We start from the raw sequence: 57671 nt of genomic DNA, 5'->3' as shown, positions 1-57671 counted from the left end.
TATCCAGAAGACTATCTTTCATAAAAGAAGAAATAAGTTTTTAGTATCTTAATGCTTCATTGAAGTGAACTCATCACATTGAAAAAATATCTAGACAAAAAATTGGAGATAAAACGTCAGGCGCGTTTTATTGTTCTAGGGAGGGCTTGAACACTTTTGTTTTTTCTAGTGAACAAAACAGATATTTATTATGGGAACATTCAAAAGGGGGATAAATTGAAATTAGGAGTGACTGATGGGATCATTATTGATTGACGTTAATAACGTCTCAAAAATATATCGCAACATTGACAGAGGAATTGGTTTTAAAAACAAGGTGTTTTCTCTCTTCAAGCCGGTTTATACAAATCATCATGTGTTAAAAGATATGAGTTTCACCCTCTTTTCAGGGCAATCGTTAGCAATTCTTGGCCCTAACGGAGCGGGTAAATCGACACTGATTAAAATACTTTCTGGTATACAATACGCTGATGAGGGATGTGTTAAAGTCCTTGGTGTTGATCCTTATAAAGCGAAGAAAAATCTGTTCAAGTCTTTGGGTGTGGTCTTTGGTCACAAGAATTGTTTATGGTGGGATTTGCCCTTACGCTACAGTCTGGATATGGTTCAACCATTATATGGTCTTGAACGCTCCTCTTTTACCCGTGATCTTAAAGAGATCGCTGAGTTGCTGGGTCTTGAGCATATTATGGATAAGCTAGTGCGGATGCTTAGTCTGGGTGAGAGAGTGAAAAGTGAATTGGCATTTAATCTCTCCTTTAGACCTAAACTGTTGTTTCTCGATGAGCCAAGTATTGGTCTTGATATTACATCTAAGCATGAAATCAGGGAGCTTCTTAAAAAACTGAAAAAGGAGTGTGGCACTGGGTATATCATTACAAGTCATGATATGGGAGATATTGATGGATACGTCGATGATATTATTCTTTTGCATAAAGGAAAGAAACAGTTTCATGGTAATCTTCATGCGCTTAAAAATGTCATTCCTTCTTTGGTGAGAATGACACTTTTTTGTGAACACATGGCTGCACCTTCAGCTGTTGTAGAAAAAATTGATGAGATTGCGTTGAAATTATCTACTCCTTTAAAAGATAAGCACTTTAACGCTGAAGAATGCTCGCTGGAGGTTTCGCTGCCCCGTGAGGATTTTGCGCGTTTTGTACGCGAAATTACAACCGAATTGAACTGTACGTTCTCTGTATCCACTCCCTCGCTTGAAGAGATGCTCCGTGTTAAATTTAAAGAATTTATCTAACCACTGCTTTGGTATGTTTCTTTTTGCCAAGAATGGATTACTCACTGTTCTAAGTGATAGAGCAATGTTTTTTACCGATATTATCATTGGGACACTTTCGCCATTTGTTATTCAACTTCTATTATGGAATGCACTTTTCTCTGATACGGGCAACACCATCAATGGCTTTAGCTTTTATGATATGATGTATTATTATGCTTTTGCTTTAGTCCTAGGTCGCTTAAATAATGGTTATAATGTGATTAAGTTTTTCTCTCATCATGTTAAAGAAGGTCAATTAGAAGTATATCTTACAAAGCCCTTTAGTTATATGACACAAATGCTTTTTACTTTTTTAGGGGAGAGTGTATTATATAGCATCCCGTTATTGGCTCTTTTTGTTGTTAAGCTTGTTTTATCCTATGAAAATATTCTGGGATTGGTTATCGCTTTTCTGTTCTTTTTCTGGTTGTTATTCTATCACAATTGCTTTGTTTTTTACTCTCTTTTGGAATTGCCCTATTAAGCTTTTGGGTGATTGAGTACAATATATTACTCTCTTTCAGTATTCTCAGTTCAACGCTTCTTGGTGGTGTTCTTTTACCACCATCTTTTTGGCCGGTGTGGCTTATTCCGCTTATGCAATTTAATCCTTATCGTTTCATGATATCAGCTCCTGCCGAGTTTTTCGCGACGCAAAATTTAGCGTTGTTTCAGCAGTTTATTTTCGGAAGTTTTACTTATATTTTGTGTTTTTTATTCTTAATTTATATTGCTTGGAATAAAGGGATGAAAGCATATAATGGAGCGGGTGGTTGAGATGAAAATAATCCTTCATTTTATCAGTTTGAATATCCGCCGACAGATTGTTTATGGTAAGAATTTGGCTGGGGAGTTTATTCTTTCTCTATGCTATTATTTTATTCAATTCATATTTATTGATAGAATATCTTCTTTTTCAGGAAAGATCGGTAACTATAGCAGAGATGAAATCCATTTTATCTTTGTTGTCTTTGTTTTACTTGGAATATTTTTGAATATTTTTACTAATTCTATTGAAACGTTTTTTGAAAAAGTAGCGGATGGTAAAATTGAACCATACTTGATAAAGCCCGTTTCAATCTGGTTGTTGATGTTGTTTGGTTGGTGTAAACCTCTTAATCTGATCAAGCTCTTTGTTCTTTATGTTAGTGCCTATTTATTTGTATCATTACCGAATATATCCGATCTTAAGCTAAGATGGATCTCTTTTATTGTTGCAATATTTTGTGTTTTTATTGTCAATATTTGTTTTTTCATGATGTTTAATTTTGTAACATTTATTATTAGCCGTAAGATGCCTGTCGAATATTTTCATGAAATGATTTACGAGCTTTCATTTGTGCCAATAGGAATTTATCCTTTAAGCATCGTAAAATGGCTTTTGTTTATGCTTCCCATGGCTTTTTCTGCTTCCTTGCCTGTGTCATTGTTGCTTGGTAAAGGCGAATGGAATATTGGATATCTTCTGTTGAGCGCTTTTCTTTCCATGGTCATGACTTTCATAAGTTATAAGAAAACAATGCGTAAATTTAATGGATTAGGGGGATGAGATGAAAGTCAGCATGATTATAAAAATAAAAAAAATTGAGTGAATAATTCTATTGTACCATAAATTATCGTTATTTATTCTGGCGATATAAGGCATGTAGAATTTTCACATGAGGATTTTTTTATTGTTAGATAAGATTGAACAATAATATAGGCCGCATTCCCACAGTTACTGGCAAGGAGCGTGAAATAGAAATCAGAGGTTTAAACTGTTCGATTTTAGATGGCAGCTTGATGACAAAAGCCAATGGTAAGATGGCATACAATTTAGTATCATTCATAATACGAGCCAGATGTGTTCTTTTTCGGTTATAGTGCTAAAAAATTGTCAAAGTGGGTAATTTTTATATGCGTAGAATGTGGTTATTCGTGCGGATTTTGTTGGTGCATTCAATATATTATTACGTGGATGAGTTTTTTGCTTAAACAATAAGAAAATTGATAGAATAAAGCTTTTAAGTTGCCCGATAGAAAGCTAAGAGTTGTGCTAAACAACATGATAGCAATTATCAAGATAACGATCACATAGAGATTTTCAGCATGCTGAGTAGGAAAAATTCCATCAATAATTGCTTGAAAAATAAAAGGATTCACCAAGTCAAGTAGCTGTAAAACGATAGCAATAAGATTAATTTCAATAACGTAATAAATATATTTCTTTGTTGTGCGAGTAAATCAAGAGAAGGTTCTTAATTTTTCTTATGCAAACTCATTTTGAGTTATGATTTTGTTAAGAGAAAGAAAAATATAATGTGTTATATTTTAATAGTATTTGCGAATATTATTGTTTGTACGGTGTTTTTATTTTATTTTAATTTAAAATTAGGTTTGACAATTGTCTAAAACGCGTAATAATCTAATCTAATTGTATCGATATGATGCGTTTTTCTATAAAAGAAAAAGGAGAGTTCAAGCTCATCAAGTGCTTCAGGTAATTCATGCCGTCCTTCGGGTTATTATTGGGATACAATAAAATCTACAGGACAAACAGGAGTAATGATAGTGGCGCCTGTTGGGACAGTTGGAGGTGCTGTGCTTGGAGGAATCGTAAGTATAGCGGGTGCAGTTGCAATAGAAAATAGATGGTATAGTTCCTGTTAATCGTAGCTGCTGCTGTGCGGAGGGGGCTACACTAAGAGAAGGCAGTAGGCAGCACTATAAATGGTGCTCTAGTAGGGAGTTTTTAGAGTTGTGCATCATTTTTATAATTGTGTACGGTAATTTATAGAATATCTGCAATATATCTCTAAAATCATAATAATTTTGTAGATATGTTAATGAAAAATATGTCTAAGAAATATTGTTAGAATATCTTTTAATGGTATATTATTTATAATTCTATATATTTTAGTTCATAAATTTTAAGTGTTATAGATACTTTAAGTACTATTAATATTATTAATAAATTTATTTAAATTATATTATGCTTCTAAAGCGCATATTAAAACTGATATTATAAAAAATCATCAATAATATTCATTTTATTTTTTATAGTATTCTTTATTTAAGTATCTTTCTATAGAGATTATGAGATATGTTATTAATAAAGTTATGTTTTTAAATTTGTCCAAAAAAATAAAGAGAAATCCAGACAGCTTCTTTTTCAATAAACAAAAATAATGCTTTAATTTGATGTTGTAAAATAACTGATAACGATCATATGTTTTTGATTATCAGTGATGAAAATAATGTGATTTTTGATATAGAGATTGAAAAGATTGAGAACTTTTTCGCGTATCACTCATATTTTCTTACCAAATTTTTTGAAAAATTATATAAAGCAAAAAAATAAATTCTGTTAAGTTATTAGCATTTATAATGAGTTTTTTATTTTCCAGTTTTGTGATTGTTTTTGCATTTAACAATGCATTAACAACATGTGTGGTCCATTTTAAAGTTTTGTTTAAAATTACATAAGTAAGTTCTATTTTGATTTGTTATTGCATCGCTCGTATTGATGTATAACAAAAGCGTTTGAGACAATATAAGATCACAAGAATAAATTTTTAATTGGGTATATAAACTACCGATTGCTTACAGATAAAAAAATCTATGCATATCAAAGTTACGTAAGTTTTTTCTCTTCAAAATGTGTATTTGAATTAATTTTTGTGATTGATAGCTTTACTACGATGAAAATACTTGTGAGTTTATTGGTATTCATTAGATACCTATGAATTTTACATATCAATTCAAAAATATAGAATAATATAATTTTACGATTATTGTGGAGTTCATTTTGATAAACTGAAAAACATAATGCTGAGCATTACAAATATTTGCAAAAATGCTTTTATTAGGTGTTGTTTTGTTTCTTTATAGTTTACATTTTTTATCTTTTTAACCTTGGTTAGAGAGAGAATTTGTATTCATTATCTATTTCTCTATTTTATTTTGAATGGGTGGAGCACTATTAATATCAAAAAGTAATGATCGTGGAAGATAATGAGCTTAAACTGAAGTTATTCTGCGATTCTGTAGAAACGAATTGTCGTAAAATCGTTGAAATGTTTAATGGCTTTATGGATTAAAGTTGGCGATTTCATCAATATTATCTCTTATCTTATCTCGTTTAGCTTTTCTAATCAAAGAGCGAAATTTTTGTTTACGCTAAATTTTTACTCGGTTAGCTATTGCCTCTCAACATACAATAAGAAAAAAATTAGCTTACTGTATGCTACCAATATAAAAAATCCATTATGTGTAATAAAAAAGACAATTTAGTAATATTTTTTTTATGTTGTGATTTAAAAATGTTGTGATTAAAAAAATCAATCGTTTTGAAGAAAAAATACAATTTAAACAATAATATAATCATATTATTGTAATAAAATTTTATCATCTAATCAGTCAGCTTAAAAACAAAAATAGAATAATTGACAAAACAAATTAAATATGGAAAGAATAAAAATATAATACAAAATGATAACTATTTTTGTATTATATTATCATTCTCTTCTCAGTAGGAAAATATGAATCATCGGTAGATGATGTGATGTTTTCTGTTTAGAGAGTAAGGTTTTATTAAATATTGTAATAGGTTATTATAATGAGAATATTTAAGCATTGTATATCATGTGTTGTTGCAGTCGCTATTTTCTTTTCACAAGTTTTAGGAGCCAATGCCGATTCTTTAAATGGTAGATCTCAAAACGCTGATTTTATTTCTGTAATGAAACAAGAGAATAGAGTTATTAAATCTGTTAAGGAGATTATTAGTCAATTTTCAGAACAAAGCAGAGAAAAAGATGTCCAAAAGGTGGCTGGTTTGATAGGAATGGAGCCAGCGATTTTTGGTTTAATCGCATTTCTTGTATATTTCTTTACTAGAAAGCCACCGGATCCTAGAAAAAGCGCAGGTGAAAAAGCATTCACTGCTTTTACTCGAAGTGCATGGGCTCTTAATTAAAAATGTTGATTTGATGAATTTTAAATTATTCTGTTTTTGAATCTTTTATAATTAATAAACCGTGATTTCTAATCACGGTTTAGCTATTTTTATATTTATTAATATGCCCATTAAGCTTTAAGTTTTTAGGCTGTACTCTTTTTTTAATATTATTACAGAAATACTTTATTGTACATAATATAGTCTTTTTGAGGTTTAAAATTTTTAATCATTTTATCTTGGTTAGAAAGAATGTGTATTTATTTCTATTTCTCTAAGTCGTAGAATTATATTAATGTTAGAAAGTTAGAATCTTGAAAGACAATGAACTTTATTAAAATTATTCCACGTTCTTGTAGAAACGAATGGCTGTGAAATCTTTGAAATGTGTAATGGCCTTATGGCATTAGATTTGGCGCGTTCACCAAAGTTATCCCTTATCTTACTTAATTTAGCTTTTTCAATCAAAGAGCTAAGTTGATACTTACGCTAATTTTTGCTGGGAAAACTATTTCTTCTCAATCTATACTAAGAAAAAATTATTTTAACAGAATATTTCAATAAAATATTTTTTTGTTTTTTGTAAATTTTAAAAATATTTATCTTACTATATTATACAAAAAATAAAAAACATTACGTGTAACTAAAAAAACAATATATTGATATTTTTATGTTATAATATCTAATAATATTTATGATAATAAATATAAAATTATAATAAAAACAATAAAATAATTTTATTTTAATACATTTTTGCCATTAAATTATACATTATTAAAACACGAATAAAATAATTGACAATATTAAAATAAACATGTAACGGATATATTGTAAATGTAATATAATATAAAATTAACAATTAAAATAAAACTGTTAATTAAATTTTGTATTATATTTTTTGTTATTAGAAGATAAATATACTTTATCGATAGATGATGTAATGTTTTCTATTTAGAGGGGGCGGTAAAGAAAATTTATTTTATTAAATATTGTAATAGGTGTTTATGATGAAAATATTCAAGCATTGTATAGTATGTTTTGTTGCAGTAGCTATTTTCTTTTCACAGGTTTTAGGAGCCAATGCTGATTCTTTAAATGATAGATTTCAAAATGCTGGTTTCATTTCTGTAATGACACAGGAAAATAGAGTTATTAAAGCTGTTGATATGATTATTAGCCAGTTTGGAGGACAAGGGGCTGAGAAAAATGTCCAAAAAGTCGCGGGTTTAATGGGGATGGAGGCAGCGATTTTTGGTTTAATCGCATATCTTGTATATTTCTTTACTAGAAAACCGCCGAGTCCTAACAGAGAGACAGGTGGAAGAGCATTCGATGCTTTTGCTTATAGTGCATGGGCTTTGAATTAAAAGATAATTCCTTGATGAACTTTGAATTATTCTGTTGTTGAATATTTTATATTAAATAAACCGTGATGTTTAATCACGGTTTATTTATTTTTTACTTTTAATAATATGGTAAATTTATCCTTTAATATCATTAAGATATTGTTGGGGGATGGCAGTATAGGGGACATTAAATTTAAATAATCAGCTGCTTTTTAAAGTTAATTAAATTTTTTCTCTTCAAAATACGCATTTGAGCTAAGTTTGTATTTGATATTTTTTCTATGATGAAAATGCATATGCTGGAATTGAGATATTCATAAACGGTGCGTATTCACTCAAAAATATAGGGTAATACAATACTTATGGTTATTGTGGATTTTATACTGATGAACTGAATAAGTATAGCGATGCGTCTTACAAATATTTGTAAAAAATGCTTTTATTGGAATCTTTTAATCTCTTTGTGGTTTACAATTCATTTTATCATTTTATCTTAAGCAAAGAGAATGTGGATTCATTTCTATTTCTCTATTTTATTTGAGAAGGGTGGAGTTATACGAATGTCAAAAAAAGTCATGATCGTGGAAGATAATGAGCTTAATATGAAGTTATTCCGTGATCTTGTAGAAGCGAGTGGTTATGAAACTGTTGAAACGCGTAATGGTCTTATGGCATTAGATTTGGCGCGTTCATCAATGCCATCTCTTATCCTTGTGGATATCCAGTTGCCAGAGGTCTCTGGAATAGATGTTATTAAACAATTAAAAGAAGATGAAGAACTTCGATCAATCCCTGTTGTTGCTGTAACAGCTTTTGCTATGAAAGGCGATGAGGAGCGAATTCGTGCCAGTGGATGTGAAGAATATATGTCAAAGCCTATTTCTGTTCCTCATTTTATCACAATGGTAAAACATTTTGTGGACTAAAGCTTGTTAAGTGATGATAGAAAAAAATATTGAAAAGCTTATAAAATTGCTAAAGTTTTCGTGCAAATATTTTTCTGCTTTAGCACGTGGATATATTCAAGTTAGTAAAACAGATTTTAAAAATTGAAACTGAAGTTTCGAGATTTTTCGGTTTATTTTCTTGCCTTTTATCTTAAGAGAGGAGGTTGTTTTGCATTTTTGTTTTTTCTAATCGGTATAGATTTGTTCCTACATTCATCTAAAAGTCTGTTTTAGTAGGGGAAAAAGCCTCGGTTTTGTCCGAGGCTTTATGCATTGTACAAAAATTGAAATTAACGCTTTGAGAATTGGAAAGAACGACGTGCTTTTGCTTTACCGTATTTTTTACGTTCAACAACGCGGCTATCACGGGTAAGAAAACCACCTTTTTTCAAGATTGAGCGAAGTTCTGGTTCATAATAGGTTAAAGCTTTGGAAATGCCATGGCGCACTGCACCGGCTTGTCCGGAAAGACCACCGCCTGCAACGGTTGCAATAATATCAAACTGGGTATCCCTATTTGTTGCAACAATTGGTTGACGAAGAATCATTCTAAGAACAGGACGAGCGAAATATTTGTCAAATTCCTTATTGTTGATTGTGATTTTTCCAGAACCTGGTTTAATCCATACGCGTGCAACAGCGTCTTTACGCTTTCCTGTTGCATAAGCACGTCCTTGTGAATCAAGCTTTTGCACGTGGACAGGAACAACATTTTCATGTGTTTCTGTAATACTTGTTACTATGCTAAGCTCAGAAAGAGAATTAATTTCAGCCATAATCAAGCAATCCTTTTGTTTTTGCGGTTTAAAGCACCAACGTCAAGAGATTCAGGCTGTTGTGCTTCATGTGGATGTTGGCTTCCAGCGTAAACACGTAGATTCTTCAATTGACGGCGACCAAGAGGCCCTCGAGGAATCATGCGCTCTACTGCTTTTTCAATAACGCGTTCGGGAAAACGTCCCTCAAGAAGTTGACGTGCTGTACGTTGTTTGATTCCACCAATATAGCCGGTATGCCAATAATATTTTTTATCCGTATATTTTTTGCCAGTGAGAGCTATTTTATCTGCATTAATGACAATAACATTGTCACCATCATCAACATGTGGAGTAAATGTAGCTTTATGTTTGCCACGTAAGCGGTTAGCAACAAATGTGGCAAGACGACCCAAAACAAGGTTTTCTGCGTCAATAATAACCCATTTTTTCACCACTTCAGTTGGCTTTTGTGAAAAAGTTGCCATAGAAGTATCCTTTATTAGAACCCTTTTAATATAAGGGAATTTTTACTGTTTTGCGTTGAAAATTGTTACCATAGCGAAATATTTAACGCATACTACCTGCTCTGATATAATGTCTTTTGATTGACGTCAAGAGAAAATAAAAACTTTATAAAACAACATGTTATTAGAAAGGTATTATAATACCCCATTAAAAGAAGTTTGTAGACCATTTAAACTTAAAATGAATGTTGCAAAAAACTATTTTATCTTTAACGCATGATTGTATTTTATTGTTCTTCATTATAAAATAAGAAATAATGCAGTGGTCTCGTTATTTTCTCAATGTTGAATCTTCTGCTTGTGGTCAAGCTTGGTTAGATGCCCTTGATGTTCAAGGGATAAATAATGCGCGCGCTATTTCTCAAAAATTTGGCTTTCCAGATCAGTTAGCTCGAGTACTTTCAGCAAGAGATGTGGATGAAGCTGAGGCTGTTGCTTTTATTAATCCAACATTACGTACGCTTATGCCTGATCCAGAAAGTTTTAGGGATATGCAATGCGCTGCAGAGCGTATTGTTAAGGCTCTTCTCAATCAAGAACAGGTTGCTGTTTTTGGTGATTATGATGTTGATGGTGCTTGTTCATCGGCACTCATAGCGCGTTTTTTTCGTTATTTTGGTATTGAAGTCAAAATTTATATTCCTGATCGTATTGTTGAAGGCTATGGTCCTAATGAACAAGCAATGAGGATGCTTGTGCAAGAAGGCGCTCGGTTAATTATCACTGTTGATTGTGGCGCAAACAGTCCTGATGCCGTAAAAGCAGCGAGGCTTGCTGGTGCTGATGTTGTGATTTTAGATCATCATCAAATGTCAGAGATTCATCAAGAAGCCGTTGCTCTTGTCAATCCTAATCGCCCTGATGATTTTTCTAAACAGGGGCATTTATGTGCAGCTGGCGTTGTTTTTGTTACGTTAGCTTGGGTTCATCATTTGCTGCGGAAAAAACAATTCCAAGGGCAGCTGCCTGATCTTTTAAGTATGCTTGATCTTGTTGCATTGGCAACCATATGTGATGTCGTTCCATTACAGGGGGTTAACCGTGCTTTTGTGATAAAAGGGCTTCAAGTTGCTCGTTCTATGCATAATCTAGGAATAACAGCTTTAACAAAGGTTGCACGAATAGGGGAGCCGCTTAATAGTTTTCACTTAGGTTTTTTGTTAGGTCCTAGAATTAATGCAGGAGGGCGCATTGGTGATCAAGCTTTGGGAGCACGTTTACTTAGCTGTGAGAATAAAGATGAAGCGGACAGAATAGCAGAACAATTAGATCGGCTTAATCAAGAACGCCAAGAAATGGAGAACATTCAATTAGCACAAGCGGAATCTTACATTACTTCTCTTTATCAAGATCAAGAAATACCATTATCGCTTGTAATTTCACATAAAGAATGGCATCCGGGAATTATTGGTATTCTTGCTTCCCGTCTCAAAGAGCGTTTTTTTTGTCCTGTTTTTGCTATTGCTTTGAAAGAAGATGGAAATGGCGTAGGGTCGGGACGCTCAATTAATGGTATAGATTTAGGAGCACTCGTTCGTGAAGCTGTTACATTAAATTTATTAGAAAAAGGAGGGGGACATAGTATGGCAGCAGGAATTACAATTCAATCAACAAAAATTGAAATTTTTCGAAAATGGCTAGAAGAAAAAGTTTCTTTAATGGTTTCACAGTTGCGTGCAAAAAAATCTCTTAGTATAGATGGTTCTCTTTCTGCTTCTGGTGTTAATGAAGCGCTGTTTGAATTGCTTGAAAAAGCAGGGCCATTTGGGGCAGGGAATGCAACACCTGTTTTTGTTCTTCCCTCTCATCGACTGGTGAATCTATCTGAAGTTGGTAAAGGACATCTTCGCCTCATTGTATCTAATGTTGAAGGAAAAAAACTGCAAGGAATAGCTTTTCGTGCTGTAGGGACATCGCTTGGTGATTTTCTTTTTGAAAATATTGGTGAAATGATTCATTTAGCTGGTCATCTTAGTTTGAATTATTGGAATGGAACGATCAATCCGCAGCTGCGCGTGATTGACGCAGCCGCAGTGGTTTGAAAGGGATATTTTTTACATTAGATGTCTAGATTAGAAGCAAACGTAGAATTTTCTTGTATGAAACGAAATCGTGCTTCTGGTTTTGTTCCCATGAGACTTTCTACAGTCTTTTTCGTTTCTTGCATTTCCACGGCATCAATAGAAACACGAAGCAATGTACGTTTTTGAGGATGCATAGTCGTTTCTTTAAGTTGTTCTGCGCGCATTTCACCCAGCCCTTTAAAACGCCCGATTTCTATTTTAGCTTTTCCAGTAAATTCAGTTTTGAGCAATTCATCCTTATGAATGTCGTCACGAGCATAAGCAACTTTTCCTCCTTGCGATATTCTATAAAGGGGAGGGACGGCGAGATATAAATGTCCCTGATGAATAAGGTCAGGCATTTCTTGAAAGAAGAAGGTAATGAGCAGTGACGCAATATGAGCACCATCAACATCAGCATCTGTCATGATGATAATACGTTCATATCTGAGATCTTTTTCACGATACTTGGAGCGTGTTCCACATCCAAGAGCAAGGATAAGATCGCTAATTGTTTGGCTTGAGTTCATTTTTTCATGTGCAGCACTGGCGACATTTAAGATTTTACCACGAAGAGGTAAAATTGCTTGGTTTGCTCTATTTCTTGCTTGTTTAGCAGATCCTCCTGCAGAATCCCCTTCAACAATGAATAGTTCAGCACCCACAGCATGGTTCTGGCTACAATCTGCAAGTTTACCGGGCAGACGTAATTTGCGGACAGCAGTTTTTCGACTTATTTCTCTATCTTGGCGTCGTCTAACACGTTCTTCAGCACGTTCAATAACCCAATCGAGAAGTTTTGTTGCTTCTTGCGGGGAATTTGCTAACCAATGATCAAAAGGATCGCGGATTGCATTCTCAACGATACGCTGTGCTTCAATGGTTGCTAATCGATCTTTTGTTTGTCCAACAAATTCAGGGTTACTGATAAAGACTGAAAGTATTGCGGCTGTTGAAATCATAATATCGTCAGACGTAATAATCGCTGCGCGCTTGTTTCCTATTAACTCAGCGTAGGATTTTAATCCACGCAAAAGAGCTTGACGTAATCCTATTTCGTGCGTTCCGCCTTCTCCTGTAGGAATCGTATTGCAGTAAGATTGCACACAAGAATCACCACCATGCCAAGCGATAGCCCATTCAACGGAGCCATGGCCATTATTGTGTTGTGTTTTGCCAGAAAAAATTTCTGACGTTACTCGATATTCATCTTTTAGTGACGCAAGTAAATAGTCTTTAAGCCCATTGGGAAAATGAAAAACAGCTTTTTCAGGAATATTTTTTACGCCTTCAAGTATGACGGGATCACAAGTCCAGCGAATTTTTACGCCACCAAAAAGATAGGCTTTGGAGCATGTCATCTTATAGATTTTTTCTGGATCAAAAGCTGCTTTTTCACCAAAAATTTCATGATCAGGATGAAAACGAACGCGCGTACCACGACGATTATAAACATCTCCCAGATCTTCCAATCCAGATTGAGGAATACCGCGTGAGAAACGTTGGCGGTACAGTTTTCGTTCTCGTGCAACTTCAACTTCCATATCATCAGAAAGAGCATTGACGACAGAAATTCCTACTCCATGAAGTCCACCTGCAGTTTGATAAGCCTTTCCATCAAATTTTCCCCCAGAGTGGAGTTGTGTCATAATAACTTCAAGAGTAGATTTCTCAGGCATTTGAGGATGATTTTCGACAGGAATACCGCGTCCATTATCTGTAACGGTTATATAACCGTTCCTATCTAATGAGACCTCAATAGAATCTGCATAACCCGCAACAGCTTCATCCATCGCGTTATCAATAATTTCGGCAAATAAATGATGAAGCGCTTTACTGTCTGTTCCACCAATATACATTCCAGGGCGTAAACGCACGGGCTCTAAACCCTCAAGAACTCGAATAGAGAGGGCATTATAGTCATCTTCTTGCGTATCTTTTGCACTTTTTCTTGAAATCATCGCTTTTGATTTCATTGGAGGCTGCAGAGTGTTTTCTTTTGTATTTACCCGAGATTGGGCTTTATTTAAAACACTAAAAAGATCCTTTTTGTTATCGCTCATAGCGTTTAACTATCTACCTCATAAAATAAAATATTTATTAAAATAATTTTATGCCTGTTTTTTATTTAAAAATCAATGCACTTAGAAAACATCAATTGTTGGACCAAAAATTTGTTCAAAAGCGTGTTTGAGAGCAATATCAATATCATGCATTGCTACAGGGCAACCTAGATCAAGAAAGCTCGTTACACCGTGGTTTGTAATTCCACAAGGAACAATTCCTGAATAATGGGCTAAATTAGGATTAACATTGATAGAAACTCCATGAAAACTTATCCATTTTCGCACTCGAATGCCAATAGCTGCAATTTTATCTTCGGAAGAAAGATCATTTTGTTTTGATGGGCAATGAGATTGTTTAACCCAGACACCAACGCGATCTTCTCTGCGTTCGCCTTTAATATTAAAGTTTGCAAGCATCTGTATGATCCATTCTTCTAATGCACTAATGAAAGCACGAATGTCTTGTTTTCGGCGTTTAAGATCAAGCATGATATAAGCAATACGCTGTCCTGGACCGTGATATGTAAATTCACCTCCACGTCCTGCTTCATAAACAGGGAATAAATTAGGCGCCAAAAGATCTTTTTTATTTGCACTCGTCCCCGCTGTATAAAGGGAAGGGTGTTCAAGAAGCCAAACTTGTTCATGCGCGGTTTTTGCAAGAATTTTTTCTACACGTTCTTGCATATAACGCAGAGCTTCAGGATACTCAACTAGATGATCACTTATCTTCCATTCAACGGGTGGATTTCCTAGAATTGCATTAAAATGATGTGATAAGTGATTACGATCCGTATGTTTCAATTCAAATGTCATTGGTAATACTTATCTTGATGTTTGAGTTTATATTGTAATCAATAAAAGTGATTACAGAGTAAGGTATAGAATTGTTGAATAAAAGAGAATACGTTCATAAATTTTATCTTAAGAAGATTTACTACGCTTAAAAATCCACGCTCCTTTTACCATCTTCCTGTTGCACCGCCTCCACCTGATGATCCACCACCACCCCTAAAGCCCCCTCCACCTCGAGGACCACCGAACCTTCCACCAGGATATCTGCCACCGGCACTTAAGTTAAGAAACCAAGGTGTGAAGATGATCCCCAGCCAGAGATACTTTTGTGGACCCACTTTTTTACCAAAAATCATTGCAAGAATAGGGAGACCAAACATTATAAAAAAGGCTAAAAACATAATTGCATTGATTACCATTTCTTCTTTTTCAGCTTGTTTACGTTGTTCTTCAACGATTTTAGCTTTTTCTTTGATACGAAAAGTAAAATCAGAATTACTTTCTGTAATAACTTTGATAATTGCATCAACTGCTTCAGCAATTCCTTTTTGATAATTTCCTTCGCGAAAATTAGGAATCATGAAGCTATTAATAATGACAGAGGAAAGAGCGTCTGTTAGCTCTCCTTCCAAACCATATCCTACTTCGATACGTGCTGTGCGTTCATTCGGTGCAATGACCAGTAATACACCATTATTGATCTTCTTTTGGCCTAATCCCCATGTACGAAAAAGAGAATTGCTGTATGTTTCTATATCATTGCCCGAAAGAGTAGGGAGTGTCACAAGAACAATTTGATCTCCCGTTTTCTCTTCGAGTGCTGCCAGTTTTTTTGTCAAGTCTTCCTTGGTTGCATTATCGAGCAAATGAGCCACATCATTAACATAGCCTGTTAAATGAGGAAATTTTATTTGCGAACAAGCGATACTTCCCAATGCAGCAACTAAATACAGAGAGCAGATAAAAGCCCATAATTGTGGAAATACAATACGTTGCAAAGAGTATCGAAATGATTTCATTAATTAAAATTAACCTTTGGTGTTTGTTGGCTATCAGTATCGATGGTAAAAGTTGGCATAGGTTTAGCATCACGAAACCATAATTTTGCCCAAATCATCGTCGGCATTGTTTTGAGTGCAGTATTGTAGGCACGTACTGTTTCAATATAATCGCGGCGCGCAACGGAAATACGGTTTTCTGTTCCTTCTAGTTGTGATTGAAGAGCAAGAAAGTTCTGGTTTGCTTTAAGATCCGGATAGTTTTCAACAACAGCCATAAGCCGCGAAAGTGCACTTGATAAATTTGCTTGATTTTTGAGATATTGCTGCATAACTTCTGGATTATTCAACATATCTGCATTAATGTTGACTTGCGTTGCTTTAGCACGTGCTTCAATTACATTTGTGAAAACGCTTTGTTCATGAGCTGCGTAAGCTTTAACTGTTTCTACAAGATTGGGGATGAGATCTGTACGACGTTGATATTGATTGAGCACTTCACTCCATGCTGCATGTGCTTTTTCTTCATTTGTTGGTATCGTATTAAATCCGCACCCACTTAAAAATGGCACTAACCATGCCAAAAAAATCACGATTGAAAATTGTTTTAATATTTTAAACATTGAAATTGAAGAAGTTTGTACATTTAACATAAAGATGTCTCCACAGATATTTTATGTATTATATAGGGTTTATCTTCTTGGTGGAAAGTATTTTGAATTTTATAAACAGGCATATTTATCAATAAATCGACATCTCTATGCGTTTTAGGCACGCTTAAGTGACTCGTTGATATTAAAATAATACGGGTAATATAGATGTCATCTTATAAAAGTTCAATAATATTTATATCAATTATTATTACAGAAAATTATATTATTTTCGTAGTATTTTTGTGTTTCACAACGTGCAGATCACAATTGGAAAAGGGAAAAATGTAAGTATCAATCTTATGGAAAGATAGAAGGTAAGGGCAGTTCTTATTTTCACTCCTTTAGAAGTTATGTTTAATAGATTGGACAAAAAAGGCTTTTTAACTATGTATGGTAGTAATTGTGAAGGAGGCGGAAAATCCTGTGATAGAAGGTGTTCAACGGCAAAGTGAAAAGTTTGATGGATTGGCTAATGATTATGATCGTTATCGTCCTCGCTACCCCCTCACTTTATTTAAAACCATGCTCCATTCTTTTAAGAACAAAAAGCATTTATCCATTGTGGATGTGGGTGCTGGGACAGGCATCGCATTAGAGGGAATTGTTAAATTTTTAGGAAATGAGCACCAATATCATGCTATCGATGTATCGGCAGATATGATTAAGCAGGGGCGAAAAAAATTTCCTACGGTGCAGTGGTATCAGGGCCGTGCCGAAGACCTATTGCCTCAAATTGGCGAGGTTGATCTTGTCATTGCAGCGCAAGCGTTTCAGTGGATGGATCGTCCCAAGTTGCTTTGTTCTGTTTCAGATCAACTTCGAGTCAATGGTGTCATGGCGGTTATTCAAAATAATCGCGATTTCAAGCATAGCGAATTTCTAGAGGCTTATGAGACATTGTTAGAAAAAATGAGTCCGAACTATTCCCGTTATTATCGTAATTTTGATTTTTTACAGGAAATGAGTGATGGCTTTGGGGTAGATCCAGAAAAGATTTTTTTTCATACGCATAATTGGATGATGATGATCCCATCTGAAGCTTTTATTGGAATGAGCCGCTCTTCAACGCAAGCGCAACGCGCTATTGCTTGCTATGGGGAAGAATATTTGCGGCAATTGGTCTCATTGATAAAGAAATATGAAGTGCAAGGCAATTTGGAGCTTTTGTATCGAAGTGAGCTCTATATGTATGCGGGATAATCTGATATCGATGATTACTTTTGCTCTTTTAGCACATCAGAGTAGGCGGTATTCAGGAAATTAACGCCTTATTAAGGCAGATTTTGAGGGGGACGGTTTTTTTCTTCAGCATTCACGTTGACATCTTATTACGTCTGATTTTCATTGTTCACTTGATATGAGAGAGTTTAAATAGAAAATTTATGCACTGCATTATAGTATTGAAGCGCTTTCTTTACTGCAGTTTAACAACAGATTATTTTATAAAATAAGAAGAGGTAGATTGAATAGAAATATTTGATAATTCTTTGTTTTTATGATTGTTTTTTATTATTAAATGAGAGTGTTTTTAATAAATTTTGACAAAAAAAACTGAAAAAGTATAAAAATTATCATAATCAGAAATTTGTAGTAAAAAAGGTGATGGCTTGGAAGCACCTTTAAAAAACAACTCATTTTGAAATTATCTCTAAATTCAGATTCAATATAACAAAAAAGTAAAATATAAATATGTTATATGGAGCATTTCTCTTTTTTAAAGATATAATATAAAAACAATATGTTAATTAAATTTTTTGATATAAGAAAACTTCTTTTATTTTTATTTTAAATAACGGGTTAGGGCGAGTCTTGTGTGGTTTTATTGAAGATGTGCTTTTTAGGTTTAAATCTGGCGCTTTAAATACAATTTTAGAAGTAGCAAAAAAGCTCAATTTCTTCTCTGTTGTGATGTGTTGAATAAGTTTTTTAATTTTCTATAGAGTTTAATTTTTGCAATCATGATAGATTGTGACAGCTGTCTGTCTAAGATTTTTATAAGTTTAGTAGGAATAGCTTAATGATAAATCCATTGAGTTCTTCATCTTTACGCGTCATAAAAAAATAAGCCTGCACTATCACACACTTTGTCATCTCCCAATGTTGCGACAGCTCTTGACACGGCTCATAAGAGGAGTAGTCCTTTTTTTTACAGTTTTATCTATACGCCAATTTCGCTTATGACGTGCAAGCGAATGGTGTTGATTGATTCAACATACACAGATTTGGAATGAGAGAGTCTTAAGATATTCCGCTCTCTCATTTAATATGAATCATGCTAGATTATAATTATAAATTAATGCGTTATCTATTTTTGAAATCCATGACCTTAGTTGTGTTTGTCAATATTTCATTTTCATTTATCGTCAACTATTCTACTTTTGAATAATAACTCCATTATAAGGAATACCTTTAAAAAAGTATTCTCGCTTTAAAGAGTCGTTATAGTTTTTTTGTTTTATAGAAGCATCAATAATGCTAAACATTATACTTTGATAAAAAAGAAAGTAAATTATGACTATTATACTGAAACCGAGCGAGGTGACGCTTAGTGAACTTGCGGCTATTTATTTTAATGGTGAAGTGAGTAAACTTCATAATGACACGCATTTAGCTATCGAGAAAGGGGCACTGCGCATTGCTGAAATTGCTGCTGGAAGTGAGCCTGTGTACGGTATTAATACTGGTTTTGGGAAGTTGGCTTCCATTAAAATTGATGCGGACGATGTTACTGTTTTACAGAGAAATCTTATTTTGTCCCATTGTTGTGGGGTAGGAGAACCTTTAGCTGAAAATATTGTGCGTTTGATAATGAGCTTAAAGCTTATCTCTTTAGGAAGAGGAGCTTCAGGAGTTCGTCTAGAATTGGTAAATTTGCTGGAAAATATGCTTGCAAAGGGCGTCATTCCTGTCATCCCTGAAAAAGGGTCTGTTGGTGCTTCAGGTGATCTAGCTCCACTTGCTCACATGGCGGCTGTTATGATGGGAGAAGGGGAAGCATTTTTTCAAAATATTCGTATGAGTGGAGCTGTTGCATTAGAGAAAGCGGGATTGTCCCCTATTATTTTAGAGGCAAAGGAAGGTCTAGCTCTTATTAATGGGACTCAAACATCAACAGCCCTTGCACTTGCCGGTCTTTTTCGAGGTTATCGGGCATTGTGTGGTGGATTGTTGGCAGGGGCCTTGACGACAGATGCCATCATGGGATCAACGGCGCCATTTCATCCTGATATTCATATTTTACGAGGACATTATGGGCAGATTGCCGTATCGAAAACATTAGAAAAGCTTGTAGAGGATTCAGAAATTCGTGCAGCACATTTACGGGGTGATGAGCGTGTACAAGATCCTTATTGTATACGTTGCCAGCCACAGGTCATGGGGGCATGTTTTGATATTTTGCTGGCAGCAGCAAAAACACTGATTATTGAAGCAAATGCTGTTACAGATAATCCATTGATTTTAAGGAATGGTGAAGTTGTATCAGGTGGGAATTTTCATGCTGAACCTGTAGCGTTTGCTGCTGATCAGATTGCTCTTGCTTTATGTGAAATAGGATCTATTTCTCAACGGCGTATTGCTCTTATGGTTGATCCAGCAGTTTCTTATGGACTTCCAGCTTTTTTAGCGCATAATGCGGGTCTTAATTCAGGTTTTATGATTGCTGAAGTAACAGCGGCAGCTTTAATGTCTGAAAATAAGCAAATGGCCCATCCTGCTTCCGTTGATTCAACCCCAACTTCAGCCAATCAAGAAGATCATGTTTCAATGGCTTGTCATGGAGCTCGTCGGTTATTGGTAATGAGCGAAAATCTTTTTACACTTATTGGCATTGAAACGCTTGTTGCAGCACAAGGAATTGAATATCGTGCACCTTTAAAAACAAGTACTTTTTTGCAATCTGTTATGGAATGTTTACGCAAAAATGTTGCTTCTCTTAAGGAAGATCGCTATCTGGCTCCAGATCTTCATCAAGCACATATACTTGTGCGTGAAGGGCACTTATTATCTGTTTTACCAGAAACAATTTTTCCTTCATTAAGTTTTCAATAATATTTGTTTTAAGGACAATGATGAAGGGCGGATATTGAATTTTGAAACTTCCTCATATGAAAATATAGAAGATCAATACTATATTTGAATTATTTAATGAATTATGTATATATATGTTATTTATAGTCAACTAGATATTTTATTATTTTATATGGATCTGATTTAGCATCATAATTTTATAGAAACTATAAATTTAAAGTACCTATACTTTCTGATTTCTATCAGAAATTTTAATCTAAGTTAAATAATATTCACAAATTATATGTTGTAATATTATATTTTTATAAGTACAAATTATAATATATGTATTATATTAAGTAAAAATAAAAAATTTATTGTAGATTCTTCTTATTTGTTAATACTTTATGAATTTTATATTTCATTTTTGATATTTTAAATAAAAAAGGAGAAAGAAATGTTTAAAAGTGCTAGATTATGTGTATCAATAACAGTTATTTTTTTCTCTCAAATTCTTGAGATTCATGCAAATTGTAGGAGAGGTGGCTTTCCAGAGGAAGTTTTCATTACAATAGTGGACCAAGAGAAGGAGCCTCTGATTTTAGCGAAAAACAAAGATTTTATTGCTATCTCAGGGCAAAATCCCGAAGATAAGGAGAATGCTATCATTAGGCCAACAGTCAAAGATTCTATTTTTAGCGCATATTTTTTTTCCATTGGAAAGTTTATCTTTAAGACAGTTGGAGTCCTTAAAAGATGGGTTGTAAATACAATTTCTCATACTTTTGAAGGCTTGCGAGATTCGTATTATCATTGATTGAGCTATTCAATTGGCGTAAAAAGTTTGCTTTGTGGGCTCAAAGAGAGTTTTCTTAAAGTAACAAAAAATTAATTGTACGCATAGTTAATGCGTTTGTTATGAAGTTTTAGGCTTCTATTTTCGTGCACGGAAATAGAAGCCTAAAAGTTTAGATTACATTAAGATTAATTTTCTCTGTAAAAAACTAGAGAATACGAAATGAATTAAATGACAATTATAAAAAAATTCATTATCACTTTATTTGAATAAAATAATACGAAATTGCAGGCTATAAAAGCTGAGTAATTCGCAATAAAAGTATTTTTTATTGTTTAGAACAAAGTGTTTGACGGGCTGGTCTTCGATGTTTTTTGAAATATATTTGTGAAAGAAACATGAGGCTTTATTTATCATAAAGCTGTTATCGTTGTGTGGATTGTCAGCATTTCAAAAAGTAAGGAAAGAAATGGCAATAAATAAACTGAAAAGAGGGATGAGTAAGCGCCAAGTTATTTTTTTAGCTCTTGGCTCTGCTATTGGAACAGGTCTTTTTTATGGGTCTGCACAGGCAATTAAGCTTGCCGGTCCCAGTGTTTTGATTGCCTATTGTATTGCTGGTTTAGCTATTTTTATGGTTATGCGGGCTCTAGGAGAGATGATACTTCATAATCCATTACCTGGTTCTTTTGCTCGTTATGCGGCAAATTACATATCACCATTAGCAGGTTTTTTAACGGGATGGACATACGTATTTGAGATGATTCTTGTTGGTTTGGCTGATATTACAGCTTTTGCGACTTATATGGGGTTTTGGTATCCTGATGTTGCTCCTTGGGTATGGGCACTGAGTATTACATTAATCATCACAGGTATTAATTTAGCTGCTGTAGAAGTCTATGGTGAACTAGAGTTTTGGCTATCTTCTATTAAAGTTATCGCTATCATTGCGATGATTATTTTAGGAATAGCAATTATTTTTTGGGGGTGGGGTGAAGGTGCAAATTTTTCTACCGTTACTGTTCATAATTTATGGAAAAATGGTGGACTTTTTCCCAATGGTTGGTTTGGTTTTTTAGCTTGCTTTAGTGTTGTTGTTTTTGCTTTTGGTGGCATAGAAATTATTGGCATGGCAGTCATGGAAGTTCAAAACCCTCATCAAACGATTTCAAAGGCAATTAATTCTACTCCAGTTCGTATTTTGCTTTTTTACGTCATGACGTTAGCTATTTTAATGTCTCTTTATCCTTGGAATGAGATTGGTCTTATGGATAGCCCTTTTGTATCTATTTTTGAAAATCTTGGGATTTCGTATGCAGCAAATATTTTAAATATTGTTGTTGTTACAGCGGCTATTTCAGCAATGAATAGTGGAATGTATGGTGCTTGTCGTATGATCCATGGTTTATCGCAGGAAGGTTATGCTTTAAAAAAGTTTCAATATTTATCAAAAAATGGTATACCAGTTTTTGTTATTTTGATGATCTTCGGTATCTTTCTTCTTGGTGCTGTCCTTAATTATTTTTACCATGAAAAGCTTTTTTTTCTTATTGCCGCAATGGCAACATTTGCGACAGTTTTTGTTTGGATGATGATTCTACTTTCACAATTTTTTATGCGAATTAAGATGCCTAAAGAAGCACAGAATGGTTTAAAATTTCCCATTCCATTTTGGCCAATAGGATCGATTTTTTCTATTTTATTTATGGTTTTTATTTTTATTCTGTTATGGTATTTTGATGAGACACGACCGGTTTTAATTATAGGTTTTAGTTGGATTGCTTGGCTTATTATTTGTTTCTATGCACTTAAACTTTATAATTTTAAGCAAAAGAAACAGCAATAAAATGTGAATAGAGATAAAGCTCAAAACAAATAGCTGATGTCATCAGGAAAACAGGTGTTTGATTGTTATTCTCTAAAGGTTAGAACAATCTAGATTGAAAAAATCTGCTCGTTATTATTTTGCTTTGGAAGTTTTGTGAGCCATTGCTTACGGTAACGACCAAATCATATAAATATTAGGCATTTTTTGATGGTGAGCCCTGCAATCAATATAAGTCTTTCAGGTAAAAATGCCTAATAGTGCAAATAGATTTTACCAGATACAAGATTATAGGCAGATATCTTTTTCTAAACGTATTAATGAAGTTCTGTTCCACAAGAGAAGTTATTGTAAGAATTGTTCTTTAAGCTCTTTAAAAAATTGGTTGTTTAAATTTTATTGTTTAGAAAACTACTATTGCTTTTAGAATCGAAGATAAAGTTCTTTATGTATTTTTTCTCAAAGAGGATTGGCGTTGGTAGAAAATAGTGGATAACAAAGTCATTAGAGGCATTGTATGATTGTATTTGCAAAAACTTTAATAAAGAGCAGCAAGGTATCACAATAAAATCTCATAGAAGAGTAAATTAAAGAGAACAATGAACGTGTGACAGTGTTACGACTCTTATTGTTATTGCGCTCACAATAGCAAGGATCAAACTTATTTTTTATAATATTGATACGAGAGTAATTTTTATCACAAGTGGAGGCGGACAAAATGCACTCCGCAACTGTATTGCGGTGCAAAATTATTCAATACTACCATAAAAGGTGCTCAAGAACACTACGATCAGCAAAAACAGTCGTCATCAAGTGGCTTTTTGCATGAGAAATCGTCCGATAGTTCTTAATCGCATACCACAACGGTCTCCTCTATCCTTGGGGCGACGGGCAACATCGTGTTAGACGCACAAGGAGAAGCCAAGATTTCTGCTTCTCATCTGATTTCCGGTCAAGATATCAATGTAATGGGAGAAAGTATGACGATTGTTGGCATGACAGACCATCATAGCAGCCATTCACAGACGCATGAAACAGGTTTTTTGATGGGCATAGATATGACTTTGTAAGCCGATGGATTGGCGGTAATGGCTATACCTACGGGACACTCCCTGCTGGCAGTAACGTTTTGATAGAATGGTTGAGAGTGGCTACAAATCCCATAAGCTCCCATACCTGTCTTGGAGATGTGGGTTATAAATGCCAAAAGTTTTTATGGCACATCTCATCTAGAACAAAAGCCTTGAATTAAATCATGGAGTAAAAAATGAAACAAACTCTAAAATTATTAAGTGCGATAACTCTATTGAGTATAGCCGGATGTCAGTTTAATAAAACTCCTGGAGGGTATTTGAGTGCGTGGGAAAAGCCAAGAGCAGATTTTACTGAGATAGGAAAAGCCCTGTTAGAATGTGGCATGCCAACACCTTATGATGTCGATCCAGAAAATAGAAAGCAGAGCATCAATGCAAAAGCAACAATTTATGCTTGCATGCTTCAATTAGGTTTTCGCTATAAAGATGAAGAAGTAGCAAGAGCGGGTGGGCCATGTTATACTTTTAGAGCCGAAAACCTTCCCATTTGTCGTCCAGGCGCTGTGATCCCTAGGCCCAGTGTCAAGAAGCGCTTGAACAGCCCTTATTGTAAACAGTATAAAAATGCACCTGAATGCAAACCTTAAGTTTTGCTGTTTGTGATGATCAACAATCCCTACCTTCATGCTTCTCATGCCCGTACGGGGATGGCTTAATTCAGCATGTCAATGCTAATTATTTATGAGGACAACAACTGTTGGCGCAATGATATAAAATATCTATTTTGGTTGTAATCAAAATATTGATAATAATTATAAGCATATCGTTGATAGAATATGGTTTTAGTAATAATTTTACCGTATTTTTGCTATAATAATTATGGCATAATCTTCGGAAAGATAAAAATAATATAGGCTGATAATGTTCATCATTGTTTTGGAAATAAAAAACAGCATGTATAATAATTTATAGATTGTTTCGTAATATCAAAATTACTCAAGGATAGGAAAATGAAGCAGATTTTAAAATTATTAAGCGGGATAACCTTATTTGTTATGGCAGGATGTTACCCAGAGCAGCCTTCTCGAACAGCTGTAGATGCATGGGAAAAATCCGGTGCAGATCAGCTTGAGATAAAAAAAGCCCTGTTAGAATGTGGAATACAGCATCTTGATGGTCGTCTTGATACAGAAATAAGTATGGATGAAAAATTCAATGCAGAGGAGTCTGTGAATGCATGTATGATCCAAGCAGGTTTTCAAGATAAATTGGGAAGAATGAAGTGGTGTGAGAAATATGAAAATCTTCCAATTTGTCAGCCTGATGCAGTTATTCCTCAGCGAAGTGTAGAGAGGCGTTTGAATAGTCCTCATTGTAAAGAGCATAAAGAACAACCTGAATGTCAACCTTAAGTATTGAGGCTGCTGTAATCAAAAATCCTTACATTCTTGTTTTTGCATGGGGTGGGTGGGATTGTTTCTTCAATATCTATATGCTAACAAGAGTCATCTTGCGTGTGAGCAAATATTAGAAGACTTATCAGTCTTTCTATCGTAAATATTGAAGGAGGGGGAATGAAAAAAACATTGAAATTATTGAGTGCTATAATTTTATTAAGCACTGCTGGGTGTATTAGCAAACCTCCCCCATCGACATTAGAATTATGGGAAAAGCCCGGTGTCAATAAGTCTATGGTCCAACAAGCACTGTCAAAATGTGGTTGGAAACCAATCTACGCTTCTTCTGAAAATATGGATTCGCGTGCAAGTGATTTTGCAGCAGTTTATGAGTGCATGACTAAAGCAGGTTATCGGTACAAATTACAAGATTCAAAGGGAATCTATTTTTCATCAGCGCCGCGAAGTGATTCATTTTTAGTCAATTTAATGGTAGCAGGGTATCAGCAGGTTATGGACAATGATACTTTTGGTGTAACCAATTCGACAAAACAAGAGCGAGATTTGATGTTACGTTTTGAAAATGATAAAAAGCGCCAGAAAATAAAAAAAGCTTTGCACAAGTGATCGCCAACAGTAGAACGTTGATTTTTAAAGCAATAATTGAATAAAAATATTAAACGGGAGAAGAGAGAAATATCGGTCTTTTGTCTCCAATGTAGTTATATTCATCAGCTACGAGATTGGCAATAGTATTGTTGTCAGATGATGCTAGCGGGGGATAGTGAGTTGTTGTTTAGAGAAATTTATTCAATATAAAGAATGGAAAATAATAGCTTTGCTAAAATATTTGCTTTAACGATAATAAACAGATAGCTTTCATAGAGCTGATTTTGATGAAATTTTATTTTGGTGTTTTTAAATTTCAAAATGGTGAGTATTTTACTGTATTTTAGATTTTATCAAAAGATCTAAAATATTACATTTATTAATTCAATTTTTTTTGTTAGATGTCTAGCATTTCTAATATAGAAATTATGTAGATTAGCTTATACATTAGTGTGCAATTTCTTGTTTTTTTGTTGTGGTTGAAGGAATAATGCGGTTATAGATTGCGTGTACTGTATCTTATTTGTGCTGTGTTTTATTAAAACGTTTTAATCGTTTAATCTTAAAAGTTATTCTCATTTTGTTGTATTTTAATTTTTCGGTGGTGAGATAAATTGAATATTGTATCTCTTCAAAGTTCGCATTTTTTCACGTTTTTTTAAAGATTGGTGTTTCGGCACTTTGTAATTGCAGTTTTCAGCGGTTTTTGAGATGCCTTCTTTAAAGGGATTGTCATCTTAAATGGTATTTTTAAACTTTTTGTTCTTTCTTTACATAAGACACAAAACATATTATTTAATGCTGTAATTTATCATAAAAAATAAAATAATTTTGTTTGTTTCATTCTTGTTGTGTTTAATTTGTGGTTTATTTTTTTGCCAGCATTTTTTCTTGTTGAAAAAAGAAAGTTTTGAAAAACAATGATAGTCAAGGTATCTAACAATCACTTGTATTCGTGCGTTTTTACAGCAGCTATTTTTTCTTTTTTGTTAAATATAAATATTGAGGCACATTCTCATTCATATACATCACTGTCATGTGACAAAAACAAATTACCTTATGAATGCAGTGATGGTTCAAAGCATACAATTAGTGATAAAGTATATAAATTCACGGCACCTGTTAAAGAAAAGAATGGGGAGGGGCGGTCTCTCATGTTACCTGCTGCTATAGTAGTGCAGGAGCCAAATACAGTTATTCAGGCAATGCGTGTAGAGGTTGAAGCTACTGCAGGTATAGAAGATATTTATGGTGTTTTGGTATCACAAGGGGGCAAAATTGTTTTGAGCGATTCAGCTTTTAAAAATGTATCAATAGGTCTTAAAGCTGATAGTGGAATGATTGAGGTTAATCGTGGAACAATTGAGGCTTCTCAGATTGCTGCTTATGCAGAGAATCTAGGAGCATCTGTTACGTTAACGGATACAGAAATTAAAGTGGAAGGTTTGGGTATCGGTCAAGAGAGTGCTCTTTTCGTTAGGGCTGATGCGAGTATTCAGATGAAAAGTGGATTTATTGATGTGAATGATGCTGCTGCGCTTTATGTGGGGAGAGGGGGTAGTGCGACTTTAGATGGTGTTACCATTGCTTCAAAATATCAAAAAACAGAAGACAAAGAAAATACAAATGAAAAAATTACACATACAGTTTTCAATGTAAAACATCATGGTTCTGTTTATGTAAAAAATACGAATATTATTTCTACGGATGTTCATGTTTTAACAGTTGGACAAGATTCTAACACACCATCCAATAATGGCAGGGAAGGAAATATTTTAATTTCACGGGTTAATATTGAAGATTCAACAATTAAAGCAATCGGTAACAAACAGGGTATGTATTTTGAGAGGGATGGGGAAAATGATGCGTATGAACAGGGACTTGTCTTTTTGAAAAGGACAATTTTTGAGGTTCCAGACGGAACAGCTATTCATAGTAATAAAAGTCGTAGTTATATTGGAGTAACAGAAGGTACAAAAATTTTTGGTGATTTATTATTAACAGCTGAAAAGGGGGGGACTGTAGCGATTTTGGCTGATTCCTCTTCATTGATAGGAGGGACTCGTGTTGCCGATGATTCTATTGCTGAACTTTATTTAACAGGGGGATCAAAATGGTTTTTGACAAAAAGAAAAGGGATAGATTTGCAAGTTGCAAACCGTACAAGTTCGTCTATTTCATTTGTGAAAGTTTCTGATAGTTTTATTGCTTTTGAGATTCCAATGTTTCAGGAGTATCAGACACTTTATATTGGGAAGGGAGAAAAAGAAGTTTATAGTGCGCAAGATAGGGCAGATATTTATCTCAATACACATCTCAGTAGTGATGGTTTGCTCGATAATAAAAAAACTGATCGGCTTTTGATACATGGTGATGTTTCTGGAAAAACGACAGTTTATGTGCAATTTGTTTCAGGAAATCAGGGTGAGATAGCAACCGGTGAAAATGCTCATAGTATTTCACTTATTCAGGTTTCTGGAAAAGCGGCAGAGGATTCTTTTCAGTTAAATCGTGCTTATATCGCATTAGAGGGTTTGCCTTACCAATATTATCTTCATGCTTATGGTCCAGCTTCTGCTCTTGGAAATGCACAAACTTCTCAAAGATTGGTTGAAGGAGATGGAGATTTTTGGGATTTCCGCCTTGAAAGTAAATATATTCAGCCTGCTTTAGAGGTGTCTGCTATTCCCCCTTCTGAGTTAAAGATCAGGGAGGTTGTTCCACAGGTTCCCACTTACCTTCTGGTACCAAATGCTTTGTTTCATGTTGGGCTCATGGATATTAGTCATCAACAAAAGCAGTTGCACGTTAGGCGGTCTATTCCTCGTAAATTATTAAAAGTTGAAGGGAATTTTGCTTTATCTGTTCAGAGTTATGGTGGACGTTATCGTTATGTCTCAGATCTTTCTACACTTAAATATGGGTACGATGGACATGTTGATTATAACGCTATAGAAACAGATCTTTTGCTTAAAACGGTAGAGAGTGCACATAATACGACATCTTTTGGGATTATGGGAACCTATGGAAAACTTTCCTTACAACCTCATAATGTGGAACAAAGTCAAAAGAGTACATTTAATAAATGGTCATTTACGGCATATGCTAGTGTGAAACATTACACTGATTTTTACGTAGACGGTCTTTTATCTTATGGCTTGTTTAAAGGGGATGTGCATAGCCGTGTTTGGGGTAAGACGGCGACATTAAAAGCAAAACCTCTCAACGTTTCTTTTTCTGCTGGTAAAGTGTCTATGATAGGACGTGAAGGTCTTATTTTTGATCCGCAATTTCAGCTTATTTATCAACATCTTCAATTTGATAAGTTTCGTGATATTGACGGATTTGATGTTGAGATGAAAAAAATAGATCAATGGTTTATGCGTGTTGGTGGGCGTTTAAGTAAAACATTTACAGCCTCCGAAAAGGATCGTATCATTTCTTTTTATGGCACTATTCATCTTGCTCATTGTTTTGATAAAGAACAATTTGTTCATTTTAAAGATGTTTTCCAGTTGGGTTCTTTCGGGTCTTCTTTAGAAACAGGTTTGGGTATCAATGCGCAGTTTTCTTCTAAAGTTACACTTCACAGTGATCTTAGCTATCAGCATAGGTTAACCAAGGCTGGTTTTTCTGGAGTTCATTTTTCTGGTGGTTTGCGCTATCATTTTTAATAAATCTTTTTAAAAATAATAAATGTAATTTTTAAAGTTTTATTTTATTGCCGGGATTTAAACCATTGATGGTGCAGAATTTTAATTGCTTCTTTTAATAATGCTATCATGTGTTTTAATAAGTATGGAAGGATCACGTTGATTTATTTTTTTATCTGGTTGATAGGGGAGCTTAAATGCTTCAAAAAAAATGATAATGAGACTGTGAATCTATTTGTGTTATTTTGGCTATAAATATTGGGGATGTGTTTGTCATCAGCTTTTTAAAATAGTAGCCTTATTATCCTGTTATGCTGTAAAGACTGGCGTTTGAGGTCGCTGATATCAATCATGAAAGGCAGGGAGATATTGACTGTTGATTAAAAGCTTTTGCTGTTAAGCAAAGGAGGAGATATGTACAATATACAGCTCGATCGTTTCGTGGATGATGCGTATTTTTATGCTTTAAAATTTTGCAAAAAGCGTTTTTGAAGCTGTTCGTATCGATCGCATTATTGTAGGTGGATAATGAGAAAAGTGGTAAAGCTTGAACACTTTTAACATCAAATTCAATATCTTCAGTTCTTAATAAAGATAAATCCTTTAAAAAAATTGTTCTAATGGCTGTATTGAATATATGAACAAGATCATGTCTTCTTTGTTAAATAGATATGAAATATAAGTTTTAAATCAAAGTGGGGGAGGTAAGATCTTTTGTTCTTCTTTTAAGATGTGGGGAGAAGAGGTTGATCGTATCAAAAAAGTCGTTTAGAAGTTTTTATTATTGTTTCAAATATAGAAACATTGAAGAGCTTTTATTAAAATGGGGTGTAAAAGTAGATTATATCTTCCTCAATTCCTGTTTTTTGAAATATGCACCTTTAATGGAAGATGTTGGCAAAGTTTTAGGCAATCGCATTTGCATTGTGAGTTCGTTTGTATCGATAAGATTTATATTAAAGTTCAGGGGCAGTAAAAATATCTTTATCGGACTATTGATAAACATGGTGTTTCCATATGATGCTTAAGGTGTCATCGAGCCATTTATGGTAATTGCGTGCTTCTTCGTTTGAGTTATGAACAGAGAAAATAAAACCAGGATATCCACCAAATGCTGGTGGAGGTGGTGAAAGATGATTGGTTTCAAAGAAAATGATAGTTCTGGCGGTTTGAGGATGCTGTGCAACCTTATCTAGACCTAAAAATCCAGAAAACCGTCCATGACCACGAAGAGGAATAATATAATTTGCCGCCACTTTTTCAGCTGGGAGTATATCGGGAAGGTCTGGGGTTTGTTCAGCTAAAGCGGCATTCATACATAGTTTTGCAAATGAAATCCCTGTACCTTGCTCAACAATAAAATGGGAGACACCCGATCCACCTATACGAGCGCCAATCTCAATGATATAAGGTAAATTATGAGCATCTAGGCGTAGCTCTACATGGGCAGCACCTATATTTATACCAAGAGCTTTAACTCCAGAGCATGCAGCCTCACATAAAGCAATAATTAAAGGATCATCTATATCACAGCGTTGACGATAAATTGTTTCTTCAAACCATGGTCCCTCAGGCTGTCCCTTGTCTCCAACGGCCAGAACGTGTACACCTGCTGTATCAACAAAGCATTCTACGACAAACTCTTTTCCTGGCAAATACTGTTCTACGACTAAACCTACAGGTTTACTTTTATCATTAAAACGTGCCATGTCTTTATGCTGAACATTCCATACGGCTTTAATGAGATCAGGAAGTTCGGCGGAATTTTTAGCTAACATTACGCCTGTACTTGCCCATCCAGAGACGGGTTTAATAACGAGTGGATAATCCAAGGCTTGTGTTTGTGATAGGTTTTCTGGATGATCTATATAAAAGAATCCTGGTGTTCTTAAGCCTGCTTTAGCGAAAGCTTGACGCATGAGATATTTATTTCTGGTTAATGCTGCTATTTCTGGTTCAATACTTGGAGTATTGATTTTTTTTGCAGCCAAAGCTGTCCATAGGATGGCTTCTTCGCGAAGGGTCATAACCCCAGAAATATTGCGTTCTTTTGCTCCCGTTGCAAAAGTGTCTAGAGCTGCCTCTGGGTTATCAAAAACAGGAAGTTGCCAAGTTGAAGTTATTGCTGCAGGGTGTTGAGTGGGAGCGCTTTCAGCGGTATCATAGATCATTACTAATTCGATATTAGCTGCTTGTGCTGCTTCAAATATAAATGGTAATTTTGCATTGCGCTGGCAAATTAACGCGAGTTTTTTCATTTTGTTTCCTCATTAAATTTGGAGTTTTGAGAATGGCGTTTATGTTGCCATGTAGATACCTTTGATGCATCTATAAATAAGAGTGTCATCCCTATAACAACTACAATCATAGCAATTATTTTGATCATATTGAGAGAAGGGCTCGAGCCGATTATCCATTCACATGCAATCACTGCAAAAGGGGATAATACGCCGATAGTGTTGGCGTATTATACGCCTCCTTCGGCTAAAACTTTTTGATATAATACGTAAACTGGTGCCGAGCAAACAGTTCCTAAAATCAATATTTTAAATATATCTTCTAACTTAAGATAGAAGAGTGGGGCAGGATCAAAAATAAATAATGGCATAAATGATGCTGCAGAAATTGTCGTGATCCAAGCCAGTGAGGTGAGCAAAGGTAGATTTTTAAGATAACGTTTAGACAATAAGCCATAAGCAGAATAAGAAAGTGCTGCTGTTAAGGCAAGCACTACTCCTATCAGGTTATAATATCCACCTTCTCCACTATTTATATTGAATACTACAGCTGCTACACTGACAATTATCACTCCACTAAGCTTCAGCCATGAGAATTTAAGGACATTTGTCAATGCACCTAATATATAAGTAATTCCTGGAATAGTAGCGAGCACCATGGTTAAATCACTGGCTTTGAGTGATTTTAATGCGCCAAAACTGCATACAAAATACAGCGAAAATCCTAACACTGAGAGAATTAAAAAAGAAGGTATCATGGAAAGCAATGGTAGGGATCTGAAAACAGCTTTCTCACGAAATATTGCAATCAGCCATAAGGTGGCAGCGGTGGCAAACAACCTAAGTCCAACCGCATGCATGACGGGTATATTGCTAACCAAATTCTTAGATAATAACCAACTTATGGAAAACAATGCTAGAATGGCAAAAGTAAATAATAATAATCGTCCTTTTATAAAACTCAATGATTTAATCCTCTAATCACTCGCTGTGCATAAGATGATGTTGAAAAATTAAATCGTGACTTTGAGGTCTGTGGTTTTCCAAGATTATTTTGGATATAATCTTTAGCTCCTGCCAAATAAGCGTCATCATCTAATGCTTCAAGTGCTTCTATATCTGCTATCATCAATATTTCAAAAAGCAAGATCCCTGTAGCAGCATCGAATGTCATATGCTGATCAGAATCTTTTGGATAACGAAATATGCGTTCTAATAGGATAAATTCAGTTATTTCTTTCCAAAATTTTGGATGATTTTGTAGCATAATACGCACTGTAATTAAATCAACTTTAGTTTCTTCTAGAAGACCTGTAAACCAATTTAATTTTATATACAGATTTTTATCCAATGGCCGCGGTCCGGTATGATGTGCATAGTCATGATAATAGCCCCACAAACAGCAAGCATCGAAAATGTCTTCTTTAGATAAGTTACGACTATGCAATTGACCGAACAGGAATTTACTATCTCGACCGAGTAAACGTTCAGCTTCCACAATTGTTTGCTTTGTTTTTTTTGAGCAGCCGCTACAGATTCTGGGAATAGAACAATGCAATTGCCTTCTAAAAAACCTCTTGATGCTATTCCCATTTTTATACATTGAAAAGGTGATACATAATTATTTGTATATTTTGAGGCGTCAGCAAGATAGGCCGTTTCATGACGATATCCTGTAACTAATTCCAGCCGGAATCCTTCTGGATCAGGTCCATTTGTTGCACGCATTGGAGCCAAGAAAAACAAGGGAGCATCTGGTAATGGGGCTTTGAAAGCAGCCAAAGTGTTATCAAATTTAGGAGGGGTCGTTAAACCGCTGATTATCCACTGATGAAGATCATCAGAAATGGTCGCTAAAAGTTTTGGAGATAATCCGTCAAGAATATTGGCATGGTGGTTCAGCAGAGTGATCAATTCATTGATCTTATTATTATCTGCTGAAGTTGGTTCTTTAATGCTCCCATCTCGTTCTTGGCGCATACGGAATTTGTCAACCAAGTTAACAATGGAAAGAAGCGCTTCAGATTTTTTCATGATTAGTTGACTTTAGCGAGTGGAGCAAAAAGGCCATTGGCACTTGTCCAAAATTTTCAACAATATTCAGCCTATAGCGATTTGCCGCAACCGATGTTGTGATACAAGAATCTTGCTTTTTCAGCCTTACAAAGAACGGCTGCATCAGCATTGCTGTTGGCAAATACTTTGTCATATTGATGAGCTACCAGAGATTGTGGGGCAGGATGAGTCGCTACGGTTTTAATTTCATCAATGTTATTGCGTTTAGCTAAAACCATAGAGTGAGTAGGCATGATAAAGCTGTCAAATAATTGCATATCACCTAAACGGGTAAATATGAGTGTATGTAAATCAGGGTAAGCAGCACGGCTTAGAAGATACCTATCTTTTTTTTTGAGCAAGTTCATTAAATGCTTCTTCAAGAGTTGCGTATAAGATAATACGGGATCTCGAGTCAGTGGACAAAATATTTTTATTGTGATTGTTAAGCCACCATTATTCTGTAGTTGCACAGTTAGTATCTGCAGGGACAAGTGTATAGATAAATGTATTATTTTCAGATTGCATGATCTCTATTCTTTATAATTATATGCCTAAATTTAAACTAGTGTAATATGTAGAGTATATCAAGCACAATGCGTTAAGTAATTTAGTGCTTTATAAAATCATGTATATGTGAAAGAAAATTTACGATATAATTTTGTTTGTTCATTATTCTATCATGCCGTAAAACATCGTCGTTTAGGGGAGTGATTGAGCAGGAAAAATTCTATGCAGGGTATTTATTGGATATGTTAGAGAATTATTGGAATGGTTAAGCGAAGATGAATGATACGTAAACCGTACTGCTCTATCATTTTTTGGATGATCAGCGTTTTTGAATCTATTCATATTGATAATACTATTGTAGGTGAATAATAAGCAAATTGGTAAGGCGTGAACATCTTTGCTATAAAACTCAATATATTTAATTTCTTAATTAAGATCATACTTTTAAAAATTGTTTTACTATTATGATTGTATTGAATATATAAAAGGCAATCATCATTGTCTTGTTTGTAAAAGAAACATGAAATATAACTCTTAAATTAGAGTGGGATTGGCTAGATTTTTTCTTCTTTGGAATCGTTAAGAAGGTCAGATTAAACCTTATTGAAGCTACAGAACCTAAAAAAACAGTCGTTTTTTTTGTGAAAAGATCAGAGGTAAACAATATGCGTGAGATTTTGGATCGTTTTGATATACCATTGAATAAGAAGAGTTCTGTTCAAAAGATTCAAAATCTTTCATGCCAATCACACCCAAAACGGTTTTATAAGCAAGTGAAGATCGCTTGTGAGGAGGTCGGCTTTACGATTTTGTTGGATGAACGTCCCGTAAAAACGCCCGCAAGGCGTCATTTTCATGTGCCAACAGAAGTGTTTGCTGAATATGTTGCTCAGGAATTTGAGAACCAAAAGCACGTTGTTGATCCTGCAAAAATGCCGATGACGCGTTTGGTTAATACTGTTATTGATGGTATCGCTGATGATATGCAGGTGGTTTTTGAAGATTTATTGCGTTTTGTTGCATGTGATATGATCTTTTATCGTGCACAGACACCTAAAGAGTTGGTGCAAAAACAATCTGAGCAATGGGATCCTTTATTAGATTGGGCAGAAAAAAAACTGGGTGCAAGGTTTTATTTGACAGAAGGGCTGATGCATGTGGAACAATCACCAGAAGCACTTCAAGCTGTGAGTCATTATTTACGTAGCGTTGAGTCTGCTTATATGCTTGCTGCACTTCATATGATGACAACCTTAACGGGATCTGCTCTCATTGCTCTTGCTGTTGCTGCGGGAAACATTGATGCTGATCATGCTTGGTCTATTGCCCATTTAGATGAAGATTGGATGATGGAGCAATGGGGAATAGATAAAGAAACAATGGTACGTCGTGCTCATAAAAAAGTTGAATTTAAGGCTGCTGCTACAATTGTTACAACTTGTTTATAGGGGAAAATCTTTTATTTACGTGCATTCTTTTCGCTCAGAGTATTTTTGTGACTTTTTGAGGATTGGTTTTTACTTTATCAAGTCCAGGAAATATTTCATTGGTTATGGTTAAGAGCGCTTCGTCATTGCCACGGATAAAATACCATTGGTTATCGTGAAGTAGGGCAATAATTTCAGTTTGAATAGAGCATTTTTTTCCAGCATTTGTTGTGGTTACAAGCTCCACGGGTATAACAAAATAAGGGGTACCATTATCAAGGGTACCTTCACGTTTTTGTTTTTGATCAATGTTGATCGTTTCAATCTTGTAACTTTCTGCCAACCGTTCTATTTGGCTTTTCATGATTTGTAGAAATTGTGATTGATTAAGATTTTTTTTGGCGGTTAAGCGGTTGATGACTTGGGGAGGAATAGCATTTAAGATGGCATTTGCATCGGCATTTTTAAGTGCTTTACTATAAGCAGATGTTGCTTTCTCAAGAGTTGTAAGTTTTTGGTTGGTTATTGTATGTGCTTTAGTTGTTGATGTGATAAAGACAATGCATAAAAGAACGGGAACGAGAAAACAAATTCGCGGCATTAGAAACCTTTGTTAATTCATTTGAAGAGATTCAACACATTATAAAGGAAAAGCGGATGAGCAAAAAGCCTCTTGCGCTTTTGCATGAGAAGAATATCCACAAAAATGGAGGCTTTTGCCTCCATTTTCAAAATCAAAAGAATGCGTATTGATTGTTTAAACAGAATAGTACATATCAAATTCAACAGGATGGGGTGTTGTTTCGTAACGCAAGACTTCTTGCATCTTTACTTGAATGAAGGAATTAATCTGATCATCATCAAAAACGTCGCCAGCTTTAAGAAAGCCACGATCTTTGTCAAGTGCTTCAAGCGCTTCACGCAGGCTTCCTGAAACAGTAGGGATTTCTTTAAGTTCCTTTAAGGGAAGATCATAAAGATCTTTATCCATAGCATGTCCGGGATGAATTTTGTTTTTGATGCCATCAAGACCAGCCATTAAAAGGGCTGCAAATGCCAAATAGGGATTTGCTGTTGGGTCTGGAAAACGCACTTCTACGCGTTTTGAATTTGGTGAGGAGCTCATAGGAATACGGCAAGATGCAGAACGATTACGTGCTGAATAGGCAAGAAGAACAGGAGCTTCATAACCAGGAACCAAACGTTTATAGGAGTTTGTGGATGGGTTTGTAAAAGCATTGATTGCTTTTGCGTGCTTAATAACACCACCGATAAAAAACAGACAGGTTTCTGATAGTCCGGCATATTCATTTCCTGCAAAAATGGGTTTGCCATCTTTCCAAATGGAAATGTGGACATGCATTCCAGAGCCGTTATCACCAAAAACTGGTTTTGGCATGAAGGTTGCTGTTTTCCCATAACTATTTGCTATTTGATGTACAACATATTTAAAAATTTGCATCTTGTCAGCCTCGCGAACAAGTGTATCAAAACGAATACCCAATTCATGTTGGCCTGCTGCTACTTCGTGATGGTGTTTTTCGACCTGTACGCCCATATCCTTGAGTGCTGTGAGCATTTCAGAACGCATATCTTGGCAGGAATCAATTGGCGGAACAGGAAGGTAGCCTCCCTTTATTCGTGGGCGATGCCCTAGATTTCCTGTTTCATATTCCGTATCATCATTGGAGGGAAGTTCACTTGAATCGAGTTTAAACCCTGTGTTGTAAGGGTCCGTTTTATAGCGCACATCATCAAAGATAAAAAACTCTGCTTCTGGACCTACATTGATTGTATCTCCAATGCCTAAAGATTTCATATAAACCTCAGCCCTTTTGGCGATAGAACGAGGATCTCTACGATAAAATTCACCAGAGACAGGATCAAGTACATCACAAAATATGACCAAAGTAGATTGAGCAAAAAAAGGATCAATGTGTGCTGTTTCTGGATCTGGCATTAAAACCATGTCAGATTCATTAATTGTTTTCCAACCAGCAATTGAAGAACCATCAAACATGACACCATCACTAAAAGTATCTTCGCTGATCTCTGCGATATCCATTGTAATGTGATGCAATTTTCCTCGTGGATCAGTAAAACGTAAATCAACAAAACGGATTTCGTTGTCTGTAATCTGTTTGATAATATCTGATGCGGTTGTCATATTCAATTTCCTTAATGTGGCGTTGAGGTGGATAAAAAAGTGAATTTTCTCGTTATTTATTAAAGGGCATCGATACCGGTTTCGTCCGTGCCTATACGAATTGCATCATCAATGGAAAAGACAAATATTTTTCCATCTCCTATATGTTTGGTTTGAGCTGCTTTACGTATTGCATCAACAGTTTGTTCCAGTTTTTCATCGGACACAACAATTTCAATCTTTACTTTAGGTAGAAAGTCAACAACATATTTCGTACCACGATAAAGTTCTGTATGTTCCCTTTGACGACCAAAACCTTTCGCTTCTGTTACTGTAATACCATGTAACCCAATTTTTTGAAGCGCTTCTTTCACTTCATCAAGTTTGAAAGGTTTTATAATGGCTTCAATTTTTTTCATGCTGAAATTATCTCCAACGTTATTTTGTCTTTTTAGACTGCATCACATTATATTGACAACTGTAAGATGTCCAACAGATACTTTGTGCACAAAAAGTCGCAAATAATGATACTCTAAGCTCTTTTAGGAGAGTTTCTTTTGTAGAATACAGTCAAACACTGTTTTTTGGGAAAAAACCTTACAATTCTTTTACAAGAATTCAAATTATACAATAAAAGAGTTTTGTTTCTTTTTTTTAGATAACACATTTACTTATAAGGATAATTAGACATTTTCCACATTAAATGAGAAACTCTAATAGCGTAGGATTTTCTCATTTTAGATCTTTTTGTCGTCAATCAATCAAAACAATACCTTTATATATCATAAATAGTACGAGTGTGTGGGTAACAACATTTGAAAAAAAATAAAATGTTTTTTATGAAAGCTTTCTATCACTAAAGGCTTTACAATATTAGGGAGTAGGGGAGATAAATATTGGAAAAGAGTGTGATGTTGCTGATTATGCTTCTTCATAAACGTAAAAATGGTGGTGTACAATAAATGAGTTTATCATTATAGCATTCATAGCTGCTGTTGTGAAATGGGCTTGGGAGCATTGAGAAATGTTTCTTTAAAACAGATGTGTGAATTGGCAATGCAAATATATTCCGTTTGGGGCGTTTTGTCCCTTCGTGAGGAATATGATCCCATTAAGGAACGCGATGAATAAAAGCGTGAAGCAATGGCAATCTTCATTATAAGATATTGCCGCGGATTCCTTTGAAATCATAAAGATAAATTAAGAAGTGATGTAAAGATAGGAACTTATTTATACCCTTAAAACTTCGTATTTTTCCCAGTTTAGGCTGTCTGGTCGTTTCAGGTATAAACAAAACAGAGAATAAATATGCAATTATGCGCGCATTCTTATTTGGCAATACGACAACTGAAACAGCTTATAAAGCGCTAAATTGTTTTTAGTCTTTGCTTCAAACGTGTTGCACTACTGGAATTAGGTGTTGGTTTACAGGTAATAATAAAAGTACAGGCTTTGTTAGTATGCTGTATTTTACAATAAAAAGCGTTTCTAAGAATTGGAATTATAGAGAGATGGGCGTAGTAAAACATCTTTTAGAAATTTTCCCGTATAGGAAGCGGGAACCTTAATGATGTCTTCAGGGCGTCCAATTGCAACAATTTCACCACCGCGATCTCCACCTTCTGGTCCTAAATCAATAATCCAGTCGGCTGTCTTTATAACATCAAGGTTATGTTCAATGACTATAACTGTGTTGCCCTGCTCGACTAGTTCGTGAAGCACTTCAAGAAGTTTGGAAATATCATGAAAATGTAAACCTGTTGTCGGTTCATCCAAAATATAGAGTGTACGTCCCGTTGTTTTACGAGAAAGTTCTTTCGCAAGTTTTACACGTTGTGCTTCCCCACCAGAAAGTGTGGTTGCTTGCTGTCCTACTTTTATGTAACCCAATCCTACTTTAATGAGAGTTTCCATTTTATTATGAATAGCGGGAATAGCTTGGAAAAATTCTTCTGCCTTTTCAATTGTCATATCCAAAATATCGGCTATAGACTGTCCTTTGAATTTTATTTCTAGTGTTTCTCGGTTATAGCGTTTTCCTTTACAGACATCGCAAGTAACATAGACATCAGGTAAAAAGTGCATTTCAATTTTGATGACTCCGTCGCCTTGACATGCTTCGCACCGTCCTCCTTTAACATTAAATGAAAAACGCCCAGCTTTGTAACCGCGGGCTTTTGATTCTGGAAGATCAGCAAACCACTCACGAATCGGTGTAAAAGCACCTGTATAGGTTGCGGGATTAGAGCGTGGGGTGCGTCCAATAGGGGACTGGTTGATATCAATGACTTTATCAAGAAATTCTAATCCTTCAATTTTGTCATAGCTGGCAGGGCTGTGATGAGAGCCCATGATATGATGTGATGCTGCTTTGAAAAGCGTTTCAATAAGAAATGTTGATTTTCCTCCTCCAGAAACACCAGTTATGCATGTGAAGGTTCCAAGAGGAATATTCGCATTGATATTTTTGAGGTTATTGCCTTTGGCGCCAATGACTTTAAGTGTTTTCGTTTTTGATATTTTGCGTCGCTTTGTCGGCATTTTAACAGCCATTTTTCCTGAAAGGTATTGGCCTGTGAGAGAGGCTGAATTTTCTATAATTTCCTGCGGTGTCCCTTGCGCTATGATTTCTCCACCATGAACGCCCGCGGCAGGCCCCATATCGACAACATAGTCTGCTGTGAGAATAGCATCTTCATCATGTTCAACAACAATAACTGTATTGCCAAGATTGCGCAAATGACGCAGCATTTCCAAAAGGCGTTCATTATCGCGTTGGTGTAAACCGATAGATGGTTCATCTAAAATATAAAGAACGCCTGTAAGACCAGAACCAATTTGGGATGCCAACCGAATGCGTTGGCTTTCTCCCCCTGAAAGCGTTCCTGAATTTCGAGACAAGGTAAGATATTCCAATCCTACATGATTTAAAAAAGCCAAGCGTTCACGAATTTCTTTTAAAATACGTACGGAGATATTACGTTGTTTTTCTGTGAGATATTGATGAACATTGGCAAACCAATCATCTGCCTTTAGAATAGAAAGATCTGATATTTGCCCAATATGCATTCCGTTTATTTTTACAGCAAGTGCCTCTGGTTTTAAACGATAACCGTGACAAGCTGGGCAGGGCGAAGAAGACATATAACGTTCGATTTCTTCTCGAGACCAAGCAGAATCGGTTTCTTTCCAGCGTCTCTCCATATTAGGGATGATTCCTTCAAAGGGTTGGGTCATTTTATGCGAACCAGAATTATTTTTATAGATAAAAGAAATTTCATCTCTTTTTGTACCGTAGAGAATAGCCTGTTGTGCTTCACTAGAGAGTTCACACCATTGATCTGTGAGTTTGAAACCGTAAGCTTTTCCTAATGCTTCTAAGGTTTGACTATAATAAAGTGAATCCGATTTAGCCCAAGGAGCAATGGCTCCATTCTTTAGGGTAAGGTTTTTATTTGGCACAATTTTTAGTGGATCCATTGCCTTTTTGATACCCAATCCATCGCAGAGAGGACAGGCCCCAAAAGGATTATTGAACGAAAAAAGGCGTGGTTCAATTTCAGGAATAGAGAAACCCGATACTGGGCAGGAAAACTTTTCTGAAAAAATGAGCCGTTTGTGTGTATCATTTTTTGATTTATGAGCAGATTCCTTTGTCGTTTCTTTTTGTGCTAAGGGTTGGTCTGCCATTTCAGCTATGGCAAGTCCATTTGCTAGCTGTAAACAGGTTTCTATACTATCAGCCAAGCGAGAGGTGATATCCTTCTGTACAACAATGCGGTCTACCACGACATCGATGTCGTGTTTATATTTTTTATCAAGAGGTGGAATATCAGCGATTTCATAGAATTTTCCATCAACTTTAGCGCGTTGAAATCCTCTTTTTAAAAGTTCTGTTAGCTCTTTTTTATATTCTCCCTTTCGTCCTCGCACTAAGGGTGCCATAATAAAAATTCGTGTTCCTTCTGGTAAGGACATAATTTGATCCACCATTTGACTTACTGTCTGGCTTTCAATAGGAAGTCCTGTTGCAGGAGAATGAGGAATACCAATACGTGCAAAGAGAAGACGCATGTAATCGTGGATTTCAGTAACGGTACCTACCGTTGAACGAGGGTTGCGACTGGTTGTTTTTTGTTCAATGGAGATAGCTGGAGAGAGACCGTCTATGCGGTCGACATCGGGTTTTTGCATGACTTCCAAAAATTGGCGTGCATAGGCTGAAAGGCTTTCGACATAGCGACGTTGTCCTTCAGCGTAAATTGTATCAAACGCTAAAGATGATTTCCCTGATCCAGAAAGTCCTGTTATAACAATGAGTTTGTCACGAGGCAGATCAAGATCAATATTTTTAAGGTTATGCTCACGTGCACCGCGAATGGAGATATATTTTTGATGAGTCATACTTTATCCTTGGCATATGTGGCAAAAATTGAGCACCTAAAATGGAATAAAACTGTTTTTTTAGAATTACAATGTGTTTAACTGCTTTAATGCAAAAGGAAGGTATAAGTTTTGTGAAAAAAATACAAATGAGCAGCTTTTTATTCTCTCGTGGTGGAATAAACTATGTGTTTTTATCATCTTTTGGTATAATTACACTCAATACAGTATTGAGAAAGGATAGCATACCCATATTGATGGTCAATTGCGACATGTAAATTGAAGGTCAAGATGGTTATAACTGTTATAGAACAGAGTACTTTACGAATTAAAATTTTGGAGTTTATACGATGGCTGGTAGCCTTAATAAAGTTATTTTGATTGGTAATCTTGGTGCCGATCCTGAAATCCGCCGTTTGAATTCTGGTGATCAAGTGGCAAATCTGCGTATTGCTACTTCAGAAAGTTGGCGCGATCGGAATACAAATGAGCGAAAAGAACGCACTGAGTGGCATAGTATTGTTATTTTTAATGAAAACCTTGTCAAAGTTGCAGAGCAATATTTAAAAAAAGGCAGCAAAATTTATATTGAGGGGCAGTTACAGACACGAAAATGGCAAGATCAAAATGGAAATGACCGTTATACAACAGAGATTGTTTTGCAAAAGTACCGTGGCGAATTACAAATGCTTGATGGGCGGGGAGCTGCGAGCGGGGAGCAAGGAGCAAGTCAAGGGGGGAGTTATAGTGGTGGCTTTGCCGATAGTCACTCAAATCAGAGAAATACTTTTGGTCAAAATAATAATCAATTGGGAGAAAGTTTTTCACACAAATTAGATGATGATGTCCCTTTTTAAGAGTCTTTAAATTGCAGTATTATGATCATTTTATGGTTTGCTTGTTTCAGATTTTTGAAGTTTAGCGAAGTGAAAATTGTTAATTATTATTGGTAATTTAAAATATAAATTAATAACATCTTGAAAAATATTGTTAAATTTCTTTTTTGTCATGGGAGAGAAATTAGCATTTTGGTGTATTTTTCGCTATAAATAAAGTGAAATGATTCTTTTTTGAAAGTTTTGAAATTGTGACCGATCTTACTCCACACCCAGAACGTGATGTGCTAACCGGTATTGAACCAATCAGTATTATTGATGAAATGCAACGCTCCTATCTCGATTATGCGATGAGCGTGATTGTTTCACGTGCACTCCCTGATGTCCGTGATGGTCTTAAGCCTGTTCATCGACGTATCCTTCATGCTATGAATGAGATGGGGCTTTCTTTTAATAAGTCGTATCGTAAATCTGCTGGTGTTGTTGGTGAGGTTATGGGGAAATTTCATCCCCATGGTGATGCTTCAATTTACGATGCATTAGTGCGTATGGCGCAGGACTTTTCTTTAAGAAATCCATTAATTGATGGTCAGGGAAATTTTGGTTCCGTTGATGGTGATCCACCTGCGGCCATGCGCTATACTGAGTGTCGTTTAGAAAAAGTTTCAGAAGAACTTTTAGCTGATATTGATAAAGATACTGTTGATTTTCAGGATAATTATGATGGGCGTGAGCGTGAACCGGTTGTCTTGCCAGCGCGTTTTCCCAATCTTTTGGTTAATGGATCAGGGGGGATTGCTGTGGGAATGGCAACCAATATTCCTCCCCATAATCTTGGTGAAGTCGTTGATGGTTGTATCGCTTTGATTGATAATCCCGATATCACACTCGATAAAATAATTGAAATTATTCCTGGTCCGGATTTTCCTACAGGGGGCATTATCCTCGGACATTCTGGTGTTCGTGCAGCTTATGAAACAGGGCGTGGCTCAATCATTATGCGTGCTAAAGTTGAGATCGAAGAGATTCGCAGTGGTCGACAAGCAATTATTGTGAGTGAGATCCCTTATCAAGTTAATAAGGCAACGATGATTGAGAAAATGGCCGAATTGGTGCGCGATAAACGCATTGAAGGAATCTCTGATTTGCGTGACGAATCTGATCGTGATGGATATCGGGTCGTTATTGAGCTGAAGAAAGATGTTGTTGCGGAAGTTGTTTTAAACCAATTATATCGGTATACGCCGCTGCAAACTTCCTTTGGTTGTAATATGGTTGCTTTGAATGGGGGAAAACCCGAACAGATGACGTTGCTTGATATGCTTCGTGCATTTGTTTCTTTTCGGGAAGAAGTTGTCAGTCGGCGAACAAAATATCTTTTGCGTAAAGCGCGTGAGCGAGCACATGTTTTGGTTGGTCTTGCCCTTGCTGTTGCCAATATTGATGAAATTATAGCGCTTATTCGCAAAGCTCCTGATCCGCAGACAGCACGTGCACAGTTAATGGAGCGACGCTGGCCAGCGATGGATGTTGCGCCTTTGATTAAACTTATTGATGATCCTCGTCATATTATTCATGAGGATGGTACTTATAATCTCTCTGAAGAACAGGCGCGTGCTATTTTAGAATTGCGTTTGCAACGATTGACAGCCCTTGGGCGTGATGAAATTGCTGATGAATTGAATAAAATTGGCGTGGATATCGCTGACTATCTTGAGATCTTGGCATCACGCGTGCGGATTATGTGTATTGTTAAGGATGAGTTGAGTGCTCTTCGTGAGGAGTTTGCAACGCCGCGACGTACCGTATTTGGCTTTGGTAGCGCTGAGATGGAGAGTGAAGATCTGATCGCGCCAGAGGATATGGTGGTAACGGTAAGCCATAGTGGTTATATTAAGCGTGTGCCTCTTAATACCTATCGTGCACAGCGACGTGGTGGTAAGGGGCGTTCTGGTATGTCCACGAAGGATGAGGATTTTGTAACGCGGTTGTTTGTTGCCAATACGCATACTCCGGTTCTTTTCTTTTCATCACGTGGGATTGTTTATAAGGAAAAAGTTTGGCGACTGCCGCTGGGGACACCCCAATCGCGTGGGCGGGCTTTGATCAATATGCTTCCCTTACAACAAGGTGAGCGTATTACAACGATTATGCCTTTGCCTGAAGATGAAGCGAGCTGGAGTGCATTAGATATTATGTTTGCGACAACACGTGGAACTGTGCGTCGTAATAAATTATCAGATTTCGTTCAGGTTAATCGTAATGGTAAAATTGCGATGAAACTTGATGAAGAAGATGAAATTCTTTCTGTTGAAACCTGTACAGAACATGATGATGTTGTTCTAACAACAGCCAATGGACAATGTATCCGTTTTCCAGTTGTTGATGTTCGGGTCTTTGCTGGGCGTAATTCTGTGGGAGTTCGTGGTATCAATTTAGCTAAAGGCGATAAAGTCATTTCGATGACAATTTTAGAGCATGTCGAGGCGACGTCCATTGAGCGTTCTGCTTATATTAAACGTGTAATGAATGAACGGCGTGCTTCTGGTGCAGATGCTGATGTTGAAGATGTTATAACTCTTGATGAAGAAGATGGGGGTGCTGAAACAGAGTTAACAGATGAACGTTATGCAGAACTTCATGCACGTGAACAAATGCTTTTGACAGTGAGTGAGTTTGGTTATGGTAAACGTTCTTCTTCCTATGAGTTCCGGATTTCGGGACGTGGCGGAAAGGGGATTCGCGCAACAGATCCATCTAAAACAGCTGAAATTGGTAAATTAGTAGCGGCTTTTCCGGTGAAGGCGCAAGATCAAATTATGTTGGTATCAGATGGGGGGCAGCTTATTCGTGTCCCTGTTGAGGGAATTCGTACTGCTGGGCGCTCAACTAAGGGAGTCACAATTTTTAATACAGCCAAAGGTGAAAGAGTCGTATCGGTTGAACGTATTTCTGAACCTGAAGATGATACGAGTTCATTAGATGATGAAGGTGAGAAGCATTCTGATACAGTTGATATGAGCGAAGAAAAATAATTTTTAAGAGGAAGGAGTAAAGTCATGAAAATTGCTCTTTACGCGGGTTCTTTTGATCCTCTTACAAATGGTCATCTTGATGTTTTGAAAGGGTGTTTTGTGTTAGCTGATAAGGTGGTCGTCGCTATAGGGATACAGGCTGACAAAAAAACACTTTTTAGCTTCGAAGAGCGTGTTGATTTCATTACGCAGGTCGGGAAAGACTTGTTTGGTGCAGATTCTAATCGATTGCAGGTTCTTTCATTTAGCAACCTTCTCATTGAGAAGGCGCGTGAAGTTGGTGCTTCATTTCTCATTCGTGGATTGCGTGATGGTACTGATCTTGATTATGAAATGCAAATGGCCGGGATGAATGGCGTTATGGCTCCTGAATTGCAAACTGTTTTTTTGCCGGCAAGTGTTTCTGGGCGTGCGATAACTTCTACATTGGTACGCCAAATTGCCTCTATGGGAGGTGATGTGACACCATTTGTACCGCCCAATGTTGCACAAGCTTTGAGCTCGAAATTCCAATCTTTTAGGGGAGAATAATTGTGTCTCGTAGAATTTTTGCTGTTTTGATATGTGTGTTTTGTTTTTTTTCATTGTCCGCTGTCGCTGGTAATCCTAGACCAGCAAGCGATGCAAGCCTTCTTGTTTTATCTCTCAAAGATGGTGATGTCATTATTCGTCTGTGTCCTGATTTGGCGCCAAAACATGTTGCGCAAATCAAAAGATTAACAGAGGAGGGGGCCTATAATAATGTTGTGTTTCATCGCGTTATTCCTAATTTCATGGCACAAACTGGTGATGTAGAATTTGGAAAAAAAGGCAGTAGAGATTTTGATTTGAAACGCGTTGGTATGGGTGGCTCAAATTATCCCAATATACCGGCAGAGTTTTCAAAGCAGCCGTTTAAGCGTGGTACAGTTGGGATGGCACGGTCACAAGATCCGGATTCCGCGAATTCTCAATTCTTCATTTGTTTTGATGATGCTGCTTTTTTAAACGGTCAGTATACGGTTGTTGGAGAGGTTATAAAGGGGATGGATGTTGTTGATAAAATAAAAAAAGGTACGACAAGTAATAATGGATCTGTAAAAAATCCTGATGTTATTAATGCTGCTACTTTACAAGTTGAGAAATGAATCAAGGGAGCTTTCCATATGGCAGAGAATAAAAATCCAGAAAATACTTTAATTCTTGAAACAACAAAGGGCAGAGTTGTTATTGAGCTTTTTGCTGATTTAGCACCTTGTCATGTTGCACGTATTAAAGAATTGGTACGTGAAGGTGCTTATGATAATGTTATTTTCCATCGCGTTATTGATGGTTTTATGGCGCAAACAGGGGATGTGCAATTTGGAAAGAAGGATAGTGAAAAATTCAATTTATCACGTGCGGGTATGGGGGGGGCAGAAAAACCAAATTTAACAGCAGAGTTTTCAAATCTTTCTCATAAGCGTGGTACAGTTTCTATGGCACGGAGTCAGAATCCAAATTCTGCTAACTCTCAGTTTTTTATTTGTTTTGCAGATGCTCCGTGGCTTGATCGTCAATATTCCATATGGGGGCAGGTTGTTGAAGGTATGGAAAATGTTGATAAAATTAAACGTGGTGAACCTGTTTCAGATCCAGATTCAATTACCAAAGCCATTATTGCTGCGGATGCAAAATAGTATAAACTATACTGATTTTAATTGTAAGTTTCTAAGAAAAAAATACTCTTTTCTGATCAATAAAAGCACACAAAACTCTTTTGTAGTATCACGCTTACCTTTTATAATTTCGAGCTAAGCATTGTCCATATATTTCCTTCAATCGGATCTTCCTTAAGAATATAACGCAAAGGATTTGTACAAACACTTGTCAGAATAAGAAAACGCAAAGTCTGTTGTATTATGGTTGTTGTTTGGCAAAGTGTTTTATAAAAAATTTGGCAGTTCTCTTCCATCCATTGTCGGTCTTAATAGTTTTATGATGTTACTTTCCTGAGAGAGCGTGTGCTTTTGTTTCTGCTTGTAAATCAACATCCAATCCTAATGCAGAAGCATGTTTGAAACACATATTAAGACGGATAAAAGCTTTACTCGCTCATCCAGTTTTCTTAGCAAGGTGGAAAACCAGCATTTATATATATTGGCGTAATCTTTAAAATAAGAAGACAGTTTAATCTTAGAAGAATATAATAAAGGCGCAGAAGTGAAATAAATGGCTAGTCTTGCCATCTCCTTTTTAATTCAACTTTACTTTTTTAAGTATCTAACGCAATATCTTTTAAATAATGAAGATTATGTATGGACTTACGCTTTTATTTTTCTCGTTTTTTTATAGAGGAACGCTCCAAACGGAATACACTTGTGTTGCATATTTACGTGTTTTTTTAAGAAGCATTTCTCAGTACATATCAACATTCACTTCCACGATGACATTCATGGCATGTATAGTTTTAAAGCTATAAATAGTATAAAATATTATGCACCACCATCTTTAAAGCTTGTGAAGGAGCAAACGGGTACCATCATACGCTTTTTCAGCCTCTAATGTTACGATAGAGCTTTTGGTATTTGAGAATCTTTACAAAAAGCATTTTTAGTTTTTTAAAGTATTTTTATTTACACGTTAATTTCTTTTGTGAATTATCTCCAATGCCAAGAGCTATCTCAATATTGTGAGTGGATAAATGATTATGTTCATTTGCACTTTTATTAAGCGTGAGGATCGCTGTGCCCAGTAGATGAAAAATTTTTATCTGTAAAAGTTAAAGAATATTGTGAGCTGTACAATGCGTTCAAAATTTTCTTTTATGGGTACAAAGTTACTGCTTATGGAAGTATGTGAAGATGAAATTATTGTGATAATAATTTTGCAGTTCTGTTAAGGATAAGCGTAGGTATTTTGAGGTATGATATTATAAGGATTTTACTATTTTTCTAGAGTTAGATTATCACTTTTATTATGGTGATTTCTTAACAAGAAATGTTCTTTTATCTCGTTTAATTTTTGATGCTGGTTACAATATTGAGCGAATCAAAAATTAATTCATAAAGCTTATGACAATGCGCGTAAGGGGATATCTTTTTTCTTTCTATAGAGATATGCATTGATGGAATCAAAAAGACGAGAGTTATGATAAAGACATTTCATTATAGAAAAATTGCTCAAGATGGGTATGCACGTCGAGGAGAAATTATAACGGGGCGAGGATGTGTTCGTACACCCGCATTTATGCCTGTTGGGACGGCAGGAACTGTTAAGGCTATGTATATGGATCAAATTCGTGATCTTGGTGCAGATATCATTTTGGGGAATACTTATCATTTAATGTTACGTCCAGGAGCTGAACGTGTTGCGCGTTTGGGAGGATTACATGAATTTTCACGCTGGAGCGGACCTATTTTAACCGATTCTGGTGGATTTCAGGTTATGTCATTGGCGGGAATCCGTAAAATTACTGAACAAGGTGTGATTTTTCGCTCTTACATTAATGGAGCTTACTATGAAATGAGTCCAGAGCGTTCTATCGAAATTCAAGGACTTCTTGGTGCGGATATCCAGATGCAGTTGGATCAATGTATTGCATTACCAGCAACTGAAAAAGAAATGGAAGAAGCTATGGAACTTTCATTGCGGTGGGCGCTGCGTTGTAAAACAGCTTTTGGAGATCAGCCAGATAAAGCATTGTTTGGGATTGTTCAAGGTGGTGATAATATGAAACTGCGTGAACGTTCTGCTCAAGCATTAAAAGAAATGGATTTAAAAGGTTACGCTATTGGAGGGCTTGCTGTTGGTGAGCCGCAGAGTGTTATGACAGCAGTATTGGATACTACTTGTCCGATTTTACCAGAGGATAAACCACGCTATCTTATGGGAGTAGGGACACCTGATGATATTTTACAAAGTGTTGCACGTGGTGTTGATATGTTTGATTGTGTTATGCCAACGCGTGCAGGACGTCATGGTTTAGCTTTTACCCGCTTTGGTAGAATTAATTTGCGTAATGCGCGTTATGCAGAAGATCCACATCCTCTTGATCCACAGTCACTTTGTCCAGCAGCACATGATTATAGTTGTGCTTATTTGCATCATTTGATCAAATCTGGTGAATCTCTTGGGGGGATGTTGTTGACTTGGAATAATCTTTTTTATTATCAACAACTTATGCAGGGAATTCGTGATGCCATTGAGGAAGGCTGTTATGCTGATTTTTGCGCTGAAACGCGTGCTCTATGGGCACAAGGACGCTAAAATATTAATCGTAATATAACGTCTCATTTTTTATTGAATTTATTCTCGCACTTACAAATTTAGTTAAAAATATGAAATTAGAAACATCTTCCAAAATTATAAAATTTCACTATCTTAAAATATAACAGTGCGGTTTTATAAGGGCACATATTCTGTTTCTAATTACTATATAAAAACAGAAACTGTTACTCCGGTACGCGCTACCTGATCCGGAGAAAAACAGTTTTTCTGTTTCTGATGACTGTTTACAGCAACAATGTTAATGAGGCGTTAGCGAACTCTTAAAGAAGTATGAAAATTGTATTTTTATGAGATATTTTGTGTTTTTTATTATTAAAGGTAAATAATGGATTATATACAATCGAACAGATAAATTTTTAGAAAATTAAAATAAAACTAAAATAAGATTACATATTTAAAATGTTATAATTTTATATTGTTATTATTTTTATATATTAATATAAATATTATTTACATAGATTTATATAATATTATTAATATTGTAAAACTAAAAATTTATAGTTTTAATGTAATAAAAATTAAATATTAATCACAATAATTATCATATATTATAAAATATCAATATATATATTGAAACAAAACTTATTATATTTGTTTTCTGCTTTGTTTATAGAATTTATCTGAAAATAATCATAATATATTTACGTGAATATTTTAATTTACAGATAGTGAGTTAGATATCTGATGCGATTCCTCTGTGAGGGAGGGGGAAAGATGCCTAAAAGAGGATATTTAATAAATCTAGAAACCAAGCACTATTATCATGAGAATTTTTAAAAGACTCTATAATAATTTATAAGAATGGCCTAAAGTTGAAATTATAGCTTATCGATTTGGGGGGATCTGCATTTAGGTAGCAAAAATAAAGCAACAATAATTGGGGGAGAAGTTTTATCTTTGTATCAAGATAATGATGAGATATTGTTCACTTGTTTGAAATGCATTATTCAGCAAATTTTAGAATTATTTATAGGGTATAGTATATCGTTGTAAAAGTTTTCACTGTAAAATTTCAACGGCTGAAAAGAGGAGACAAAGTTTATTATCTGGTAGATCTGATAGAAATAGGTGAATACGTCTATGATCTTGAGGTTTTCAAAGATTTTCCATTAAAGAATCTTACTTAAAACTCCATAAAATGCTTTATATATAAAAATATTTCTAAAACTTTATTGGGGACTATTGGGCATGCGTATAACAATGTTTTGAATTTTTGTTTGTGTGTATTACAGATATTTACAGTTAAAACTCCTATCCAGAAGTGATGATATGAGGGATTCTTATCAACAAAAGGTTCTTGCATTGGGAATTGATTCGAGAATACGACGTTTAATAATTTTAGCTCTTGCCGTGGGCAGTTTTGCTATTGGTACTGCAGAGTTTGTTGCAATGGGGCTACTGCCAGAGATGGCACGAAGTTCCTATGTTGATATTCCTACCGCTGGTCAATATATTTCTGCTTATGCATTAGGAGTTGTGATTGGAGCACCTCTTTTAGCTGTGGCAACAGCTCAGGTATCACGCAAAACTGTTTTGATAGGCTTGATGCTTTTTTATGCCTTAGCAAATATTGCTAGTGCCTTTGTTTCTGATTTTAGCATATTAGTAGTATTACGCTTTCTCAGTGGACTTCCCCATGGAATCTATTTTGGACTTGCGGCTATGGTTGCCTCTTCAATGGTAGAAATGAAAGAACGTTCTAAAGCTGTTGGATATGTTATGCTTGGCTTAACAATTGCAACCGTTTTGGGAGCACCCAGTGCTACTTGGATTGGTCAACTTATTGGTTGGCAGATTGCTTTTGTCCTTGTGGGGATGATCGCTTTATTATGTTGTTTGCTTATTTGGAATTTTTTTCCTTGTGATTCAAGTTTTCCAAAAACGAATCCTTTGCAAGAAATGGGTGCATTAAAGCAAAAGCAGGTGTGGCTTCTTTTGTTGATGGTGTCGGTGGGAGCGTCAGGATTATTTTCTGTTTTCACTTATATCAAGCCAACATTAATGCATATTTCTGGTGTTTCACTTGAGTTGGTACCATTTATTATGCCGTTAGTTGGATTGGGAATGGTGGTAGGAAATCTCTTGGGGCCTAAATTAGCCGTTAAAATTGGTATTTCGCCGATGATATTTTTTTCTATGCTTTGGAGCGTATTTGTTTTTTTTATTTTTTTATTTTTATCCTATGCTCCGTTAACAGCGGCAATAGGATGCTTTTTTGTTGGAACTTCTTTTGCTGCTATGCCTTCTATACAAACAAAAATTATGGATGTTGCACTACAGGGACAGATTTTGGCAGGAGCATTAATGCAGTCTGCTTTTAATATTGCCAACGCTCTTGGTGCAGAATCTGGAGCATTAGTTTTAAAATTGGGTTATAGTTATGAATATACAGCTGTTTTAGGAAGTGTTCTAACTTTGTGTGGATTAATGGTTTTTTGCGTCTCATGGTATATGGAGAAGCATGCTTAATGTTTTTCATTTTTAAAATGAAGAAGGTATTTTTATGTTTATTTAATTATTGGAATGTCCTGTTGGATTTTTTAACATGCAGTAAGAAATGCGCAGCGCTAATGGAATAGCAAAACAAAATAAAAAACCAATGAGCACTACAAGAAGAGTTTTTGCTGCTAAGATCATTCCTATTGTTCCTCCAGGATTAAAGAGTCCGGCAAGATTGGTGATAACTCCGGCTAGAGTTGCACTCAATGCAGCTGAAAATAGTTGTACGGAGGTAAGGGATTCACTGGCACGGAGAGCATCTTCATCATTTGTACATTGTAAAATTCGTGTGAGCAAATGTGGCCATGCTATGCCTGCACTGATTCCAATAGAAAATAGTGCTAAGCAAATAATAAAAATATATTCAAGCGTGGAAACTTCTGTTGGTATGAGCCATAAAAGAATCGCTATGCCTAACAGTTTTAATAGGGGCGAGTATATAATGATGTTGCGAATTTTTTTTGTGGAGACAGCAGCACTTGAGAGGGCTCCACACGTCCACCCTAGGCTCATAAGTGTTGCTATATAACCGGCTATAAGTGGAGCTTGTCCATGAAGTTCTTGAAGAAAAAGTGGTAAATAAAGTTCTATACTGTACACGACTGTTGTCATAACGAGTATTAATGCGTAAACAGGAAAAATTTCAGAAGAGAAAGAAAAGGATTTGCGCGGCAACATAGGATGAAAGCTATATGATTCGATTTTTGCTAAAACAAAGAGAAGACTAAGTCCGATAACTAATCCGCAAATTTTTGCCATTGTTGTGTCCATAGCTCCTCCAACAGAGATGATAAAAATCAATAAGGTGAGTGTGAGAAGCTGGAGAAGAGGGAGGGGGGATGTTGGAACATAGTTTTCATTCTTTTTGGGTAAAATTTTAAAGGCTATGAGTGAGAAGAATATAGCTAATGCGCCAATGATCCAAAAGGATGCTCTCCATAGGCCATAATATACAGAAATTCCTCCGATTGCTGGTCCTAACAAGGTTGATATTCCCCACATTCCAGAGATAACACTTAATGCGTGTGACCATAAAGATGGGCTGAAAACAATACGTACCATGGAATAGGATAGAGATAACAAAGAACCACTTCCCAATCCTTGAATAAAGCGTCCTATTAAAAATAATGGCATAGATGAAGAAATGCTGCACAGGAAAGTGCCTAGGGTAAAGATAAGACCAGAGATAACATAAGCGTTGCGAGGACCTAATTTCCCTAATATTTTTGTTGCAAGTGAAGTACCAAGGAGTGAAGCTGTAATAAAGACAGTCGCCACCCAAGAATAATATTCATTGCCAATATGATTTATAAGGGAAGGTAAAATAGTAATAACAATATAAACATTGGTAGCGTGTAATATAACACCACCTGTAAACGTTAAAAAGCAAAGACCATTTTTACCCAATAAAAGCTCAGACCAGCTCTGTTGTTTCACTGTTTTTTGCTATTTAATAAAAATTTATCCTCTTTTTACTTATAAGGTACTTCTTTGAATTTGCCAAGAGAAATTCAAAGCTCTGTTTAGAGCTTTGAATTTTAATTTAATTAATAACTTAATTGCCCATTGCTTTTTTGAGATTCTCATCAATTTTATCGAGGAAACCTGTTGTAGAAAGCCATTTTTGTTTAGGCCCAATCAAAAGTGCGAGATCTTTAGTCATAAAACCTTCTTCGACGGTTTTAATACAAACTTCTTCCAATGTCGTGGAAAAGTTTTTTAATTTCTCATTGTTATCTAGTTTAGCACGGTGCGCCAGTCCACGTGTCCATGCGAAAATAGATGCAATAGAATTTGTTGATGTTTCTTCGCCTCTTTGATGCTGACGGTAATGGCGTGTTACGGTGCCGTGTGCCGCCTCTGCTTCAACAATTTTACCATCAGGTGTCATGAGAACAGAAGTCATGAGACCAAGAGAACCAAAGCCTTGGGCAACAATATCAGATTGGACATCACCATCATAGTTTTTACATGCCCATACGTATCCACCTGACCACTTTAATGCAGAAGCAACCATATCATCAATAAGACGGTGTTCGTAATATAATTTACGGTTTTCAAATTCAGTTTTAAATTCCATATCGAATATTTCTTGAAAGATATCTTTAAAACGACCATCGTAAGCTTTTAGAATGGTATTTTTTGTTGAAAGATAAACTGGAACATTCCGTTGTAGTCCATAATTAAAGGATGCGCGGGCAAAATCACGAATTGACTCATCAAGGTTATACATAGCCATGGCAACCCCTGCGCTTGGAGCATCAAAAACATCATGTTCAATAACTTGATTGTCATCACCTACAAATTTAATACTTAATTTCCCTTTTCCTGGAAATTTAAAATCTGTTGCCTTGTATTGATCGCCAAAAGCGTGACGTCCTATAATAATTGGCTTTGTCCAGTTAGGAATAAGGCGAGGGACATTTTTACAGATAATGGGTTCGCGAAAAATGACTCCTCCTAAAATATTGCGGATTGTACCATTAGGTGATTTCCACATTTTTTTTAGGTTAAATTCTTTAACGCGTGCCTCATCAGGTGTGATGGTTGCGCATTTTATACCAACCCCATATTCTTTTATAGCATTGGCAGAATCGATTGTTACTTGATCATTGGTTGCATCACGATTTTCGACGGAAAGATCATAATACTTTAGATCAATGTCGAGGTAGGGATGGATTAATTTATCTTTGATATATTTCCAGATGATGCGGGTCATCTCATCCCCATCAAGTTCAACAACGGGGTTTTCTACTTTGATCTTTACCATTAGAAATCCTTTTTCTTTTAAGCGATACTACTTGTATAACACTTTCAAGTTTATAATGAAAAGTAAAAACAAGGGAAAAAAGCATTCAAATATGAACTTTTAGAATATATTATCATAGAGTGTAAAATTTTGTTTGAGGGTTTAATCTTTGAAAAGAAGTGATGTGTTTATAAATCTATAAGTATTCTATGATTGATGAAGAATCTGTTTAATAGATAAGGTAGTTAGATCACCGAGAGACGGGGATTATGCGTTTTTATTATCAGAGATTCCATTTAATAATTTGATCGTATTCTGAATTATAGTTTCTTGATTTGTTGTGTGAGGTGAATAAGCATCTATTTTTTATATTGCTATTTCAACTCTAAGATTACGGTTTGTTTATTTATAAAAAGTTTAATGTGATAACAAAGGCACTGTAATTAGAAATGCTTCATATAAAATGCGTTTGGGATAAACTTCAGTTTTGAAGGTTGGAAAAAACGTATAAATGATGTGGCTGGTTTAATTTAAAAATTAACAGCATACGCAAGAATATGACTTATAAAATTACCGTATCGCGAGCTAGAATACTCTAATTCTTATATTTTATAGATTCTTATTGTTATAACTGTGCGCAGTAAAGCACTATCCTCGAAATGCAACAAAGAAATTAATCACCTAATGATTCTTGTATCCTTTTTACAAAGAGATTCCTTTTAATTTACGAAGAAATTCCTTTTAAAATCTTGTTCTCTCGTTTTTATTTATGCATCCCTCATTTTTAAAAACACAAATAAAATGAATATATTACACATAGAAAAAAGGAGGATGGTACGCCCAAGGGGCGGGTATAGAGTAAATAAAATCAAAGAATTATATAGAATATAAGGGAATTAATGAATTTTGATTCTATTACGTTTTTTTGTCTCTGCCCCTAACTTTTTTGGAGCTTTTTTATAGCTTCAAGAGCTAGTCTTTTACGATCTGCACTCTTTGTATAAAGGGATGCCATCTGATCTTCTGTCCAGCCAAAAATTGCTTTCAATTGTGATACTGTTGCTCCAGAACTAGCTGCACGTGTTGCGGCTAATTTTCTTAATCCATGCGCCGATTTTTTAATTCCAGCCGCATTACAAGCGTCTCTAAATCCATTCCCAAAGCTTTCTTTGGTGAATTTTTGATTCACTTTACTACAGATAAATGTTTCTTCTCCAATAGGACCAGTTTCAAGCGTTTTAGCTAATTCCGGTAAAATGGGAAGAAAAACATCTGTTTGGAATTTACTTTTCTCTGTTTTGAGATGAATAATATTGTCTTTGACATCTTTCCAGCCAATGCGTACCGCATCACCACGACGCAAGCCCGTATATAAAAGAACATCAATCCAGACACGTTCATGGGTACCATGATGCCATCTTTGATAATATTTTTCGACATCTTCTTCTGTCCAAACAGGAAATCCCTCTTTGTTTTTGAGGGGGGGTCTTTTTATTCCTAAAGCTGGATTATTTTCCAAAAGACCTTGATCAATCGCCCAATTAAAAAGTCCATTAAGGGCTTTCAGAAAATTTCTAGCCATTGCTGGTGTTTCTTTACGCCGTTCAACACCGGCTATGATATGTTTCTTTTCAATTGCTTGGTATGGAATGTTTCCTATGGTATCACATACCTTCATAAGGATGAGTTCTTTTTGTTTTTGGGTGACTTTAGAAAGGCTATGCCAATTGGAGCTGTTAAAGTATTGTTTAAGTAGCCATGCAAATGACCCTTCAACAAGTTTACCAGTTTTTGATTTAGGAAGTATAAGCCCTTGTAACTCGGCAAGTGCGCTTTTGTAGTTATCAACAAACTCTTGCGTT

Annotated in this window: 41 protein-coding genes and 2 pseudogenes; 25 read left to right on the top strand and 18 right to left on the bottom strand. The window is 35.5% G+C overall.

Translation table 11 applies throughout. From position 1 onward, the window contains the following. Nucleotides 1-235: 235 nt before the first annotated feature. The 7 genes from ACFILD_RS02225 to ACFILD_RS02195 all read left to right on the top strand — a co-directional run bounded on the left by ACFILD_RS02225 (nucleotide 236) and on the right by ACFILD_RS02195 (nucleotide 8484). Nucleotides 236-1255, top strand: a complete 1020-nt coding sequence (locus ACFILD_RS02225; protein ID WP_375660070.1) for an ATP-binding cassette domain-containing protein — start codon at nucleotides 236-238, stop codon at nucleotides 1253-1255. Then, nucleotides 1230-1760: an ABC-2 family transporter protein gene (locus ACFILD_RS02220; RefSeq protein ID WP_375660071.1), complete on the top strand. Its 531-nt coding sequence runs from the start codon at nucleotides 1230-1232 to the stop codon at nucleotides 1758-1760. Before ACFILD_RS02225 ends, ACFILD_RS02220 begins: the two co-directional genes overlap by 26 nt. 8 nt (nucleotides 1761-1768) lie before the next feature. After that, nucleotides 1769-2053, top strand: coding sequence for a hypothetical protein (locus tag ACFILD_RS02215; protein ID WP_375660072.1), 285 nt, complete (start codon nucleotides 1769-1771; stop codon nucleotides 2051-2053). Further along, a complete protein-coding gene (locus ACFILD_RS02210) occupies nucleotides 2037-2825 on the top strand; it encodes an ABC-2 family transporter protein (protein ID WP_273791430.1) in 789 nt (262 codons plus the stop codon). Before ACFILD_RS02215 ends, ACFILD_RS02210 begins: the two co-directional genes overlap by 17 nt. A gap of 3048 nt (nucleotides 2826-5873) precedes the next feature. Further along, nucleotides 5874-6233, top strand: a complete 360-nt coding sequence (locus ACFILD_RS02205) for a hypothetical protein (protein WP_375631292.1) — start codon at nucleotides 5874-5876, stop codon at nucleotides 6231-6233. 986 nt (nucleotides 6234-7219) lie between these two features. Beyond that, nucleotides 7220-7579: a hypothetical protein gene (locus ACFILD_RS02200; RefSeq protein WP_273791584.1), complete on the top strand. Its 360-nt coding sequence runs from the start codon at nucleotides 7220-7222 to the stop codon at nucleotides 7577-7579. A 539-nt stretch (nucleotides 7580-8118) separates the two neighbouring features. Next, entirely contained in the window at nucleotides 8119-8484 is a 366-nt protein-coding gene (locus ACFILD_RS02195) for a response regulator (RefSeq protein ID WP_005773308.1), read from the top strand. Nucleotides 8485-8795: 311 nt separating this feature from the next. On the opposite strand, the gene rpsI is transcribed toward ACFILD_RS02195, so the two are convergent. Continuing rightward, nucleotides 8796-9281 carry a 30S ribosomal protein S9 gene (gene rpsI, locus ACFILD_RS02190; RefSeq protein WP_015856545.1) on the bottom strand — a complete coding sequence of 162 codons (486 nt, stop codon included), beginning with the start codon at nucleotides 9279-9281 and terminating at the stop codon, nucleotides 8796-8798. A gap of 2 nt (nucleotides 9282-9283) precedes the next feature. Then, nucleotides 9284-9748, bottom strand: coding sequence for a 50S ribosomal protein L13 (rplM, locus tag ACFILD_RS02185; RefSeq protein ID WP_015856544.1), 465 nt, complete (start codon nucleotides 9746-9748; stop codon nucleotides 9284-9286). A 296-nt stretch (nucleotides 9749-10044) separates the two neighbouring features. Between rplM and recJ the strand changes: the two genes are divergently transcribed. Further along, nucleotides 10045-11829 (top strand): single-stranded-DNA-specific exonuclease RecJ, encoded by a 1785-nt coding sequence (gene recJ, locus ACFILD_RS02180; protein ID WP_375631293.1) that lies wholly within the window; start codon nucleotides 10045-10047, stop codon nucleotides 11827-11829. A gap of 17 nt (nucleotides 11830-11846) precedes the next feature. Here recJ and parE read toward each other — a convergent pair whose 3' ends face one another. From parE to ACFILD_RS02160, 4 genes are all read right to left on the bottom strand, one after another. Further along, nucleotides 11847-13913: a DNA topoisomerase IV subunit B gene (parE, locus tag ACFILD_RS02175; RefSeq protein ID WP_375654498.1), complete on the bottom strand. Its 2067-nt coding sequence runs from the start codon at nucleotides 13911-13913 to the stop codon at nucleotides 11847-11849. 81 nt (nucleotides 13914-13994) lie between these two features. Then, nucleotides 13995-14732, bottom strand: coding sequence for a lipoyl(octanoyl) transferase LipB (gene lipB, locus ACFILD_RS02170; RefSeq protein WP_375660573.1), 738 nt, complete (start codon nucleotides 14730-14732; stop codon nucleotides 13995-13997). Nucleotides 14733-14878: 146 nt separating this feature from the next. Continuing rightward, the gene (locus ACFILD_RS02165) at nucleotides 14879-15730 is read right to left on the bottom strand and encodes a TPM domain-containing protein (protein WP_375664707.1); all 852 of its coding nucleotides are present in this window, start codon (nucleotides 15728-15730) and stop codon (nucleotides 14879-14881) included. Next, nucleotides 15730-16362 carry a LemA family protein gene (locus ACFILD_RS02160; protein WP_273724085.1) on the bottom strand — a complete coding sequence of 211 codons (633 nt, stop codon included), beginning with the start codon at nucleotides 16360-16362 and terminating at the stop codon, nucleotides 15730-15732. Before ACFILD_RS02160 ends, ACFILD_RS02165 begins: the two co-directional genes overlap by 1 nt. Before the next feature lie 390 nt (nucleotides 16363-16752). Between ACFILD_RS02160 and ACFILD_RS02155 the strand changes: the two genes are divergently transcribed. The 9 genes and pseudogenes from ACFILD_RS02155 (at nucleotide 16753) to ACFILD_RS02115 (ending at nucleotide 29705) form a co-directional block, all read left to right on the top strand. Further along, a complete protein-coding gene (locus tag ACFILD_RS02155) occupies nucleotides 16753-17562 on the top strand; it encodes a class I SAM-dependent methyltransferase (RefSeq protein ID WP_375664705.1) in 810 nt (269 codons plus the stop codon). A gap of 1311 nt (nucleotides 17563-18873) precedes the next feature. After that, the gene (hutH, locus tag ACFILD_RS02150; RefSeq protein WP_273791578.1) at nucleotides 18874-20412 is read left to right on the top strand and encodes a histidine ammonia-lyase; all 1539 of its coding nucleotides are present in this window, start codon (nucleotides 18874-18876) and stop codon (nucleotides 20410-20412) included. 415 nt (nucleotides 20413-20827) lie between these two features. Then, nucleotides 20828-21187: a hypothetical protein gene (locus tag ACFILD_RS02145; RefSeq protein ID WP_375631298.1), complete on the top strand. Its 360-nt coding sequence runs from the start codon at nucleotides 20828-20830 to the stop codon at nucleotides 21185-21187. A 448-nt stretch (nucleotides 21188-21635) separates the two neighbouring features. Continuing rightward, a complete protein-coding gene (locus ACFILD_RS02140; protein WP_273791505.1) occupies nucleotides 21636-23012 on the top strand; it encodes an amino acid permease in 1377 nt (458 codons plus the stop codon). 740 nt (nucleotides 23013-23752) lie between these two features. Next, nucleotides 23753-24043 (top strand): annotated as a pseudogene (locus tag ACFILD_RS02135) (hypothetical protein); the annotation flags it as partial. 215 nt (nucleotides 24044-24258) lie between these two features. Further along, complete coding sequence (locus ACFILD_RS02130; protein ID WP_375660075.1) at nucleotides 24259-24672, top strand: hypothetical protein; 414 nt, start codon at nucleotides 24259-24261, stop codon at nucleotides 24670-24672. Nucleotides 24673-25035: 363 nt separating this feature from the next. Continuing rightward, entirely contained in the window at nucleotides 25036-25437 is a 402-nt protein-coding gene (locus ACFILD_RS02125) for a hypothetical protein (protein ID WP_375631301.1), read from the top strand. 162 nt (nucleotides 25438-25599) lie between these two features. Then, nucleotides 25600-26049 (top strand): hypothetical protein, encoded by a 450-nt coding sequence (locus ACFILD_RS02120; protein ID WP_273791501.1) that lies wholly within the window; start codon nucleotides 25600-25602, stop codon nucleotides 26047-26049. A 902-nt stretch (nucleotides 26050-26951) separates the two neighbouring features. Then, entirely contained in the window at nucleotides 26952-29705 is a 2754-nt protein-coding gene (locus tag ACFILD_RS02115; protein ID WP_375664703.1) for an autotransporter outer membrane beta-barrel domain-containing protein, read from the top strand. A 971-nt stretch (nucleotides 29706-30676) separates the two neighbouring features. On the opposite strand, the gene ACFILD_RS02110 is transcribed toward ACFILD_RS02115, so the two are convergent. The 5 genes from ACFILD_RS02110 to ACFILD_RS02090 form a co-directional block, all read right to left on the bottom strand. After that, a complete protein-coding gene (locus tag ACFILD_RS02110) occupies nucleotides 30677-31942 on the bottom strand; it encodes an acetyl-CoA carboxylase biotin carboxylase subunit family protein (protein ID WP_375664702.1) in 1266 nt (421 codons plus the stop codon). Nucleotides 31943-32151: 209 nt separating this feature from the next. After that, nucleotides 32152-32886 (bottom strand): DMT family transporter, encoded by a 735-nt coding sequence (locus ACFILD_RS02105; RefSeq protein ID WP_375663242.1) that lies wholly within the window; start codon nucleotides 32884-32886, stop codon nucleotides 32152-32154. Then, nucleotides 32883-33272 (bottom strand): hypothetical protein, encoded by a 390-nt coding sequence (locus ACFILD_RS02100; RefSeq protein WP_375664701.1) that lies wholly within the window; start codon nucleotides 33270-33272, stop codon nucleotides 32883-32885. Before ACFILD_RS02100 ends, ACFILD_RS02105 begins: the two co-directional genes overlap by 4 nt. Further along, nucleotides 33251-33955 carry a DUF6421 family protein gene (locus tag ACFILD_RS02095; RefSeq protein WP_375664700.1) on the bottom strand — a complete coding sequence of 235 codons (705 nt, stop codon included), beginning with the start codon at nucleotides 33953-33955 and terminating at the stop codon, nucleotides 33251-33253. The genes ACFILD_RS02100 and ACFILD_RS02095 overlap by 22 nt, the downstream gene beginning before the upstream one ends. A 71-nt stretch (nucleotides 33956-34026) precedes the next feature. Next, nucleotides 34027-34449 (bottom strand): hypothetical protein, encoded by a 423-nt coding sequence (locus ACFILD_RS02090; RefSeq protein WP_375664698.1) that lies wholly within the window; start codon nucleotides 34447-34449, stop codon nucleotides 34027-34029. 702 nt (nucleotides 34450-35151) lie between these two features. Between ACFILD_RS02090 and ACFILD_RS02085 the strand changes: the two genes are divergently transcribed. Continuing rightward, nucleotides 35152-35934 carry an ATP12 family chaperone protein gene (locus ACFILD_RS02085; RefSeq protein ID WP_273791495.1) on the top strand — a complete coding sequence of 261 codons (783 nt, stop codon included), beginning with the start codon at nucleotides 35152-35154 and terminating at the stop codon, nucleotides 35932-35934. Between the two features lie 34 nt (nucleotides 35935-35968). Here ACFILD_RS02085 and ACFILD_RS02080 read toward each other — a convergent pair whose 3' ends face one another. The 4 genes from ACFILD_RS02080 to uvrA form a co-directional block, all read right to left on the bottom strand. Further along, complete coding sequence (locus tag ACFILD_RS02080; RefSeq protein ID WP_375631309.1) at nucleotides 35969-36514, bottom strand: hypothetical protein; 546 nt, start codon at nucleotides 36512-36514, stop codon at nucleotides 35969-35971. 156 nt (nucleotides 36515-36670) lie between these two features. Then, nucleotides 36671-38080 (bottom strand): type I glutamate--ammonia ligase, encoded by a 1410-nt coding sequence (gene glnA, locus ACFILD_RS02075; protein ID WP_273791493.1) that lies wholly within the window; start codon nucleotides 38078-38080, stop codon nucleotides 36671-36673. A 59-nt stretch (nucleotides 38081-38139) separates the two neighbouring features. Continuing rightward, nucleotides 38140-38478 carry a P-II family nitrogen regulator gene (locus tag ACFILD_RS02070; RefSeq protein WP_015856528.1) on the bottom strand — a complete coding sequence of 113 codons (339 nt, stop codon included), beginning with the start codon at nucleotides 38476-38478 and terminating at the stop codon, nucleotides 38140-38142. Nucleotides 38479-39547: 1069 nt separating this feature from the next. Further along, nucleotides 39548-42463 carry an excinuclease ABC subunit UvrA gene (gene uvrA, locus ACFILD_RS02065; protein ID WP_375660079.1) on the bottom strand — a complete coding sequence of 972 codons (2916 nt, stop codon included), beginning with the start codon at nucleotides 42461-42463 and terminating at the stop codon, nucleotides 39548-39550. Between the two features lie 329 nt (nucleotides 42464-42792). Between uvrA and ssb the strand changes: the two genes are divergently transcribed. The 7 genes and pseudogenes from ssb (at nucleotide 42793) to ACFILD_RS02030 (ending at nucleotide 53030) form a co-directional block, all read left to right on the top strand. Beyond that, nucleotides 42793-43299, top strand: coding sequence for a single-stranded DNA-binding protein (gene ssb, locus ACFILD_RS02060; RefSeq protein ID WP_273791491.1), 507 nt, complete (start codon nucleotides 42793-42795; stop codon nucleotides 43297-43299). A 230-nt stretch (nucleotides 43300-43529) separates the two neighbouring features. Continuing rightward, nucleotides 43530-46313, top strand: coding sequence for a DNA gyrase subunit A (gyrA, locus tag ACFILD_RS02055; RefSeq protein WP_273791490.1), 2784 nt, complete (start codon nucleotides 43530-43532; stop codon nucleotides 46311-46313). Nucleotides 46314-46337: 24 nt separating this feature from the next. Beyond that, nucleotides 46338-46857, top strand: a pseudogene (gene coaD / locus ACFILD_RS02050) (pantetheine-phosphate adenylyltransferase). After that, entirely contained in the window at nucleotides 46847-47440 is a 594-nt protein-coding gene (locus ACFILD_RS02045; RefSeq protein WP_375643202.1) for a peptidylprolyl isomerase, read from the top strand. The pseudogene coaD and the gene ACFILD_RS02045 overlap by 11 nt, the downstream one beginning before the upstream one ends. 18 nt (nucleotides 47441-47458) lie before the next feature. Next, entirely contained in the window at nucleotides 47459-47971 is a 513-nt protein-coding gene (locus ACFILD_RS02040) for a peptidylprolyl isomerase (protein WP_273791487.1), read from the top strand. A 1450-nt stretch (nucleotides 47972-49421) separates the two neighbouring features. Beyond that, nucleotides 49422-50540 (top strand): tRNA guanosine(34) transglycosylase Tgt, encoded by a 1119-nt coding sequence (gene tgt, locus ACFILD_RS02035; protein WP_273791486.1) that lies wholly within the window; start codon nucleotides 49422-49424, stop codon nucleotides 50538-50540. A gap of 1290 nt (nucleotides 50541-51830) precedes the next feature. Further along, complete coding sequence (locus ACFILD_RS02030) at nucleotides 51831-53030, top strand: MFS transporter (RefSeq protein ID WP_375631313.1); 1200 nt, start codon at nucleotides 51831-51833, stop codon at nucleotides 53028-53030. A 42-nt stretch (nucleotides 53031-53072) separates the two neighbouring features. On the opposite strand, the gene ACFILD_RS02025 is transcribed toward ACFILD_RS02030, so the two are convergent. The 3 genes from ACFILD_RS02025 to ACFILD_RS02015 all read right to left on the bottom strand — a co-directional run. Next, entirely contained in the window at nucleotides 53073-54497 is a 1425-nt protein-coding gene (locus tag ACFILD_RS02025; RefSeq protein ID WP_375631314.1) for an MFS transporter, read from the bottom strand. Nucleotides 54498-54615: 118 nt separating this feature from the next. Further along, the gene (locus ACFILD_RS02020; RefSeq protein ID WP_375631315.1) at nucleotides 54616-55830 is read right to left on the bottom strand and encodes an NADP-dependent isocitrate dehydrogenase; all 1215 of its coding nucleotides are present in this window, start codon (nucleotides 55828-55830) and stop codon (nucleotides 54616-54618) included. Between the two features lie 916 nt (nucleotides 55831-56746). Then, nucleotides 56747-57671: tyrosine-type recombinase/integrase (locus ACFILD_RS02015; RefSeq protein WP_375664697.1), on the bottom strand; the 925-nt coding region annotated here is incomplete at its 5' end.

This window comes from Bartonella sp. CL162QHHD, assembly GCF_042195435.1.
Taxonomy (GTDB): Bacteria; Pseudomonadota; Alphaproteobacteria; order Rhizobiales; family Rhizobiaceae; genus Bartonella.
Note: the sequence above shows the minus strand (reverse complement) of the source record. Positions and strands in the feature narration are given on the sequence as shown.

Coding starts and splice junctions, on each gene's coding strand:
- ACFILD_RS02225 (WP_375660070.1), top strand. CDS start 236: ATGGGATCATTATTGATTGACGTTAATAACGTCTCAAAAATATATCGC.
- ACFILD_RS02210 (WP_273791430.1), top strand. CDS start 2,037: ATGGAGCGGGTGGTTGAGATGAAAATAATCCTTCATTTTATCAGTTTG.
- ACFILD_RS02205 (WP_375631292.1), top strand. CDS start 5,874: ATGAGAATATTTAAGCATTGTATATCATGTGTTGTTGCAGTCGCTATT.
- ACFILD_RS02200 (WP_273791584.1), top strand. CDS start 7,220: ATGAAAATATTCAAGCATTGTATAGTATGTTTTGTTGCAGTAGCTATT.
- ACFILD_RS02195 (WP_005773308.1), top strand. CDS start 8,119: ATGTCAAAAAAAGTCATGATCGTGGAAGATAATGAGCTTAATATGAAG.
- rpsI (WP_015856545.1), bottom strand. CDS start 9,281: ATGGCTGAAATTAATTCTCTTTCTGAGCTTAGCATAGTAACAAGTATT.
- rplM (WP_015856544.1), bottom strand. CDS start 9,748: ATGGCAACTTTTTCACAAAAGCCAACTGAAGTGGTGAAAAAATGGGTT.
- recJ (WP_375631293.1), top strand. CDS start 10,045: ATGCAGTGGTCTCGTTATTTTCTCAATGTTGAATCTTCTGCTTGTGGT.
- parE (WP_375654498.1), bottom strand. CDS start 13,913: ATGAGCGATAACAAAAAGGATCTTTTTAGTGTTTTAAATAAAGCCCAA.
- lipB (WP_375660573.1), bottom strand. CDS start 14,732: ATGACATTTGAATTGAAACATACGGATCGTAATCACTTATCACATCAT.
- ACFILD_RS02165 (WP_375664707.1), bottom strand. CDS start 15,730: ATGAAATCATTTCGATACTCTTTGCAACGTATTGTATTTCCACAATTA.
- ACFILD_RS02160 (WP_273724085.1), bottom strand. CDS start 16,362: ATGTTAAATGTACAAACTTCTTCAATTTCAATGTTTAAAATATTAAAA.
- ACFILD_RS02155 (WP_375664705.1), top strand. CDS start 16,753: ATGGTAGTAATTGTGAAGGAGGCGGAAAATCCTGTGATAGAAGGTGTT.
- hutH (WP_273791578.1), top strand. CDS start 18,874: ATGACTATTATACTGAAACCGAGCGAGGTGACGCTTAGTGAACTTGCG.
- ACFILD_RS02145 (WP_375631298.1), top strand. CDS start 20,828: ATGTTTAAAAGTGCTAGATTATGTGTATCAATAACAGTTATTTTTTTC.
- ACFILD_RS02140 (WP_273791505.1), top strand. CDS start 21,636: ATGGCAATAAATAAACTGAAAAGAGGGATGAGTAAGCGCCAAGTTATT.
- ACFILD_RS02130 (WP_375660075.1), top strand. CDS start 24,259: ATGAAACAAACTCTAAAATTATTAAGTGCGATAACTCTATTGAGTATA.
- ACFILD_RS02125 (WP_375631301.1), top strand. CDS start 25,036: ATGAAGCAGATTTTAAAATTATTAAGCGGGATAACCTTATTTGTTATG.
- ACFILD_RS02120 (WP_273791501.1), top strand. CDS start 25,600: ATGAAAAAAACATTGAAATTATTGAGTGCTATAATTTTATTAAGCACT.
- ACFILD_RS02115 (WP_375664703.1), top strand. CDS start 26,952: ATGATAGTCAAGGTATCTAACAATCACTTGTATTCGTGCGTTTTTACA.
- ACFILD_RS02110 (WP_375664702.1), bottom strand. CDS start 31,942: ATGAAAAAACTCGCGTTAATTTGCCAGCGCAATGCAAAATTACCATTT.
- ACFILD_RS02095 (WP_375664700.1), bottom strand. CDS start 33,955: ATGAAAAAATCTGAAGCGCTTCTTTCCATTGTTAACTTGGTTGACAAA.
- ACFILD_RS02085 (WP_273791495.1), top strand. CDS start 35,152: ATGCGTGAGATTTTGGATCGTTTTGATATACCATTGAATAAGAAGAGT.
- ACFILD_RS02080 (WP_375631309.1), bottom strand. CDS start 36,514: ATGCCGCGAATTTGTTTTCTCGTTCCCGTTCTTTTATGCATTGTCTTT.
- glnA (WP_273791493.1), bottom strand. CDS start 38,080: ATGACAACCGCATCAGATATTATCAAACAGATTACAGACAACGAAATC.
- ACFILD_RS02070 (WP_015856528.1), bottom strand. CDS start 38,478: ATGAAAAAAATTGAAGCCATTATAAAACCTTTCAAACTTGATGAAGTG.
- uvrA (WP_375660079.1), bottom strand. CDS start 42,463: ATGACTCATCAAAAATATATCTCCATTCGCGGTGCACGTGAGCATAAC.
- ssb (WP_273791491.1), top strand. CDS start 42,793: ATGGCTGGTAGCCTTAATAAAGTTATTTTGATTGGTAATCTTGGTGCC.
- ACFILD_RS02040 (WP_273791487.1), top strand. CDS start 47,459: ATGGCAGAGAATAAAAATCCAGAAAATACTTTAATTCTTGAAACAACA.
- tgt (WP_273791486.1), top strand. CDS start 49,422: ATGATAAAGACATTTCATTATAGAAAAATTGCTCAAGATGGGTATGCA.
- ACFILD_RS02030 (WP_375631313.1), top strand. CDS start 51,831: ATGAGGGATTCTTATCAACAAAAGGTTCTTGCATTGGGAATTGATTCG.
- ACFILD_RS02020 (WP_375631315.1), bottom strand. CDS start 55,830: ATGGTAAAGATCAAAGTAGAAAACCCCGTTGTTGAACTTGATGGGGAT.